This window comes from Pauljensenia sp. 20925_1_34, assembly GCF_041432775.1.
Lineage (GTDB): Bacteria > Actinomycetota > Actinomycetes > Actinomycetales > Actinomycetaceae > Pauljensenia.
Genome location: NZ_JAPWAG010000007.1, coordinates 1 through 57,671 on the forward strand (window position 1 = coordinate 1; position 57,671 = coordinate 57,671).

Genomic DNA, 57,671 nt, shown 5'->3' on the forward strand with positions numbered 1-57,671 from the left:
CTAGGCGCACTCTCTTGACCTTCGCGCACCACAGCAGCTATCCTGGACACCAGGACAAGGGCTGAAACGGATACTTGGCAGCGCGAGCTGTTAGATGATGACCGCGAAACCTGACGAACCAGAGCCTCGTAATAGCTCACTCGTGAGCGGCAGACTGACGTCGGTCCTGAAAACCCCCTTCCCTTTGGGTTGGGGGTTTTGTGTTGCCCGATTGAGCAGCTGTCGCGCCCAAGTCAGCCGCATCGTCGGGTGTGAGCAAAAGAAAGCCCCGGACCAGCTGGCCCGGGGCTTTCCGTATTGTGGAGCGGATGACGGGAATCGAACCCGCGTGATCTGCTTGGAAGGCAGAGGCTCTACCATTGAGCTACATCCGCGTACCCCCGAAGGGGACACGCAAGATCCTAGCGTCAAACGTCCACGTGCGCGACATTTAGAATCCCCTCCCGTATGATGGGGCAACGGACACACGTCCATCGGGGTGTAGCGCAGCTTGGTAGCGCATCTGCTTTGGGAGCAGAGGGTCGCAGGTTCAAATCCTGTCACCCCGACCAACAGCGGCAGCAATGTCGCAACGGCCACAACGAGCAGGGGAGGGGCCATGCCGTCCTACCGGACCATCCTCACGGTCACCACCCTGGCACCCGGACGCCGCCCCGAAGAAGTCGAACAGGCGGCGCGCCGGGTCACCCGACTCGAATCCTGGGACATCGCCATCGCCGCAGGGCAGCCCCGTGTCACCGCCCGATTCACCGCCGTTGACGACGCCGAGGCCCGAGCTACGCACGCCGCGATCGTCGGTGGCGTGCGTGAGGTTGCGAACGTGCCTCGGGCGCGATTGGCAGCCGTCGTGCGCGGTCGCTCCCACTACCTGACCCCCTAACGAGCCCCGATCCGACAAGCCAGCCCAGGCCTCGTTCCAGGCCCTACGGGAGCGACACGCGTGTGTGATTGCGCACGAGAAGGGGCCGTGATCGGCTCCATACACCCGTTTTGGCACGGCGAAGAGAGACATCGTGGGGGCCGTAGCGTACACTGGGCGAGTTGTTATACGCCCAAAATGGGCGTTCCCCCGATTTGTAGACTACGGAGCGTACGCACGTGAAGAGCACCGTTGAAACCCTCGAGCCCACCAAGGTTCGTCTGACCGTTGAGGTTCCCTTCGAGGAACTGAAGTCCGAGATGGACAAGGCGTACAAGGAGATCGCCGGACAGGTCAACATCCCCGGCTTCCGTAAGGGCCACGTGCCTCCGCGCATCATCGACCAGCGCTTCGGCCGCGCCGCCGTCATCGAGCAGGTCGTCAACCAGGTCCTGCCCGGCCACTACTCCGACGCCGTCAACGAGAACGACCTGCGCCCCATGGCTCAGCCCACCGTCGACGTCACCGAGATCCCCAACGTGACCGGCGCCCAGGGCGGCCAGCTCGTCTTCACTGCCGAGGTTGACGTCGTCCCCGCCTTCGAGCTGCCCGAGATCGACGAGTCCATCGTCGTCGAGGTCGCCCCCACCGAGGTCACCGACGAGGACGTGGAGAAGGAACTCGAGGACCTGCGCGGCCGCTTCGCGACCCTCAAGACCATCAACCGCAAGGCCAAGACCGGCGACTTCGCGACCATCGACCTGGTCGCTACCATCAACGGCGAGCAGGTTGACTCCGCCTCCGACGTCTCCTACGAGATTGGCTCGGGCACCATGCTCGACGGCCAGGACACCGCCCTGCGCGGCACCAAGGCCGGCGACGAGGTCACCTTCACGTCCACGCTCAAGGGCGGCGACCACGAGGGTGAAGAGGCCGAGGTCACCATCACCGTCAAGGCCATGAAGGCGCGCGAGCTGCCCAAGGCCGACGACGACTTCGCCCAGATGGTCTCCGAATTCGACACTATGGAGGAGCTCACCGAGGACCTGAAGAAGCAGGCCGCCGAGTCCAAGGAGTCCCAGCAGGCCCTCGCCGCGCGCGATGCCCTTATCGACGTCCTGCTGGACAAGGTCGAGATCGTCCTGCCCGAGTCCGCGGTCGACCACCAGGTCGAGCACCGCGTCGGCGAGGACGCCAAGCCCAACGAGAAGAAGGAAGCCCGCGAGGCTGTCGAGAAGGAGATCCGCACCGAGCTGCTCTCCGAGGCCCTGGCCAAGAAGTTCGACGTGCAGGTCTCCCAGCAGGAGCTGATCGACTACGCGATCCAGATGTCGCAGAACTTCGGCATTGACATCAACCAGCTGTTCTCCTCCTCCCAGCAGATGGCTAACGTTGTGGCCGACCTGGGCCGCTCGAAGGCTCTCATCGAGGCCCTCAAGGTCGTCACCGTCAAGGACACGAACGGCGCCGACGTCGACCTGTCCAAGTTCTTCGGCACCGATCCGGCCGCCGAAGAGGGTGCGGAGATCATCACCGAGGTGGCCGACGAGCAGGAGTGAGTGAGGGCGCGGTCCCATCCGCGTTCGATCACCCCGATCTGACGACGAGGGGCGAGGCTACGGCCTCGCCCCTCGAGCACATGTGCCGACAGCGAAACGGCGGCCCGGCGCGCGCACGAGCGGGCGCGCACCGGGTACGGTTGACACCAATGGGGCCGCTTGGGCCCGCGAACAGACGAGGAGGTACGCGTGAGCGTGCACAATACCGGGGCTGCCGGCGAAGGCTCGCAGCTGGGACTGGGCGACTCGGTCTACCAGCGCCTGCTCAAGGAGCGCATCATTTGGCTGGGCGGCGAGGTTCGCGATGACAATGCGAACGCGATCTGCGCGCAGCTGCTGCTGCTCGCGGCAGAGGACCCGGACCGCGACATCTACCTGTACATCAACTCGCCCGGCGGCTCGGTGACGGCCGGCATGGCCATCTACGACACGATGCAGTACATCAAGCCGGACGTCGTCACGGTCGGCATGGGCCTGGCCGCGTCGATGGGCCAGTTCCTGCTCACTGCGGGCGCGCCCGGCAAGCGCTACATCACGCCCCACACCCGCGTCCTGCTGCACCAGCCCCTGGGCGGTGCGGGCGGCTCCGCGACGGAGATTCGCATCAACGCGGACCTGATCTTGGGCATGAAGAAGGAACTCGCAGCCATCACCGCGTCTCGAACGGGTAAGACCGTTGAGCAGGTGGAGGCCGACGGCGATCGCGACCACTGGTTCACGGCGCAGGAGGCCCTCGAGTACGGCTTCGTTGACCGCGTGATCGACAGCCCGCAGGAGATCGGAACGCGAGGAGAGAACTGATGAGCACTCAGCCCTACTTTGAGGCGGTCGCCCGCCAGATGCCGCAGGCCCGCTATGTGCTGCCCGATTTCGAGGAGCGCACGGCTTACGGTTTCCGCCGCCAGAATCCCTACACGAAGCTGTTCGAGGACCGCATCGTGTTCCTGGGCGTGCAGGTCGATGACGCCAGCGCGGACGACGTGATGGCGCAGCTCCTGGTCCTAGAGTCCCAGGATCCGGATTCGCTGATCACCATGTACATCAACTCGCCCGGCGGCTCCTTCACGGCGCTGACCGCGATCTACGACACGATGCAGTACATCAAGCCGCAGGTGCAGACGGTGTGCCTGGGCCAGGCCGCCTCCGCAGCGGCCGTGCTGCTGGCGGCTGGTTCGCCCGGCAAGCGCCTGGCGCTGCCCAACGCTCGTATCCTTATTCACCAGCCGGCGATGGAGGGTATGCAGGGGCAGGCCTCGGACATTCAGATCGTCGCCGACGAGATCGACCGCATGCGCGCGTGGCTCGAGGACACCATCTCGAAGCACTCGGGCAAGCCGGTGGAGCAGGTGCGTCGCGACATCGAGCGCGACAAGATCCTCACCGCCCCGCAGGCCGCCGAGTATGGCCTGATCGACCAGGTGCTGGAGTCTCGTAAGGCTCTGTGACGTTCTCGTCATCGACGAGGCCGTGGCTGCCCCGCGCGCATATGCGTGGTGGGTGCCACGGCCTCGTTGTTATTTGCCTGGTCAGACGGTTGCCGCGCTGACAATTGTCGGCTACAGGTGAACTTTTCATAACAATAGGCGTGGCTAAGCGGGAATATCCCTCGCGTGCACTACGTTATTTGCTAGTAAGTGCGAAAGCACATCCGACCGAATGGCAAAATGTTCAACACCTTGGAGGTCTCGTGGCTCGTCTGACTGATGGCGCGGAACTGCTCAAGTGCTCTTTCTGCGGGAAGAGCCAGAAGCAGGTACGTAAGCTCATTGGCGGCTCCGGCGCATATATCTGCGACGAGTGCATTGAGCTGTGCAACGAGATCATCGAGGAGGAACTCGGTTCGCAGCAGTCCTCCTCGTCTGCGACGCCGCTGCCAAAGCCGCGCGAAATTAACGAATTCCTCAATACTTGGGTGATCGGTCAGGATCGGGCCAAGCGTGCGCTGTCCGTGGCCGTGTATAACCACTACAAGCGTATTCGTTCGCGCGAAGCTGGCAACGCGGAAGACATGTTGGGTACCAAGTCCAACATCTTGCTCCTGGGTCCCACGGGCACGGGCAAGACCCACCTGGCGCGCTGCCTCGCCCGTCTCCTCGACGTGCCTTTCGCGATCGTGGACGCGACTGCCCTGACTGAGGCCGGCTACGTGGGCGAGGACGTGGAGAACATCCTCCTGCGCCTCATCCAGGAGGCCGACGGCGACATCAAGAAGGCCGAGAAGGGCATCATCTACGTCGACGAGATCGACAAGATCGGCCGCAAGGCCGAGAATGCCTCCATCACACGCGACGTGTCGGGCGAGGGTGTGCAGCAGGCTCTCCTGAAGATCATCGAGGGCACGGTCGCCTCCGTTCCTCCCACGGGCGGACGCAAGCACCCCCATCAGCAGTTCCTGGAGATCGACACCTCCGGCATCCTGTTCATTGCGGCTGGCGCTTTCGCCGGCATCGAAGACATCGTCAAAGCCCGCCTGGGTCGACGCTCCACGGGCTTTGGCTCCGAGCTCAAGAGCGCCTCGGAGATGGGCGACCTCTACGAAGCCGTCAGCGCCGAGGACCTGCACAAGTTCGGCATGATCCCCGAGTTCATCGGCCGTCTGCCCATCCTGACTTCCACGAAGGAACTCACGGAGGAGGACCTGGTGCGCGTCCTCACCGAGCCGTCGAACTCGCTGGTGCGCCAGTATCAGCACCTCTTCGAGCTTGACGACATGGACCTGGAATTCACGCACGAGGCGCTGCTGGCGATTGCCGCGCTCGCGAACGAGCGCAAGACCGGCGCCCGAGGCCTGTCTTCGATCATGGAACAAACCCTCTCGGACCTCATGTTCGATCTGCCCAGCCGCGACGACGTCGCCCGCGTGCTCGTCACTCGCGACCTGGTCGAGGGGTTTGGCGAGGCCGAGCTGTACCCCGAACGCTCCTCGGAAGGCAAACGCAGCGCCTGATCCCTCCCGCTACACTGAGGCTCAGTCGAAACGATAGGGGAGGAAGTCATGGCAGAGCGTGACGAGGCCGTTGTGTCCGCGTCGGCGGACCGCGGAGTGAGCGGCGTACCCGCTGAGCTTGCGCAGGCGCGTGTCACGATCGACAACATTGATGCGGCCCTGGTTCATATCCTGGCTGAGCGTTTCCGTTGCACGCAGCGCGTCGGACACATCAAGGCGCGCCTGGATCTGCCGCCCGCCGACCCCGAGCGCGAGGCTCGCCAGGTCGAGCGCCTGCGTGCGCTGGCCGCATCCTCTGGCCTTGACCCCGATTTCGCTGAAAAGTTCCTGGGCTTCATGGTGCGCGAAGTCATCCGCCACCACGAGGACATCAAGGCCGAGTACGACGAGGTGTCCCGCGCCTGAGCTGGGCAAACCCCGCCCCGGCCTCGTCCATCACACGGGCGGCGTGCCGGTGCGTTGGTTGCTCTGGGGACCCAGCCGGTCGGCTACACTGTCTCGCGTCGAACATCAGGTGTTGGGAATAGGGAGTCATGGTTAATCTAGGCGACATTGCCAAGGCGACGGGGTTCTCGAAGGCCACCGTGTCTCGCGTCCTGTCGGGCGATCCGACCTTCATCGCGAAAGAATCCACCCGACACCGAGTGATTCAGGTCGCCAACGAGCTCGGCTACGCGCTGCGCACATCCCGCTCCAGCATCCCCCTGACCATCGCCGTGCTCGAAAACTTCGACCCGTCCAACGGTCCCCAAGACTCCTACTTTTCCAACGTGCGCGAGGCGCTGCGCGAACGCGCAGCCGAGAACATGATGTCTCTGACATTCTTCCCGGACGTGCGCGCCCTGGTCGAGGCCGGGCAAGACTACTCCGGCTTCGTGTCCCTTGGCCCCGCGCCCCTGACGCGGGACAACCTGGAGGCGCTGCACGAGGCGCTGCCCCACGGCGTGTTCATCGACATCAATCCCGCTCCCACGCTCTTCCACTCCGTGCGCCCCGACCTGCAACAGACCGTCATCGACGCAATCTACGCGCTGCGCGAGAGCGGCCGGGAGCGCATCGCGTTCATCGGGGGCGACGGGCACGTGATGGGCAGCCACGTGTTCGGCCAGGACCCGCGTACCGTCGCCTTTGACGAGTGGGCGCGCCTGCTGGCCATGCCCATCGAGGGTCTTGTCCGCGCCTCCGGCCCCTTCTCTGTGGACAACGGCCGACGCCAGGTCGACGAGCTGGTTGAGTCCCTGGGCGAGGACCTGCCCGACGCGATCCTGGTCGCCGCAGACTCCCTCGCCGTGGGCGTCCTCCAGGCGCTATCTGCGCGAGCGATCCGCGTGCCCGATCAGGTCGCCGTCGTCTCCATCGACAACCTGGAGGTGTGCCAGTACACGGCCCCGCCGCTGAGCTCCTACGCGATAAAACGTTCCGAGCTGGCCGAGACTGCCCTCATGCTGCTGTCCGACTCGATCGTGGGGCGCTTCACGCACAAGCATCACGTGCTTCTGTCGACTCAGCTGGTTGCGCGCCAGAGTTTCGTGCCCGCCACGGCCGAACCCGAGTCCTGAGCGTCGGGTGGATCTCGCGTCGAGGGCCAATAGGCAGCCGGCGGCGGCGCGGTGGGTACTCACCGCGCCGCCGCCGGTTTCATCTCAGATGAGCGAGAGCGTCACGTCGAGGACCTGCGTGCCACTCGCGTCGACGTGGAACTCATCGTGGACCGGTGAGCCCCACGAGTCGTCGCCGCCGACCCCCATCTGAGCGGTGAGGAGGCGCAGGTAGGTCGCCGCGCGCCGCTCGGGTGCGGGCATCTCCCACCAGTGTGCGGCCTGCTCGATCTGGGCCGAGGAGTAGGGCAGGAGCGAGACGCCCAGCTCGCCGCGCGCCTCGATGCGCAGGCCGTGGCCCTCGGCGTCCCTCACCTCGCACCAGCGGGTTCCCGGGTGGTAGCCCGTCTCCTGGGGCACCGCGTAGGGCGCGAGTCCCTGCACCGCGCTGGCCTCCCACACGCCGAGGTTCGCCCCGTCCAGTCGGTCCGCGTACGCCTCAACGGGGCCGAGGCCGTAGAAGCGCAGGTGGTCAATCGAGGACGGCAGTGCCCACTCCACGCCGAAGCAGGGCATCGTCGGGAGTCCCTGTGCGCCCGGGTAGGTCGCGGTCAAGCGGATCGTGCCGTCGGCGCGCAGCTCGTAGCAGACCGGAACGATCACGTCCTCCAAGCCCGCGAGCTTGTACTCGTAGGTCACGACAACGCCGCCGGGTCCCTCCTCGACGCTGGTGTCCACGCAGCGCGCGTAGGCACCCGCCGTCGTCCAGCACGCACGATCGAATCCGTGGCCGCACCCACGGTCGTTGTCCGTGAGCGGACGGAAGGTGGTCAGGCGCGGCGGGCGCAACACCATGGCCGTCTGGCCGCGCTTCCACTGGACGATGCCGCCCGCCGTGCGAGACAGCAGCGCCTCGTTGTCGCCCTCGCGCATGCCGATGTTCCAGCGGCCCACCGTGAAGGAGGCTCCGCCCGCAGGCGCGGTGTCGGCCACTTCGGGACGCGAGTGAATCGTCTGCCCGACGGACACGACATGTCCGGCCTCGCACCAGGGCGTATCGGAGGCCAGGACGAGCGCAGCCTCCAAAACGATCTCGCGCTGCGTGTCGGCCAGGAGGTCGCTCGGGCAACTCACGGCCACGGCGCTCTCCTCGCCGGGGGCAGCCACGGCCTCGTACGTCTCCTCCCACGCGACCTCGCCATCAGCGAGGACCCGGGCGCGGATGCACAGATCGGAGGCAGGGGCGGGCAGCGCCACCGCGGACACCGCGATCCCATCCGAGCTCGGAGTGAGCGTCACGGGGGAGTAGAGGGCCTTGACGGCCTGCGCCTGGGGCTTAGGCGTACGATCCGCAAACAGGATGCCGTCGCAGGAGAACTCCCAGTCGCACGGGCGTTCGCCGAAGTCGCCGCCGTAGGCCAGGAACTCCCCACCCGACGCGGCCGTGGCCTCGTGGTACAGGGCCTGATCGACGAGGTCCCACATGAAACCGCCACCATATTCGGGGTAGCTCTCCAACGCCGTGTAGAGCTGAAGACCACCCACCGAATTACCCATCGAGTGCATGTACTCGCACGACAGGTAGGGCTTCTTGGGAGCAGAGCGCAGGTACTCCTCAATCGCGTCGGGCAACGCGTACATGCGCGACTCGATATCGGAGGCGTCGTCGAACTCGCGATCCCAGGTCACGCCCTCGTAGTGGACCGGGCGTGCCGGATCCAGCTCGCGCGAGCGGCGGTACATCGAGCGGAACACCTCACCGCCATACGATTCGTTGCCCAGCGACCAGATCAGCACGCTCGCGTGGTTACGATCCTGGAGCACCATCGACTCCACGCGATCCACGCACGCGCCCTCCCACTCCATCTTCGAACCCGGAATCGCCGTCTCGGGCGTCGGAATGTCGCCCGGCGTGCACCACGAGCCGTGGGTCTCCAGGTTCGCCTCGTCGATGACGTACAGGCCAAACTCGTCGCACAGATCCAGGAAACGCGTGTCGTTGGGGTAGTGGCTCGTACGAATCGCGTTGATGTTGAGCTGCTTGCACATGCGCACGTCCGTCACCATGTCCTCCATCGACATCGTTCGGCCCGTGCGCGGATCGAACTCGTGACGGTTGACTCCGCGGAAGATCAGGCGGCGCCCGTTGAGCATGAAGACGCCATCGACAATCTCGAAGCGACGGAATCCCACGCGCTGGCTCACGCGCTCCACGCTCACCCCGTCGGGGCCGCGCAGCTCGAGGGTCAGCGTGTACAGAGTCGGCGACTCCGCACTCCACGGGGACACCTCCGCCAGGTCGGCAGTCAGCTCCAGGCGCTCCGCACTCGCGGGCCCCTCGGTGCGCCATGCGACCTTTCCGTCCGGGTCCGTCAGCTCGGCGGCCACGGTCAGGCCCTCGCAGGCCCCCGCGATGGTGGCCGCGACGCTCAGGCCGCCCGAGCCGCTCGCGTGGTCGTAGTCGGCGCCCACCTCGAGGTTCTCCACGTGGGCCGCGGGCAGCGCCACCAGGCAGACCGAGCGGAACAGGCCGTGGAATCGCCAGGAGTCCTGGCCCTCCAGCCAGGAGGCGCTGGAGTGCTCGTAGCACACGACGACGATATCGTGCTGCTCCCGGTCGTCGGCCAGGGCACCCGTGATGTCGAACTCGCTGGCCGTGTAGCCGTCCTCGCAGTAGCCGACGAACGTGCCGTCCACCCAGATGTACAGGGCCGTCGCGAAGCCGTCGAAGCGCACTCGCACGCTGCCGCGCGCGTCCAGGGTCTGCGCCACGGCCTCGTCCAGTGTGAAGGAACGACGGTAGACAGCGACGCGGCAGTTCGCGGGAGCAGTGGGGGCCTGCGGGTCCTCGTGCCCATCCCAGGGCATCTGGATGTTGACGTAAGCCGGGGGCCACAGTCCCTCGGTTTCAAGGGTGGAGGGGACGGGCACTGCATGCACGTGCCCCTCAGTGAACGCACTGGTGGGGTTCTCCAGCGACACGCACTTGCCGGAGGTCAGTGCCACCTCCCAGATTCCGTCGAGGCTCTGGCGGGGCGCTGTGGAGCGGTGCGAGGAGCGGGCGCTCAGTCGATTGACAGCGAAGGCCTGCGGATCGTGGAGCCAGGCCGGGTTGGGCGTGTGGATAAGAGCGGGGTGGGACATGGTGACCTCCGAACGTGCGACGTTGCGTATGGAGCGAACTTGCTCTGCAATCAGGGTAACCGGTTGTTTCGATGAACGCAACTATGTAACCGCCTAACTGTCTGTAATCAAGACCACCCTTGCGATAGCAGGGTAAATACGTTAACTTAGAGGTGTCCAACCAAGAGTTGCTTCGAAGGAGAGGGACCATGTCGCACAACCAGGGTGCACACAAGAGCTGGGTATCGCGCATCTGCTACGCGATCGGCAATCTGGGACAGGCTGCGTACTACAATGCGCTGTCAACATTCTTTGTCACCTACTACGCGGCGCAGACACTGTTCCGCGACTACGAGGCCGAAGAAGCCACGGCGATGATCGGCATCATCACGGCACTCGTCTTCATTATTCGTATCGTCGAGATCTTCATTGACCCGCTGCTGGGTAACCTGGTGGACAATACGACCTCGCGCTGGGGGCGCTTCAAGCCCTGGCAGGTGATCGGCGGCGTCGGCTCATCGATCCTGCTCTTCGCGATCTTCACCGGACTTTTTGGCCTGGTCAACGTCAACAAGGGTGTTTTCATCGTCGTCTTCATCATCGTCTTCGTGGTGCTCGACGTCCTGTACTCGCTGCGTGACATCTCCTACTGGGGCATGATCCCCGCCCTGTCCTCCTCTTCCCAGGAGCGCAGCGTGTACACGGCTCTGGGCACCTTCACTGGCTCGATCGGCTACAACGGCGTCACCGCCATTGTGATCCCCGTGGTCGGGTTCTTCAGTTACATCGTCGGAGCGGACCGCGAGAGCCAGGCAGGATGGACCGGTTTCGGTGCGGTCATTGGGATCCTCGGTATCGTCACCTGCCTCGCCGTCGCATTCGGCACCCGCGAGGAGGAAAGCGTCCTGCGCGATTCGGGAGACAAGTCCAGCCCCCTCCAGGCGTTCCAGGCGATCGGTCGCAACGACCAGCTGCTGTGGGTGTCCGTGTCCTACGTGCTGTACTCCATCGCCAACGTCGCGACAACGGGCTTCATGATTTACCTCTTCAAGTTCGTGCTGCGCCTGCCCGACAGCTACTCGATCGTCGGCATCATCGCCTTCGTCGTCGGCCTGATCGTCACGCCCCTGTACCCGGCGATTAACCGCCGCGTGCCGCGCCGCTACCTTTACCTCGGCGGCATGGTGCTCATGGCTACCGCCTACATCTTGTTCATCCTCTTCTCCAAGAACCCCACGATCGTTTTCATCGCCCTGGTTCTCTTCTACCTGCCCGCCACCTGCATCCAGATGACCGCGATCCTGACGATCACGGACTCTGTCGAGTACGGCCAGCTCAAGACTGGCAAGCGCAACGAAGCCGTGACCCTGTCTGTCCGACCCATGCTGGACAAGATCGCCGGCGCCCTGTCCAACTCCATCGTCGGTTTTGTCGCCATCGCGGCCGCCATGACCAACGACGTCGATCCCAACCTGCTGACCACCGCGAACATCGAGACCTTCAAGACCGCGGCCTTCTACGCGCCCCTCGGCGTCATCGTCCTGGCCTTCCTGGTCTTCGCCTTCAAGGTCAGCCTGACGGAGAAGAAGCACGGCGAGATCGTCGAGATCCTCAAGCAGAACATGAGTCGCGCCGACATCACGGAGGGCTAAGCTCTCGCGGTCCTGACAAGAGGCTTGTTGGGTGAGGAAAGGGGGCGGGGGACGCGCGGGCGTTCCCCGCCCCGCTTTGTGTCAAGGAACGACGAGGCCGGGGCTGGCCTCGCTCTCACCATGCCCCACGCGAGGCTCAGCCCTGTGCGCACGCGGCCGCCACGGCCTCGTACCGGTGTTTCCAGGGTTGTCTGATGAAATTCTGCGCACGCTCCCTGATAGTTTTCAGGTAGCTTTCAGATTTGTGGATTGTAATGTAACTCGGAAGTGAGACCCACGCCCTAAAATCATTCAAGGAGTTTCAATGAAGACTCGCACGCAGACGCGCGTCCTTGCAGTTATCGCCCTCACCCTCGCGGCGGCCCTGAGCGCATGTGGTTCGACTGACTCGTCCGCGTCGTCCAGCACCAAGTCGCCGAGCGCGGGTTCCAACGCCGCGAGCAACGACCCCAACCTGGTCTTCGCCCAGTGCATGCGCGACAAGGGCTTCGATGTGCCCGACACGGGCTTGACCCCCGACCAGCTCAACGACACCTCCGACGCCTTCAACAATGCCCTCAACGAGTGCATGATGAAGGTGTCGAATCTGACGGGCGAAGGCAACATCGCCAACGACCCGGCCGTTCGCGAGGCCATGGTGAAGGGAGCCGAATGCCTGCGCGGCCTCGGCTACGACGTGAAGGACCCCCAGCCCGGCGAAGGCCTGAACCTGCCGGATATTCCTGAGAAGGATCTCAACAAGTGCTTTACGCAGGGGGGAGGCGCCAAGTGACGCGACCTCGATCCGCGCGCGCCGTGGCAGCCACAGCGCTCCTCGCGGTCGGTGCGCTGGCGATGTCCGCCTGCCAGGGGTCGAGTGCGGCTTCCGACGCCCCCCAGTCTTTTGATGGCGCGACGGCGACCGTCACGCGCGGGGACCTGGTGGGGGAGACCACCGTCCAGGGAAATCTGCGATACGCCGACTCCTACGTGCAAAAGAGCGCCTTTAACGGCGTCATCACCTCCCTGCCCACGCCCGGGACGACCCTGGGCCAGGGCGACCACGTCTACACGGTCGGCGGCACGAACTCCTACCTGCTCCACGGCGCGGTCCCCGCATGGCGCAGCTTCGAGGAGGGCATGAGCGACGGCCAGGACGTGACCCAGCTGGAGACCGCCCTGTCTGAGCTCGGCTACTTCGAGGCCACCCCCAACGGCCACTTCGACTGGAACACCATCTGGGCGATCAAGAAGTGGCAGAAGGCCCTCAGCCTGCCTCAGGACGGAACGCTGCCGCTCGGATCCGTGCTCTTTGCCCCCGAGGACCTGCGCGTCGGCGCGCTCAAATCCCGCGTGGGCGATACGGCCACGACCGAGACGGAACTCTTCACGGCCTCGTCCTCACGACAGATCGTCTCGGCGAACCTCAAGCTCTCCGACCAGGCCCTCGGCGTTGTCGGAAACTCGGTGACCATCCGCCTGCCCGGCTCCGCCAAGACGACGACCGGGACGATCAGCGCGGTCGAGCCCCCGACCGACAAGCCCGGGGACGCCTCGTCTAGCAACAAGGAAGCCTCCAAGGAACGCATCGTCCCGGTGACGATTACCCCGGATGACCCCTCCGCCCTCGAAGGGCTGCAGGAGGCATCGGTGTCCCTCGGCTTCACCTCTGAGTCGCGCTCCGGCGTGCTTTCCGTGCCTCTCGGCGCGCTCGTCGCGCTGAGCGCCGACCAGTTCGGCGTCGAAGTCGTCGACGATGCTGGCAACATCACGCGAGTTCCCGTCACCGTCGGCCTGTTCGCGGGAGACCGCGTCGAAGTGAGCGGCGACGGCATCACCGAAGGCCAGCGCGTGGTGGTGCCCAACCGATGAGCCACATTCTGGAACTGACCGACGTGCACCGGTCGTTTGGCTCACCGCCCGTGCACGCCTGCAACGGAGTGTCCCTGAGCGTCGACGAGGGCGAATTCGTCGCCATCGTCGGCCCCTCGGGTTCCGGAAAATCGACTCTGCTCAACCTGATTGGAACGCTGGACCGGCCCACCTCGGGCAGCGTGCGCATCGACGGAACCGACGTGTCCTCCCTGCGCGATACCGAACTGTCCGGCGTGCGCTCGTCGCTGATCGGCTTCGTGTTCCAGCAGTTCCACCTCACCGCCGGCGTGTCCGCCTTGGATAACGTGGCCGACGGGCTGCTGTACCGGGGCGTGCCGCGCGCCAAGCGCCGCGAGGCCGCGCGTGAGGCCCTGACCCGCGTGGGCCTCGGGCACCGCATGGACCACAAGCCCCACCAGATGTCGGGCGGCGAACGCCAGAGAGTCGCCATCGCGCGCGCCATCATCGGCCACCCGGCCCTGCTGCTCGCCGACGAGCCCACCGGCAACCTGGACTCACGATCCGGCGCGTCCATCGTCGAACTCCTACGCGAGCTCAACGAGGCCGGCACCACCATCATCGTGATTACTCACGACAACGAACTGGCGGCCTCGCTGCCGCGCCAAATCGCCATTCGCGACGGCGAGATCGTATCCGACTCCGCGCACCCGGGAGGTGACCATGACGAGTAGACGGCACGCCCGCACGCACCGCTCTCGCCTGCGCGCCTCCGACGTCGCGCGCCTGGGCCTGACCGGCCTGCGCGCCCGGCCTATGCGCGCTGTCCTGTCCGCCCTGGGCATCGCGATCGGTATCGCCGCCATGGTCGGTGTCGTCGGAGTCTCCGCATCCTCGCAGGCCCGCCTCCAAGAGCAGCTGCGGGCGCTGGGCACGAACATGCTCACCGCGCGAAGCGGCGCCGACCTGAGCGGTGCGGACCTTATCCTGCCCGAGGACTCTGTGGGACGCGTCCGCATGATCCCCGGAGTCACCGCCGCGGCCTCCACCTCCACGCTGTCGGGCGTGTCCGTGTACCGCTCGCGTCTGTCCGACCCGAACGCGACCGGCGGCATCATCACGATGGCCGCGGACACGAACCTCCTCCAGGTCGTCTCGGGAAAGATGCAGTCCGGTGCGTGGCTTAATGACGCGACCGCTCGATACCCGGGCGTGGTGCTCGGCTCCAAGGCCGCGCAGCTGCTCGGCGTCGTCGAGCCGGGCACACAGGTCTGGCTGGGAGGGCGATCCTTCACGGTGCTCGGCATCATGGAACCCGCGCCGCTGGCCGAGGAGCTCGACAACTCCGCGCTCATCGGTGTCTCCGCTGCCTCGACCTACTTTGACTCGGGTAAGACGCCGACGACGATCTACGAGCGTTCCTCCGAAGATCAGGTCGAAAACGTGCGCGCCCTTCTCGGCCCGACGCTGGCTCCGCAGGGGGCCACGGGCCTGAAGGTCTCGCGTCCCTCCGACGCGCTGGCTGCCCAGAACGCGGCCGACCAGACGCTGACCACCCTGCTCGCGGGCGTCGGATCGATCGCCCTGCTGGTGGGCGGCATCGGCGTGGCCAACACGATGATCATCTCTGTCCTGGAGCGCCGCAAGGAGATCGGCCTGCGCCGCTCTCTGGGGGCCAAGCGCAGCCACATCAGCGTCCAGTTCCTGGCCGAGGCCCTGATCCTGTCCTTCCTGGGCGGCGTCGCCGGGTGCCTGATCGGCGGGGGAGTCACGTGGGGCATGTGTATCGCCTACGGGTGGCCGCCCACCCTTCACTGGTGGGTGATCGCCGCCGGCCTGGGCGCGACCGTCCTCATCGGTGCGATCGCCGGCCTGTATCCCGCGATTCGCGCGGCACGCACGCCTCCGACGGCGGCGCTCGCCTCGCAGTAGTCGCACTTACGCACGAGGCCGTGGCCGACTCGCAGTTCCCCTACCCTTCACGGGGGAGCGTGAGCCAGCCACGGCCTCGTCTATGCGCGACGGATCGTGGCGAGCCGGGTGCCGCTCAGGCTTGCACCGGGCCGCCGTAGATCTCGTCGATGACGGGTGCGAGGCGGCGCGTGGCCTCCAGGCGCTTGACCTTCAGCGAGGGCGTGAGCAGGCCGTTCGCCTCCGTGAAGTCGGTCGTGAGGACCTTGATCTTGCGGATCGATTCGGCGCGCGAGACGTGCTCGTTCGCCGAGGCCACCGCCTTTTCCAGGGAGGCCAGGACCTCGACGTTCGTGGCCGCCTCGGCCACGCTCATCGGCGGCAGCGAGTGGGCGGCGAGCCAATCGGGCAGCATCTCTGCGTCCAGCGTGATGAGCGCGGCGATGAAGGGCCGCTGGTCGCCCACGACCAGGACCTGGGAGATGAGCGGGTGGGAGCGCATCGGATTCTCGAGGGCGGCCGGGGCGACGTTCTTGCCGCCCGCCGTCACGATGATCTCCTTCGCGCGGCCCGTAATGGACACGTAGCCGTCGCGGTCGAGGGACCCCAGGTCGCCCGTGCGGAACCAGCCGTCGTCGGTGAAGCAGGCGGCCGTGGCCTCGGGGTCGTTGTGGTAGCGCTGGAAGACGCTGGGGCCCTGCAGGAGGATTTCGCCTTCGTCGCTGATCTTGAAGGACATGGGCGGCAGGGCCGGGCCCACGGTGCCGATCTTGGACAGGCGGGGCGTGTTGACCGAGACCGGGCCGACCGTCTCGGTCAGGCCGTAGCCCTCCAGGACGGGGATGCCGACGCCGCGGTAGAAGTGCGCGAGCCAGGGGGCCAGGGGCGCGCCGCCGGAGACGATGTAGTCTGCGTTGCCGCCCACCAGACGGATGATCTGCTGATAGACGAGCTTGTCCGCCAGCGCGTGCTGGGCCTTGAGCGACGCGGTCGGGCCCTCTTCGGTGTCCAGGGCCTGGGAGTAGGCGATCGCGACCTTGGCCGCCCAGCGGAAGATCTTCTGCTTCGGGCCGCGCGCCTTCGTGTCCGCCGAGTTGTAGATCTTCTCCAGGACGCGCGGGACGACCAGGAGGTAGCTCGGGCGGAACGACGCCAGGTCGGGTAGGAGGTTCTTGATGTTGGGCGCGTGGCCGAGGACGCCGTTGCCGCTGATCTGGAAGACCTGCAGGAAACGCGCGAACACGTGGGCGAGGGGCAGGAAGAGGAGCAAGCGCGAGTTCTTGCCCGCCGCGATTTCCGGCATCCACGCGTGGGCGTTCAGGCACAGGTTCGTGAAGTTCTCGTGGCTCAGGACCGTGCCCTTGGGCGTACCCGTCGTGCCCGACGTGTAGACGATGGTGGCGATGTCGTCCTTCGTGAGGGCTTCGGAGCGGGCGAGGACGCGCTCGCGCGGGGTGGCCGAGCCCTCCGCGATGAGGGTTTCGATGGCCTCCGAGTCCAGGGAGAGGACGTGCGTGTTGTCGCGGTTTTCGCGCTCGGCGGCGGCGCGCACGATCTCCGCCATGGACACGGTCTCGGTGATGATGAGGTGGACGTCCGCGTCGACGAGGACGTGGGCGACCTGGTCGATGGAGCTGGTTTCGTAGATGGGTACGGGGACGAGGCCGGCCGCCCAGCATGCGAAGTCGAGGAGCGTCCACTCGTAGCGGGTGCGGCTCATGATCGCGACCCTGTCGCCGGGCTCGAGGCCCCGCGCGATGAGGCCGGCGGCGAGCGCATGGACCTCGTCGTAGAACTCGCGCGCCGTGATGGAGCGCCACGTGTCGCCGATGCCGATCTTGCGCAGGATGAGGGGGCGGGTGGCGCCGCGCTGCACGCGCTCCTTGAGCAGGTGGGGGATCGTCGTGTGCTCGTCGATGCGCACCAGGACGGGGGCGTGCCACTCGAGGGCTTCGGTGGTCGTCTGCGCCTGCGTCGGTGCGTCGTCGTTGGACGAGGCCGGGGTTTCCTTGTTGGTCATGCGTGCTCCCTGGTCGCTGGGCGGTGAGCGCCGCGGGACGGGGCCAGCGGCGCTGCTACTGCTCCTATCCTACGCTCCCGTAGGGTGGGGGAGAGGGGCTGTCTTAGGGGTGGCATCTTGTGTTCGCTGTGGCCGGGCGGAGCAAAGCTGCGTCGGTACTAGTCCAGGCCGAGCTCGGCTTTCACCTCGTCGAGCGTGTACACATCGTCGGGGTGCTCCTCGTAATCGTGAACAGTTTGCTTGATGAGAGCATCGAATTCTTCGAGAGTGTGCGCGCTTTCTGGATGCGCGAGGTAGTGCTCGAGCGCGGGCAGGACAGTGGTACGGAGCCATTCCTCGTCGTCCTCGGTGTACTCGCGAACGATAGGTGGCCGCGCGCCGGATGCGACGGCCTCGGCGGCTGCGAGTTCGTGCTCTTTGGGGCGCCAGAACGAGGTGACATCCTGCTTCTCGGCAAGTTGGTACTGGATGAAGGCGTCGAGGAGTTCGTAGTCGAAGGGTTTGTCCCAGGGCTGGCGGGCGAACATCTTTCCGAAGTCCGTGCCGCGCTCGCGTATGACAGGCTCGAAGCGGATTATGGTGGCTCGCTCGGGGGCCATCGCCATGTGCTTGGACGCGGCCGAGAACCCGATGATGTATGTCCCGTGGTGGGTGAACATCGGCTGGTTCCACGCGATGCGCAGCTCCAGTTCCGGGAAGTTGTGCGAGACCCAATCCAGTACCTCCATCATCTGCGCGCGATTGTCGTCGTTCGGGATGGTCGCGAGGTACTCGTCGAGCGTTGAAATAGCCATACCGTCACCCTAACAACGCCCATGCACATCTGCGGCATGCGTGGTGATGGAAACCTTGATACTCGGCGCTGTACCGCCACCTGATGAACGAAAGGGGGCCGCCCGTGGTGTTCCACGGGCGACCCCTGACGATCGGCAATCACTGACAACTTGAAAAAATGCTCTATGCTGTGATTCTCATCATCATCTTGTAATGATCAGATGCGTTATTTGAGGTAAAGATACCCTCAAAAGCAGCGAATAGTTGGTCAAGTGGAATGCTGCATATCGTGTGCAAATCCATGTCCAGAGCATCATGTGAGCTGTTGTTGCAGAATGCCATGAGGGCCCGTGTTGCAGGGTCAGGAGAGCGTCCAAGATCTGAAATAGAAGCTATGTTTCCAAGGTGGATAAAGTATGCTTCGATCACCCGTCTCATACTATTGCCGACAAACAGTGTCTCGTTTCGATCATGTTGCTGATCAGTTAGTGTGCTGTAGGACTTTCGAATTTGCTTCCATAGTTGACTGTATTCATTCTCTATAGAGGTGCGGTTACTTGGGCCGTCGATGGTGGACTTTGCGTGAGTAGTTGTTTGTGAAGAAGTAAGCGTACGTTTAATTTCGTAGAAGTTACATTGTTTAGCTTTAGATCCTTCAGTTGGGAGCTCATACGAAGCTTCGATATGAAAGCGCGTGCTGTGGGTGAGGATGATAAGTTGGTCGACATATTTGTGCTCTGCTGTCTTTCTGAGCTGTAGAATAGAACGAATTAAGTGTCGAACATACCCAGATGTGATGAAGCTACTAAGGCCATCCATTGCGTTGATTGGGTCGTCAATGACAACCGTATACTTAGTGTTGGTTGCGACGATTCTTTCGTCAAAGTGATAAAAGAAGTAAAGAAAGCATATGAGGTTGCGTTCCCCGTCGGAAAGTGTTGACACATTTGTTCGTCTCTTCTCTCCGTTTTCGTCTTTCCGAAGGAGGATGTATGCATCGCGTTTAGCATCAGTAGATTGCTGGTCGTCGATGAAGTCGTCCGTCGATGCTCCGAGCTCGAAGCTAGTCATCCCGATGCCAGACAATGCCAGATTAATGTTCTCAATGGCAGGATGGATATCCATACGGCTCTGCTCGGCTGCTTTAATGAGATCGTTTAGCTGCTTTCGTGTCTCGCCTTTCCCGTCAATCTGTTCTTCTAGTGATGTGATCCGTGCTGCCGTCCCCGTCTCTCCTCCGACAATCGAATCGAAAGCCTTGAAGGCCTCAAGGCATGTGTGGTGGGAAAAGATGCTCCAGAACTTATCTTGAAACTCTCTTTTGAGGTTGTCCTGATCGTTCACCTTTGCGTTGTGCTCACTGACGAGCGCGTTCAGTTGTTCGCCCAGCTGGTGAAGTGTGCTGTTGAAGCTATCGATGTCCCATTCTTCTGGCGCGTCGAAGCTCTGCGACTGTTTGTCCAGTTTCTTTTCGAGGAGTGTGTGTGATTTGGAGAGGGCCTTCTCTATTGCGTCAAGCTGCGCATTCCGTGAATATTCCGCGACGTCTTCGAGCGGATGATTGCCAATCTCGCTCTTGAAGTCGGATAGCTGCTGAAGTGATAACTCCAGAGTTGCTCGGCGTGACTCGAGTCGAGCGACGGCGTTGTCGTATGATCGATCCCAGAGCTTAGCGAGATTGTCGCTGAAGTCTTGCGGTGTCTGCTGCTGGCAGAAAGGGCAGCGATCACCGAGCGTGTCCTGATGGGTCTCCATGATGTGTTTACCCTCGCGGACCCAGTCAGAATGCTGTATCTGTGAAATGAGATCGGACAGTGGCGAATCTACCGCCGGTATCAGTGGCGTGCGGAGTAAGTCGGGAAGGTCCTTGAGGTCTTGCGGAATCTGTGGGATGGCGCGTACTCGTGAAGCTATTTCAAGGGTAGTGGTGAGAAGTCCCTTTTCTTGCGTGGCAAGTTCGTCGAGAGTTGCTGGGAGTGCGTCCTCAGGTGGTAGAGGGTTCTGTCGAATATCTATGACCTTGTCGCGCAGCTTCGTTCTACTTCTATTGTATCCATCCAGACATGATGAAAGCTGTTCAGGGACGATCTTTCTATTGCTCCAGATCGCGCTCAGTAGTTGTTCCTCGGCCTCGGATTGGTCATCCTCAGCACTTCCTTTTTTGATTTTAGAAGTTCAATCTCCTCGCTGAGCGTTTCTCGATCCTTCTTTTTGCTCTCTATATCCTTTTCGTTCGATATGCTCTGTTCTCCTAGGAAAAAAATTCCATTCTCAGCTTCTTGAAATGTCTTTTCTATGTATGTCGAGTTAAGGACGAGAATCTCTCTGTTTGAGGAGTCGCAGGTGCTGCGTGTGATCCTGGGGTCGTCAGGTCCCTTGCTCAATATTCGTGTAATGGATGTCTTGCCTGTGCCGTTTGGGCCAAAAATGAAGTTCACTTTCTTCAGGTTTTTCAGCGTCGTTCCTGGCGCGAAACATGGGGTTCCGCTGAGATCTACTTCTGTAATCATTGCTCCTCCTTGGGTTGTCGATTGACAGTTGTAGTCTAAGTGACGGTAGTGCAGCGATGCGCACGTTTGGCAGTTATCTAGACTTTACAAGTAGATATGCGGTAAGTCTCAGGTGAGTTGCCTGTTTTGCCGATACATTTGCTTGCATCACTAACTGAGGTTGATCTGCGCAAATGGCTTGTTTTCGGCGTTGGGAGAACGTAAAGCAAGGGGGCCGCCCGTGGTTTCCCGCGGGCGCCCCCCAGCAGCCTTACGATCAGCCCTTGCGCTAAGCAGGAGTCTCGCCCAGCTCGAAGGACTCGACGACGGCCTCGGTGGCATCAGCGTCGTCGGAGGCGGCCACGGTCCGGGCTCTGGCTGCGATGAGGAGCAAAGCGGCGGCGGCGCCAATACCTACGAGCAGACACAAGCCGTGCAACCCGCCCGAACTCGTCAGGTCAACATGAGTGAAGGCAAGGCTCGGATAAGTCGGGGCATTCCTTTGATCGGTTGTGTGGCAACACCCACCATCTGAAGGCCCAGCCGCTGTCCGCCACCTGTCCCGGGACGGTAATCTGCTAGTGCTTCGAAGCGAGCAAGATTCAGGAGAGCCATGGGCGGGCGCGGGAAACGGCGTCCTCGAGCGCCTTTTTCAAAGCGGCCCACGCCGTGAGGCGGGAAAGTGTCGAACCGTCGGCTGCGTCAAGTTCGGCAACGATTCGGGCTCTTTGAACCGAGAACACTCCAATGGGCAGAAGCCTGCCATCAGGATCGTCGCGACTGAGAAGGCGACGGAGAAGACTCTTGGGGTCGCGGTAGTCTTCAAGGGTTTTCTCGGATACTGCCTCTTCTCGCTGCAACCAGGCGCGGCAATCCTCATCACCGAATAGCGATGCCAGAGCCCAAGTCTCGGTCATTGTTACTGGTACTACGGGAACAATCGGCGTGATTGTGGCGTCTTGAACTGAATCCACGGCGTCCCTGATCTCCTTCAGGCGTGCCTCAATACCTGCATTATCCGCGTCGCGATGGACGAAGATCAGATCGTAGAGCTCCGCATCATTTGTGTGCAGTGCTAAGAGCTTCTCGCGAACTGAGCCCTTCAAGTCGAGGCGCGCGCTGACCGAAGCGGGCTCGGACGTCAACCGGGTGAGCAGGAGCTCCAACACGTTGGTTAGTGCCGCATCCGAAGAACCCTCGCACAAGAGGCAGCAGTACCATTCATTCATCTTCGTCGCCGATCGACTTGTCCGGGTTCTCAAGGAACGCCGCGATCTCGCCACGCGAGACGGGACGGGCTCCCGTTCTGTCCTCCGGTTTGGTCTTGGCCCTCCATGTGCCGGGGAGTGGGTGAAAACCGACGCTGCGCAGGATGCCTCCCTGGCCGTCGGGAATTGATTTTCCGACGGCACACAGGATGTCATCGTCTTTCGTGGCTTGGATGAAGTAGGGGGAATGGGTGTTGACAATGACTTGTCGGGCCGAGTGCTCCGTAGGATCGGAAATCCCCCGCAGGAGCCGGTACATATCGGCGATCTTGGATGGGTGGATACCATTCTCAGGCTCTTCCATGCACAGCATTCCGAAATAGTCGTGAGACACCTTCATCGCGGATAGGGCGAGGAAGCGAAGGGTGCCGTCAGAGAGCGACCGCGCGGGCAGCTCCGGCGTGGCCCCGATCTTGGCGCGCAGTTCGAGCGTGTCGCGGGCACGGTCCTGAACGACACGCAGATCTCGTATGTCCACAAGCGCTCCGATCGCGTCGCGAACGCGGTTCATGACGTTACTGCCGTCCCCCTCTTGGAGTTCCTGGCGGAACAACGAGGAGGGGATGTGGGCGCCTGTGGCGGAAATGGGTCGGGCCTCGACCACATCATCGGGGGCGCGCATCGCGCTCGGTTCCAGGGCGACGAATCGCCAGGAGCGCATCTCCGCCTGCGCGGCAAGGATAATCGGGTTCTCGGCCGACGCGGTCGCGGACAGCACTGTTCGTTGTGCGTTGTTCGCTGCGATCTTCCTGGGTCGGCCCCTGCTTCCATTCTGGATCTGGATGATTGTGTTGCCGTTCTCCTCGGTGGTGGATAGCGGGAAGAACTTGTGGGCTCCGTGTACGAACCTGTTCACGTAGGCTGCGGAATCCGGAAAGCGGAGATGATCTTTCGCTGAGGGAATTGGTGAAAGCTGCTCGTTGACCAGCCTCAATTGCAGGCCCGTTGAGAGGGGGTCTCCCCGGCGGACGGCGAGTCGGACCTCGTAGCGCACGAACGTGCGTTCGGGTTCGACTTGTTGACTGAACTCGTCGAGAACCGGGGAGGGGAGGATCATTTCCGCTGCTAAACGGAGGTTTTCATGGCCCTGGATCACTCGGGTAGAGAATAGGGAGGAGACGTCCGATCGCTGCTGGGGCGTGGGTCTGATGAGTGTGCAGGCTTCGAGGAAGTTGTGGTCACTCAGCAGGGACAGGAATTCGATCGCGTCGAAGAGGTTTGATTTCCCCACCGAGTTCGGCCCCGCGATACAGGTGAATGGGCCGAAGTCAACAGAGACATTCTCAAGGTTCTTGAATCCGGAGACTTCGAAACGGGTGAGCATGTCTTTACCTTCAATAGGTGACGCCAGAATCTATTTAAAACATATCACATTGTGCCCGGAACGTGACGGCTACGGCTCCGGAACAAGGCCGTGCCCCGGGCCCAGCGGCCCGGGGCACACACCCGCCAAAGAGCGCAGCCAGTGCTCTAAGGGTTCACCCCTTCTTGCGCTTGGCAGGAGCCTCGCCCAGCTCGAAGGACTCGACAACAGCCTCGGTGGCCTCAGCGTCGTCGGAGGCAGCCACGGTCAGGGCGCCCACAGCCTTCGATGCGGCCTCCAGGTCACCCTTCACGGACTCCAGAGCCTCCACCTGAGCCTGCGGGGCGCGCACCGTCACCGCCAGGAACGGCGTACGCGGCGACACCTTCGCCTCAGACTTCACGCGACGCAGCGCGATCAGAGCAGAGGACGCAGCCTCCAGCACCGAGGGATCACCCTCGACGCCAGCCAGATCGGAAGCAACCGGCCACGGAGCAGTGTGCACGCTTCCCTCGCGGTACCAGCTCCACACCTCTTCCGTCACGTATGGCAGGTAGGGGGCCAGCAGGCGCACGACGTTGTCGATGACGATTGCCAGAGCCGCACGGGCAGACGCGGCCGAAGCCTCGTCCCACGCGCCATCGCGGTTGTAGGCGCGCTCCTTGACCAGTTCCAGGTAGTCGTCGCAGAACGTCCAGAAGAACGACTCCGTGACCTCGAGCGCGCGAGAGTGCTCGTAGGACGCCAGGGCAGCCGAGGCCTCGTCAATGACGGAGGCCAGCGCCGCCAGCACCGAGCGATCCAGCGGCACCGTCACCAGCGACGGATCCAGATCGATCGCCGCGTCCTCGCCGCCCATCGTCAGGGCGAACTTGGAAGCGTTGAGCACCTTGATCGCCAGGCGGCGACCAATCTTCATCTGCTGCTCGTCGAACGCCGCATCCAGGCCCAGGCGAGCCGACGCCGCCCAGTAACGCACGGCGTCCGACCCGTACTTCTCCAGGATGCCCATGGGGGTCACGACGTTGCCCTTGGACTTGGACATCTTCTTGTGGTCCGAATCCAGGATCCAGCCCGACAGGCCCGCGTGCTTCCACGGCAGCGCGCCGAACTCCAGGTCCGCGCGCACCACGGTCGAGAACAGCCACGTACGAATGATGTCCTGGCCCTGCGGGCGCAGATCCATCGGGTACGTGCGAGCGAACAGGTCCTCGTCATCCAGCCAGCCACACGCCAGCTGCGGGGACAGTGAGGACGTCGCCCACGTGTCCATGATGTCCAGCTCGCCCACGAAGCCGCCGGCCACGCCGCGCTGATCATCCGTGTAGCCCTCCGGCACGTCCGTCGACGGATCAACCGGCAGAGCGGCCTCAGAGGGGGTGATGATGTCGTCGTAATTGACCTGGCCGTCCGCGTCCACGCGGTACCACAGCGGGAACGGCACGCCGAAGAAGCGCTGACGGGACACCAGCCAGTCGCCCTTCAGGCCCTTCACCCAGTTCTCGTAGCGCACGCGCATGAAGTCGGGGTGGAACTCCAGCTCGCGGCCGCGCCCAATGAGCTCCTCATTCAGATCCGCTCCCGAGGCCGGGTTCGTCCACGCGCGGCCACCGTTACGGATGTACCACTGGCGCGAGGTGACGATCTCGAGGGGCTTGTCGCCCTTCTCGAAGAAGTTGGTCTGACGCATCGTCTTGGTCGGTTCGCCCTTCAGCTCGCCCGATTCGCGCAGGGCAGCTACCACGGCCTCGCGCGCGGAGAACGTCGTCTTACCGGTGATCTCGGCGAAAGCCGCGCGGCCCGCGTCCGTCGTGATCCACTCGGGGGTCTCGGTGATGATGCGGCCGTCCTTGCGCAGGATCGCGCGCAGCGGCAGCTCCAGGTCACGCCACCAGTCGATGTCGGTCGTGTCGCCGAAGGTACAGCACATGGCGATGCCCGCGCCCTTGTCCATCTCGGCGTCCGGGTGGGCCAGGATCGGCACCTCGACGCCGTACACGGGGGAGGCGACCGTCGTGCCGAACAGCGGCTTGTAGCGCTCGTCGTCCGGGTGGGCGATCAGGGCCACGCAGGCGGCCAGCAGCTCGGGGCGCGTCGTTTCGATGCACACGTCCACGCCGTCCTCGACGGGCGCGCCGGCGGCAGCAGCCTTCGCGGCGGCCTCCGCGTCGGTGATGTGGAAGGCCAGGCGGTGGTAGAAGCCCGGGTACTCGCGGCTCTCCAGCTCAGCCTGGGCGACCGCCGTCTGGAAGGTGACGTCCCACAGGCCCGGGGCCTCGGCCTGGTAGGCCTCGCCGCGCGCCAGGTTGCGCAGGAACGCGGCCTGGGCGACCTTGCGCGCACGCGCGCCGATCGTCTGGTAGTTCTGCTTCCAGTCCACGCTCAGGCCCAGGTAGCGCCACAGCGCCTCAAACTGAGCCTCGTCCTCGACGGTGAGGCGCTCGCACAGCTCCACGAAGTTCTTACGGGAAATCGGCTTCTGGTCGCGAGCCTTGATCGACTTGCCGTCGCCGCCCACGTGTGGGGGCTCAAAATCGGGGTCGTAGGGCAGTGTCGCATCCACGCGCACGCCGAAGTAGTTCTGCACGCGGCGCTCGGTGGGCAGGCCGTTGTCGTCCCACCCCATCGGGTAGAACACGGACTTGCCGATCATGCGCTGGTAGCGGGCCACGACGTCGGTGTGCGTGTAGGAGAAAACATGGCCGATGTGCAGGGAGCCGGATACCGTCGGCGGGGGAGTGTCGATCGAGTACACCTGCTCGCGCGTCGCGCTGCGGTCAAAAGCGTAGGTGCCCTGGCTTTCCCAGGCCTCACCCCACTTGGCTTCGAGGCCTTCGGGGGCGGCGCGGTCGGGCACGCGAGGCGCCTGCGCACGGGTGTTCATGGCCATAATTGAGTTGTCTCCATCCGAGTCGTGGACTGTTTGCCTCACTAGCGTACTTTTGTGCAGGTGCGCCGGTCCAATGCAGCGCCGAGCCACAGGGCGCGGGTTGCTCACACGAGCCCGTTACAAGTGCTCCCTGTGCGTCCTCCCCGGGACACTGGTCGCACTCGAGGATACCGTGGGTGCCACACAGGGGAGCCGGGCCGAGGCCCCCGCGCGGAAGGGGAGAACATGAGCGCGCAATCGTTGGGCGAGCAGACCGTCGACCTGTTGGGGCGCCTGGTGCGCCTGGGCTGCGTCAACGACCTGACCGCCGACTCGGGCGGGGAGGAGCGCGCCGCCGTTCTGCTGGAGGAGTTCTTCGCGGGCCTGCCCGTGTCAATCGAACGTATCACTCCGCATCCCGGCCGTACCACGTTGGTCGTGACGGTGGAGGGCACCCGGGGCGCGGATCGCATCCAGGGACGAGGCCGTGGCTCGGATCAGGGCCGCGGCTCGGGCGCGCTCACCCTCATCGGGCACACCGACGTGGTCCCCGTCGACGAGGAACGCTGGACGCACCCGCCCTTTGGGGCCGACATCGACGGAGGCGTCATGTGGGGGCGCGGCACGGTCGACATGCTCCACCTGACCGCCGCGATGGCCGTCGTCACCCGCGAGGTCGCGCGCCGCGCCCAGAAAGGTGAGCCTCCAGCCCGTTCCCTGGTGTTCGTGGCCGCTGCTGACGAGGAAGCGCGAGGAGGACTGGGCGTCCCGTGGATCGGCGAGCACAGGCCGGACGCCCTCCCGTGGGAGGCGGCCCTGTCCGAAATGGGCGGCTCGCGCATCGTGGGAGCCAGGGGAGGGGAGAGCATCGTCATCGTCGTCGGCGAAAAGGGAGCCGCCCAGCGCCGCCTCCACATTCGGGGCGACGCCGGCCACGGCTCGGTTCCACTGGGCCGCACGAGCGCCGTCGAGCGGCTCTCTCAGGTGAGCGCGGCGCTGTCCGCCGCCCGCTGGCCCACCGCCACGGACGAGGTCTGGGCTGGGTTTGTGCGTGCCTTCGAGTTTGAGGAAGCGACCGAGACGAGTCTCATCAACGGAACCTACGAGGGCGACTACTCCGAGTTCGGGGACCTGGCCGCCTACGCCCACGCCGTCTCCCACGTGACCGTCGCCCAGACGGTCGCCCGCTCCGGCGGGCCCATCAACGTCATGCCCTCCCACGCCACCCTCGAGCTGGACATCCGCACCTTGCCGGGCGTCGACGATGACGACGTGGACGCCGCCATTGTGGCGGCCCTCGACGACCTCGCCGAGCACGTGACCATCGAGCGCCTCCTGAGCGAACCCGCCACGGCCTCGCCGATCGACACCGACCTGTACCGGGTGATCGAGGCGGCCCTCGCCAGGCGATACCCGGGCGTGCGCGTCGTCCCCGTCCTCATGCCCGGAGGGACCGACCTGCGCGTGGCCCGAAGGCACGGCGGCATCGGATACGGATTCGGCGCCTACGACTCCGGCGCGAGCCTCGGGCACGTCTACGCCCAGCTCCACGCCCACGACGAACACATTGCGCTCGCGGACGTGCGCGCGACCGCCGAGGTGCTGCACGACATCGTCACGCAGTACCTGACACATAGATGACAAGTAATCAACCACTGTTACAAATGATCGCCTGACGAGGATCTTTCTCCCAAGACTTCTCCGGTGCATACGGTAGGTGTCGGCACTCCCGCCGCTACTAGACACAAGGAGACACCGATGCACATCGCACGCATCCCACGAACAGCAGCCACCCTCGCCTCCGTCGCTGCCATGATGTGTGCGACCCTTGCGGCCTGCGCGCCGTCGGGAGGAGCAGCCCAGTCGGCCTCCCGCGAGGGAACCATCGCGGTCGGCCTGCCGGGCTCCCTGTCCACCCTGGACACCGCCCACGAAACCGGCATCATCAACTACTACGTCGCGCAGGTCGTCTCCGAAGGCCTCCTCGCCGTGGATAAGAATGGCCAGCTGATCCCCGCGATTGCCTCCTCGTACCACACGGACGACGCCCAGACCTGGGTTTTCGACATCAGACCCGACGCCCTCTTCCAGGACGGGAACCCCGTCACCATCGACGACGTCCTCTTCTCGATCGACATCGCCAAGGACCCCGACAAGTCCCCGTCCTCCGCGGTCTATTGGCCCGCCGGCGTCCAGGCCGAGCAAAGCGGCGACAACCAGATCACGATCACCCTGCCCGCTCCCGCGGTTAACTTCGGGTGGACGGTCACCGCGAACGGCGGTTTGTGGATCACCGAACAGTCCTTCTACGAGGCGGCCGCCTCCTACGGGTCCTCGACCGACCTCATCATGGGCACAGGCCCCTACAAGGCCGTGTCCTTCCAGCCAGACTCCAAGGCCGTGTTCACAAAGAGCGGCACCTGGTGGGGCGGAGACACCCCCGCCCAGACCATCGAATTCGACTTCTTCTCGGATGAGAACGCGCGCTTCCTCGCGCAAAAGAACGGAACGATCGACATCGCCACCCAGCTGCCGATCGACCAGGTCTCGCAGTTCCAAGGGATCAACGGCGTCAGCGTCCTGACCGAATCCGACCGCTCCTACGTGGGCCTCACCTTCGACCAGAACGTCGAGCCCTTCGATGACATCCACGTGCGCAAGGCCATCGCCCACGCCGTTGACCGTGACACCATCGTCTCCTCGATCCTCAAGGGACAAGCGACGGTAGCGACGGGCATCGAGCCGCCCGATCAGTTGGGCAGCGAGATCGGCGAGCAGGCTGCCACGGACGCGCAAGCGGGCCTGCCCATCGACTCCTTCGACCTGGACGCCGCGCGCGCCGAACTCGCCCAGTCCAAGGTCCCCGACGGTTTCGACGCCGAGCTGACCTACCCCTCGTCGATTCCAGACCTGGGATCCGCCGCCCTCGCGATCGCCGACAACCTCAAGCAGATCGGCATCAACCTGACCGTTACCTCCAAGCCCATCGAAGAGTGGATCTCCGAGGTCGGCAGCGGCACCTACGGCCTGTCCTACATGAGCTACACCTCCACGACCGGCGACCCGGGCGAGGTGGCCGGGTGGCTGCTTGGCCCCGACAATCCCGCACGATACGAGAACGCACAGGTCCAGGGACTGATCGCCTCTCAGGCCACCCAGACCGACCCGAGCAAGCGCGTCACCGACATCGTCGAGGCAGAGCGCATTGCTCAAGAGACCACGATCTACTCGCCGATCTGGTGGGGCAAGACGTCGACGGCCTTCGCCTCGCGCGTCACCCCGACGGAGTACACGCCCTACTTCTTCATGACCCCGTGGGCCTCCTCCCTGGAACTGGCCAAGTAAATGCTGCGCTACATCCTCCGCCGCCTCGCCGGCGCGGCAGTGGTGCTCACCCTCCTGTCCTTCCTCGTCTTCTCTCTCCTGTACCTGGTACCCGGAGACCCCGTGAAGATCCTGGTGGGCACGAGGCGACTGACCCCCGAGGTTCGCCAGGCCGTGACCGCGCGTTACGGCCTGGACGAGCCCCTCGTCGTGCGCTACTGGCACTGGCTGACCCGCGCCCTCACCGGCGACTTCGGGGACTCGGTACGCTCCGCAACGCCCGTGACCGACGTGCTCGCCTCGCGCGTGTCACTGACCGCCTGGCTCACCATCGGCGCATTCATCCTCGCCGTCGCCGTCGGCATCCCCCTGGGGATCGCTGCGGCACGGCGCCGGGGATCCTGGGTTGATCGCACGATCGTCGGCTGGTCGGTTGTGGGCGTGTCCGCACCCGGCTTCGCCCTCGGCCTTGTCCTGCTGTACGTCTTCGGGCTCATGCTCGGATGGTTTCCCGTTTTCGGTGAAGGAACAGGCGTCGTTGATACCCTGTGGCACCTCGCCCTGCCCGCGATCGCGCTCGCGACCGGAATCGGCGCGATGCTCGTACGCATCACCCGCGCGGCCGTCGGGGCCGAACTCGCCCAGGACTACGTGACCTTCGCGCGCTCGCGGGGAGTGCCCAGCAGGCGCATCACGGCCATGTACGTGCGGGGAGCGGCGCTGCCGATCATCACCTCCGCTGGCCTGATCCTGGGGACGCTCTTTGGGTCCACGGTGCTCGTTGAGGAGGCGTTTTCCCTGCCCGGCCTCGGACAGCTCCTCGCCGACTCCATCACCTACAAGGACGTGCCCGTCGTGCAGGCGATCGCGCTGCTGGTTGCGTTCGTCATCATCGTCGTGACGCTGATCGTCGATGTCGTCGCCTTTGCTGTCGATCCGCGTCAGACGGTCGGCGAGGGGAGGGGAGCCTGATGGCGCTGTCGCTTTCTCCGCGCGCCCTGGGACGAGGCATTGGTTCCTCCGCACGCAAGATCCCCGGCTCGGTGGTCCTGTCCGTGGTCGTTCTGGTCGCTGTCGCGATCTGCGTGATCGTCCCGTCGGTGCTGGTTCCCGGCGCGCTGGACCAGAACCTGGCCCTCGGTGTGAGCCCGGCGGGTACCCCCGGGCATCTGCTGGGCACCGACAAGGTGGGGCGTGATGTTCTTGCCCTGACGGTTGCCGGTGCGCGCTCCGCGATTGTGGGGCCGATTGTCATCGCCGTGGGCTCGATGGTGGCCGGTCTGTTTTTCGGAATGAGCGCGGCGTGGCGCGGCGGGCTGTGGGATGCCTGCGTGTCTCGCTCCTGCGAGGTTCTCCTCTCACTTCCCGTCACGCTCCTCGCGATCGTCGTCGCGGGCGTGATCGGTGGCAGCTATTGGGTGACGGTCGGCGTGCTGATCGTGCTGTTTGCTCCCTCGGACGTGCGTATGATCCGCTCGGCCACGCTCGCGCAAAAGCCTCAGCCGTATATCGAGGCCACGCGCGTCCTGGGCCTGTCCGGTCCTCGTATCCTCGCCGTGCATATCCTGCCGAACATTACGCCGATCGTGTGGGCGAACCTCTTTGTCAACATCGCATTCGCGCTCGTGTCCATGTCCGGCCTGTCCTACTTGGGCCTCGGCGTCGGTGCGCAGGATGCCGACTGGGGGCGCCAGCTCGCGGATGGACGAGCCCTCCTCGCCCACAATCCCGCCGCGTCAGTGGCCGCCGGACTCGCCATCATTGTGACGGCCACAGCGATCAACATTGCGGGTGACTGGTTTGCCGAGCGCAAGGAACGTGACTGATGAGTACCACGACGATACGTGAAAGCGGCGACGGCCTCGTGGCTTCACACGTGAGTGTCACCGACCGCAGTGGACGAGTGATCGTCGACGACGTAAGCGTGAACGCCCGCTCGGGGCGCACCCTCGTCATTGTGGGCGAGTCCGGTGCGGGAAAGTCGATGCTCGCGCGGACTCTCTGCGCGCTGACCCCCTCTGCGCTCGTTGCTAGTGGAACGGTGTCGCTGGGAGGGCAAGACTACGATCTGGCGGCGGACCAGGGGCGTTTGAAGAAACAGCGCGGTGGTGGAATCGTCTGGCTCCCGCAGGATCCCTTCACGTCGCTGGCGCCGACGCTGCCGTGCGGAGTACAAATCACGGCCGCGCGCACCGGCAGGCGCTCCGAACGCTCACAGCGTGCACGCGCGCTTCTGGCGGACGTCGGACTCGACGCCCGGGTTGCTCGCTCGTACCCCCACGAACTGTCGGGCGGAATGCGCCAGCGCGTCGCCATCGCGGCGGCGCTCGATTCTGAGCCGCGCGTCCTCATCGCTGACGAACCGACGACGGCCCTGGACGTCACGACGCAGCGCGACATCCTGACGCTGCTGACACGCCTGCGTGACGAGCACGCCATGACGCTCGTGCTGGTCACCCACGACCTGGCGCTCGCGCGTCAGTTCGGCGACGACGTCATCGTCATGAAAGACGGCCAGATCGTCGAAGAAGGACCGGTCAATGCGGTCCTCACCTCGCCGGTACACGACTATACGAAACGCCTGGCGGACGCCGAACCACGGCTCGACGGACCCAACCCGCGCGAAGGCAAGTCCATACCCGACGGCGGGGAGACGATCGTCGAGGTTCGCGACCTGACGAAGGTGTTCCGATCACGCAAGGAATCGCACGTCGCCCTCATGGACGTGTCCCTGGACATCGCGCAGGGAGAATCCATCGGCATCGTCGGAGAATCAGGGTCGGGCAAGACGACGCTCGCGCGCATCATTGTCGGGCTGGAACACGCCGACTCTGGAACAGTCCACGTCAGCGCGCACGCCGGGGGAGGACCGACCGTCGGAATCGTGTTCCAGAACCCGTATTCTGCGCTCAACCCCGCGCGAACCATCGGACAGGCACTCGCCGAGGCAGCGTCCGTCGCGGGTCGCCCGGCCAGCGACGTGGCGGAGCTGCTGGCAGCGGTTGAGCTCCCGGCCGAGTACGCGAAGCATCGCCCCTCCCGCCTCTCTGGTGGCGAGCGCCAACGCGTGGCGATTGCGCGTGCGCTGGCGACGCGGCCGCGCGTGCTCATCGCCGATGAGGCCGTGTCTGCTCTTGACGTGTCCGTCCAGGCTTCCATCCTGGACCTGTTGACGCGCCTGCAGGCCGAGCAAGGATTCGCGCTCGTGTTCATCACCCACGACCTGGCGGTGGCACGCGCCATGTGCGACCGCCTCGTCATCATGAAGGGCGGTGTCGTCGTGGAGGAAGGCCCGACTGAAGAGATCCTGCACAATCCTTCCGAGGAGTACACGGTTGAGCTTTTGAGCGCCGTGCCCGGTCGAGACGCGGAATTCGCATGAGCACCACCCCGACACCAACCACGATCCGTCCCGGCAACAATGCGCGCGAGCATCTGACGGCTCTCGGCATCCCTGCCGCGCACGCCGCGCGGTGGGCGGCGATGGGTCCGGCGGTGTCCGCGACCCTGTGGACGTACGGCGGGCACGCTCTCCTGGAGGCCCACCGGACGGCCTCGGCCCACCGAACGATTGTGGATGCGTGTCTGCTGGACGGTGACGACGCCGGGGCACGTGCCATCGAGTCTGCTCGCTCGTGGGCGGTTCTCATCCAAGCCGTCCTCGATGCTGCTCCGGACGCCCCGCTCGCGAAGGCCGTGACGCGCGATGATGGCTCCGTCTTCGAGGAGGAGCTTCGCTCCCGAGGTTTTACTGCCGCAGGGGTGGTCGGCTCACCGCTGTCGATCGAAGAAGACCCCGACCACGGGCACGCCAGCGTGCACGGATGGGTGCGGTGGAACGCTCGTCCCCAGGAGATTCCCGCGTATGTGAGGCAGAAAACCGACTTCACGTGCGGCCCGGCAAGCGCGCTCATGGCCCTCGCGCACGCCAGCGGAGGTGCCCCTCATGAGGTCAGCCACTGCCTGCGAGACGAGATGGAGCTGTGGCGCGAGTCGACGTACTCCCTCGGGGTCGGGCCTTACGGCTTGGCGGCCGCGCTCGCAAGGCGCGGACAAAGCGTTGAGGTAGTCGTCACCCATGAGGGGCCAGTCGTCGGGCTGACGCGCGCGCACGCGGCGTCCCCCGCAGCCCGCCGCGCCATTCACCGCCAGCACGTGGACGAGGCCAGGGCACTCGGGGTTCGGGACCACATCGGCGACTGGGGTCTCTCGGAGCTGCGCGCCGCCCTCGAACAGGGAAACGGCGTCATTGTGCTCGTCGACCTGGAGGATCTCAACGGTGAACAAACTCCCCACTGGGTCTACGTGTGGGGGATCATGGGCGAGCACGCGCTCATCCACGATCCATGGAACGACGAGCAATTCGGCGAGACCTGGGTCGAAACGTGGTTGGAGGCAATCACTCTCGAGCAGCTCTGGGAATCGGCCCAATGGGTGGAAGAAGAACGCGCGAGAGCATGCATCATCGTGTCCCTGTGATCGTCGCGCTCGCGGGCGCATAACGAGGCCGGGGCCAGGTCACCTCAGCAGTGAACCCAGCCCCGGCCTCGTGAAGGAGAACGACGGAATCAGAGGACCATCGCGGCGATCCAGCCGCCGATGAGCAGCGGGATGTTGTAGTGGATGAACTCGGGGATAACCGTGTCGCGCATGTGGTCGTGCTGACCGTCCACGCTCAGACCGGCTGTCGGGCCAAGCGTCGAGTCCGACGCGGGAGAACCGGCGTCGCCCAGCGCGCCCGCCGTGCCGATGATCGCGACCGTGGCGACGGGGGAGAAGCCCAGGGCAATACACAGCGGCACGTAGATCGCGGAGATAATCGGCAGCGTCGAGAAGGAGGAGCCGATACCCATCGTGATGATCAGGCCGACGACGAGCATGATCATGGCGGCCAGAGCCTTGGATCCGTTGAACATCGCAGAGGTCTGCTCGACGAGGGGCTCGATCTGGCCCGAGGCCTTCAGCACGGCCGCGTAGCCCTGCGCGGTGATCATGATCAGGCCGATGAGGCTCATCATCTTCATGCCGCCGGAGAACACGTCGTCGGCCTGCTGCCAGGGCACGACGCGCATTGCGAGCATCATGCACAGGCCCACGAGGGCGCCCACGAGCAGCGGGTCTGCCTCGGAATCCATCTTGGTCATGACGGCCTGGATGACGAAGCATGCGACGAGGGCGAGGACGGCCGCCCAGACCTTGACCATGTTGATCGGCTTGTCGTCGGCCGTGCTGAACTCTGTCTCGCGCTGCTCGTATTCGCGCGGCTTGCGGTAGGAGAACAGCAGGGCGATCGCGCAGCCCACGGCCATCGAGGCGGCGGGGATTGCCATGGCGGCCATCGGGTTAACGATGCCTTCGACGGGCAGGCCGGCGTCCTCGATGTTCTTGTAGAGAATGTCGTGCAGGAAGATGCGGCCGAAGCCGATCGGCACGAACATGTAGGTCGTGACGATACCGAAGGTGATCGCACAGGCGACCAGGCGGCGGTCCATCTTCAGCTCGTTCATGACGCCGATGAGCGGGGGCACCAGCAACGGAATGAACGCGATGTGAATCGGGATGAGGTTCTGGCTCATCACTCCCATGACGAGGACGCCGCCGAGGATGCCCCACTTGGCGGAGCGGGCCACGCGCGCCGAGTTTGACTCGTCGGCGTTGCGCAGCTTCTTGATGATCCAGTCGGCCAGCAGGCGCGGCAATCCAGAGTGGGCGACCGACATGGCGAACGCGCCGAGGAGGGCGTAGGACAGGGCGATCTTGGCGCCGCCGGCCAGGCCGTCCTGGAAGGCGACCATCGTGCCGGACACGCCCATGCCGGCGACCAAGCCGCCCACGAGGGATGCCACGAAAAGCGAGATAACGACGTGCACGCGTGCGACGCTGAGGACCAGCATGACGATCACGGAGAGCACGACTGCGTTGAAAAGCAACATGAGTGTTCCTGTGTTGAGGGTGCGCGAAAGCGCCACGTGAGGTGGAGAAAGTAAGCCGCGTCGCGGCAGGTGGTGGTGTCAGCCGAGATGGGAATCGGCGTGGATGGAGGCGTCGACAGCACCTACCAGTGCGTTCGACAAACCACCTTCCTCGGCGGCCAGCAATCCTGCGATTGTGGTGCCGCCGGGGCTCGTCACCCGGTCAATGAGTTGCGCGGGGATTGTGCCCGCCTCGCGCTCAGCGAGGAGCAGCGTGGCGGCCCCCGCCATCGCCTGCGCGGCGATCTCGACGGCGCTGTCCTTGGACAGACCATACTTGAGGCCCGCGCGGGCGAACGTATCAATAATCTGGAAATACCAGGCCGGAGAGCACGAGGCCAGAGCCTGGAAGATCGGGAAATAGTCCTCGTCGATGAGGATGGTTCGACCAACGGCGTTCATGAGGTCGCGCACCGCGTCCACCTGGTCCTCGGTGGTGCGCGCGGCCGTCAGGGCCGTCATGGACTGGCCCACGGTCGCCGCCACGTTGGGCATGACGCGGATCAGTGGAATACCCGATCCGAAGTCCTGGGTGATCTGGTCGAGGGTGCGCCCGGCCGCGAGGGACACGATGCACACATCGGTGCGTCCAACCACGACGGGGGCGATCTCCTTGATGACCGTTCGCTGGTCCTTGGGCTTGACAGCCAGGATGACGACGTCAACCTGGCGGGCCAGGGACACGTTCGAGGAGGCGGCGGTGGCGCCCAGCTCGTCGGCCAGATCGCAGGCCTTGGTGGCCGTGCGGTTGGAGAAGACCAGGGTTGCAGGATCGACGCCGGACGCGACGGCGCCGCGAGCGATGGCCTGGGCCATGGCTCCCGTTCCGATGAATCCGATGCGCATGAGCGTCTCCCTGAGTGTGTTGGCCACTTGCCAGGCAGCCTACCCGCATTTTGCCTGTTCTTGGTGCAGTGGCCGAACTGTGAGACGAGGCCGGGGCCGGTTTGCGTTTTTCAGCAACCCAGCCCCGGCCTCGTGGGGGAGAAAACGGCGGAAAAGCGCGCCTCAGCGCTTGCGCGTGCCGAAGATCGATCGAGTGATTTCACGCCCTGCGGTGCGCAGGACCGAGCCGAGGGCGTTTTCCACCTGGCGGGCGCGGCGCTCGGCGGCGCGCTGGCGCGCGGCCTCCTCCCTCTCCTGCTGCTTCTCGACCTGGCGGCGCAGGCGTTCCATTTCCTTTTCGCGCGCGGCCTCTTCCTTCGCGGCGGCCTTCTCGAGTTCCTTGGCGGCCTTCTCAGCCGCCTTCTCGGCCTCCTTGCGCGCCTTTTCCGCGGCCTTCTCGGCTTCCTTGCGTGCCTTTTCCGCTTCCTTTTCGGCCGCTTCCTGGGCGAGGGCCTCCTCGCGGGCGGCCTGTGCCTCGGCCGCGCGGCGCTCGAGCTTCTCCTCGGCCGAGTCCGGGTTCACGGCGTCGCGGTAGCGGCCCATGATGACGCTGGACTGGTTGATGCGCGCGACCGTGTCGGCGGACGCGGGGCCCATGACGGAGGCGGGGGCCCAAATGCCGACCGGGGTGACCGGGGTTGGGTTACCCTTCGGATCCAGGACGGTCACGACGGCCTCGCCCGTGCCCAGGGTCGTGAGGACCTCGTCGAGCTCGAGGCTGGTCTTCGGGAAGGTCTGCACGGTCGCCTTGAGCTTCTTGAAGTCGTCCGGCGTGGAGGCGCGCAGGCCGTGTTGGACGCGCGAACCGAGCTGTGCGAGCACGTCGGAGGGAATGTCCTTGGGGGTCTGCGTCACGAAGACGACACCCACGCCCTTGGAACGGATGAGGCGCACGGTCTGGACGACCTGACGCTCGAACTCCTTGGTGGCGTCGGCGAAGAGCAGGTGTGCCTCGTCGAAGAAGAAGACCAGCTTGGGACGCGGTGCGTCTCCGACCTCGGGCAGGGTGGCGAACAGGTTGGCCAGCAGGTACATGATGACGGCGCTGACCAGGGCCGGGCGCGAGGAGATGTCGCCGACGCCCAGCAGGGAGATGATGCCGCGACCGGTCGAATCCATGCGCATGAGGTCGGCGGTGTCGAAGCCGGGGGCGCCGAAGAACTGCCCGCCGCCCTGGGACTCGAGCGCGGTCAGGGCGCGCAGGATGACGCCGGCGGTTGCCTTGGAGACGCCGCCGATCATCGCCAGCTCATCCTTGCCCTCCTCGGAGGTCAGGAAGGAGATGACCGAGCGCAGGTCGGGCAGGTCCACGAGCTCCAGGCCCTGGCCGTCCGCCCACGCGAAGATCAGCTGGAGGGCCTGCTCCTGCGTCGTGTTCAGGGACAGGGCGCGTGCCAGCAGGATCGGGCCGAAGTCGGAGACCTCGGCGCGCACGGGCACGCCCGGGAACTGCGAATCCGCCCCGCCCAGGCTCAGCAGCTCAATCGGGAAGGACGAGGGAGCCCACGCCTGCCCGTTGGCGGCCGTGCGGGCCAGAAGCTTCTCGGAGCTCGCCCCCGCCTCGGCCAGGCCCGTCAGGTCGCCCTTCACGTCGCACAGGAGCACGGAAGAACCCGCCGCCGACAGGCCTTCGGCCAGGAGCTGGAGGGTACGGGTTTTGCCCGTGCCCGTCGCGCCCGCGACCAGGAGGTGACGGTTAAACATGGGCAGGGGCATCTTGGCGCTGACGCCGGGCACGCGCGTGCCGTCCTCGATCAGGGTGCCGATGGCGACCGCGGGGACGTCCCAGGAGTAGGCAGCCTTGATCCCTGAGGCGAACGCGGACAGCTCGCCCGCAGCCTCCGGGGACGAGGCCTGGGCCGCCTCCGGCGTGGACGGTGTGGTCTCGGGCGCGGGGGCGGGTGCCGCCTCGGGGGTGGGCTCGGCCGGTGCGGGGGTTTCCTGGGTGGTAGGGGCGGGGGCGTCGACGGAGGTGCCAGCGGCTTCAAGCTGTGCGCGGAGTGCTTCGGCCTTCGCGCGGGCGGCTTCGGCTTCGGCGGCCTTGGCGGCGGCTTCGGCGGCGGCCAGGCGGGCCTTGAGATCCTCGATGTTCTCGCTCATGGTGATGTCTTTCGGGCAGTGGGCGCGCAGCGCCCGGCGTTCTCGACGTTACCGCAACAGTATCCCTTGGGACGCCGGTCCCATGCGCGCGATAGCGGCGCTCAGGGCTGTGGCCCCATCCACAGGGGGATGTGTCGTGTCGCGGCTGTCCACAGGGGGCGGCGTCGTGTCGCGCCTATCCACAGGCAGGCCTCGCCGCCAAGACACGGGCTCAGGGCAGGTCGTAGCGTCAAGGGATGAACCCTCCACGTTGGATCGCTCACCGCAGGATGGCGGCCTTGACCAAAGCCGTGTACGACAGCGCCATCAACGACGACGATGAGCCCCCAGAACCATCGGCCATGCGCCTGCTGCCGGGGTCGACGACGGTCGCCGCTGTCCTGATCGTCCTGGTGTTGCTCGCCGGAATCGGGGTGTGGAGGCACGCGCGGGCCACCGATCGGGCACGCGAAGCAGACCAAGCCGCCGAACAATCGGCCGAACTCCACGCGGAGAAGGCCGCCGAGGCGGGTTCGGGCGGGACCAGCGCGACACCTGTCGGCCCCGCCACGCCAGGGACCGACAGCGCAGGAGAGGTCGTCGTCCACGTCTCCGGGGCCGTCGCCACCCCCGGCGTCCTCACCCTGCCCGCCTCCTCCCGGGTTATCGACGCCATCACGGCTGCGGGAGGCGCCCTGGAGGATGCCGACCTCGACGCGATCAACCTGGCCCGCCCCGTCGTTGACGGCGAACACATCCGCGTCGCCGCGCTTGGGCAATCACCCCCGGAGCCAAGCGCAGGCGCGGAATCCGCCCAGTCCGCCTGCGTGCAACTCGACACGGCGAGCGCCACCGACCTGCAAACCCTGCCCGGCATCGGGCCCGCCCTGGCCCAGCGCATCATCGACTACCGGGCCACTCACCCACACATTCCCTCCGTCGACGCCCTCGACGAGGTGCCCGGCATCGGGCCCGCCCTCATCGAGAAGATACGACCGGGGGTGTGCCCATGAGCGACACAGAACCACCCGACGAACCCAGCGAGGACTCCCTCCATCACGCCGAAACGGCCCCGCGCCCCGACGAGGCTGGATCGCCCACGCCGCCGCGGTGCCGCCAGCGACCCGCCGACACCCAACGCGCCCCACGCATGATCGACCTGCGCCTCCTCGCCCCAGCCACCGCCACCTGGGCCGCCAGCTGGTGGGCCACCGCCCACCCCACGCCCCTACCCCTCATCGCCGCCCTCGCACTCGCATCTGGACTGACAACAGCCTCCTACGCATGGTCACACAGGAACACACACCCACCCCGACACGCCCTCACACCCCCGCGCTCCCTCCGCCTGGGCGCCGCTCTCCTCCTGGCCACGACCGCCTGCGCGCTCGCGGTCGCCAGTGCGGCCGGCGCCTCCTACCTAACCGACCCCGCCCGGTCACAATCCGGCCCGATCCACGCGTCGGTCAGACTCGAGCGTGACCCGGCCCCGGCCTCGTCAGGAACGACGACAAGGCACCGGGCGCGCGTACGGATCCTCGCCGTGCGGGTGGGGGACAGGTGGGTGCCGTCGCAGGCGAGCGCGCTGGTCAGCGCGCCGGGGTGGGAGGGAGCGGCGCGAGGAGACGTCTACGAGATCAGCGGAAGCCTCGACGCAAGCTTCGCGGCCGACGCCCCCTCCGTCGGAGCCATCCGCGCCAGACACGCAGCCCTCACGAACCGTCCCGCAGGCCTGGACACCTGGCGCAGGAACACCCACCGCGCCCTATCCGCAGCCTGCCACACCCTCCCACGCGACGCGCGCGGCCTGGTGCCCGGCATGGCGATAGGCGACGACCGGCTCGTGCCCACCGACCTCGCCGACGCCATGAAAGCCACCTCCCTGACGCACCTGACCGCCGTCTCCGGCTCACACATCGTCATCATCCTGGCCGCACTCAACCTGATCCTGCCCGCACGCGTCCCGCTGCGCGTGGGCGGGACCCTGACCGTGCTGGGGACAATCATCACCCTCGTCGGGCCCGAGGCCTCCGTCGTTCGCTCCGTGTGCGTCGCCTCGGTCGCAACCCTTGGCTTAATTCTCGGCCGCGAAGGACAGGCCACAGCCGCCCTATGCGCCGTCGTCATCGCCACCCTCCTCATCGACCCCTGGGCGTCGCGCTCCTACGGATTTGCCCTGTCGGTGCTGGCGGCGCTCGCGGTCGTGGGGCCCGCATCCGCGGTCGCTCGGAGTGTCAAGCGTCGCATCCGGGGCGACACGCGCGCCGGACGAGCCTTGCGTCGGGGTGCGGAACTGGTGTGCGTGCCTGCCCTGGCCGAGCTGGTGACCGCCCCCGTCATCGTCTCCCTGTCCGGGACCGTGCCGCTGTGGGGGATCGCCGCCAACGTCGCCGCCGAGCCAGCCGTGCCCGTCGCGACACTCGCGGGGCTGAGCGGAGCACTCCTCGCGCCGACATGCCCGGGCGCGGCGACTGCCTGTACGCGCGTGGCCTCCTGGGCCACCGCCTGGATCGCTGGGGCCGCGCGCTTCTTTCAGGCAATGCCGGGCTCTGGGACGCGCGTGCCCGGGGGAGCGGGAACCATCCTGGCCCTCTACGCCTGTGCGGGCGCCGGGTGGCTGGCGTGGCGCGCGTGGCGTCGGTGGGGCATCCCCCTCCTGGACGAGGCCGAGGACCCCTGAGCGGGGCGGGCGCGGGTGAGCCTGACGAGAGGACACCGCCCGTCCGGTGTCCTGGCCCCTGCTGCGCGTGCCGTCTGGTTACGATGGACATACGGCGGTGATACCTGCCACGACTTATATCCGCCCTGGGCAAAGGCGGACGCAGATGGCCACGGACGGTGGCAGACTTAGGGAGTTACCATCGCGTCGAAAGGTAGGACAACGTGGCGGCACGTGGAACGCGCTCGTCGGCACCCGCGCAGATCACGCTGGCTCCGATCGTCTTGATTAAAGGATCCGAGGGCCTTCTCGTCGACCGCGCCCTCGACCGGCTGCGCGCCCTGGCTCACGAGGCCGACCCGAACCTCGAACGCACCGACATCAACGCTGCGACCTACCAGGCCGGGCAGATCGACGTCATTGCATCCCCCTCGCTTTTCGGCGAATCCCGCATGGTCATCATCCGGGACCTGGAGACCATGAGCGACGCGCTAGCCGCCGACCTGATTGCCTACGCCGGCGCGCCCGCCCCCGACGTGTGGATGTTCCTTGCCCACCCCGGGGGCAACGCCCGCGGCAAGAAGGTCATCGACACGATCACCAAGGCGAAATGGCCCGTCATCCCCGCCGATCCGCTCAAAAACGACCGCGACAAGCTCGCCCTTATCGCCTCCGACGTGCGCGCCGCGCGCAGGCAGATGGACACCGAGGCCCAGCAGGCACTCGTCGATGCGCTGGGCAACGATCCGCGCGCGATGGCCGGAGCCCTGGCCCAGCTCCTCTCCGACGTGAGCGGACGCATCACCCTCGAGGACGTGCGCCGCTACCAGGCCGGGCGCGTCGAGGCCACCGGATACGACGTGGCCGACGCGGCGGTTGCAGGAAACTCCGCGAAGGCCCTGACCCTCACCCGCCACGCGTTCGCCACCGGCATCGCCCCGCAGCTCCTCGTGGCTGCCCTGGCCATGAAGTTCCGCGCCATGGCGAGGGTCTCCATTGGCGGATCCGCATCCGCCCTCAAGATGGCCCCCTGGCAGGTGGACCGAGCCCGGCGCGAACTGCGCGGCTGGTCCGACGCCTCCCTGGCTGGCGCCTTCGGTGCAATTGCCACCGCCGACGCCGAAACGAAAGGCGCGTCACGCGATCCGCAGCGCGCCGTCGAAAAAGCAATTATCACCATCTGCAGGCTGCACGGACGCTGACAGCGCGGCCCCGGCCTCGTCGATGAGAAGAAGAATGGACGAAGACGAGGAGAACAATGAAAACTATTCGAACGCTTATGGGGCGACTGCGGGAGTTTAAAACTCCGGCGCTCCTGACCCCGCTGTTCATCATCGGGGAGGTCATCCTCGAGTGTCTGATCCCGCTGACCATGGTCTCACTGGTGGATGCGCTCGATGGAGACTCCTTGAGTCCCGTCGTTCGCTTGGGCGCGATCCTCATCGGCTACGCCTTCGCGTCGTTGGCCTGCGGTATTCTGGCCGCGCGATTCGCGGCAACTGCGTCGGTGGGCCTGGCGAAGAACCTGCGTCAGGACCTGTTTTTCAAGGTCCAGGACTTCTCCTTCGCGGACATCGACCGCTTCTCCACGTCCTCGCTGGTCACCCGCATGACCACGGACGTCACCAACGTGCAAAACGCCTTCGGCATGATGATCCGCATCGCGGTGCGCGTCCCCCTCATGATCGTGTTCTCCATCGTGATGGCGTGGCGCATCAACGTCCAGATGGCCCTGATCTTCCTCGGGATGGTGCCGGTTCTCGCCATTATCCTGGCGGCTATCGTGCTCATCGCATTCCCGATCTTCCGCCGTATCTTTAAGAAGTACGACGCCCTGAACAACTCCGTGCAGGAGAACGTCGCAGCGATCCGTGTGGTCAAGTCCTTCGTCACCGAGGAACACGAGACTACGAAGTTCCGCGCCGCCTCGCAGGACGTGCGCAAGGACTTCACGAACGCCGAGAAGCTCATCGCCCTCAACAGCCCCGTCATGATGTTCTTCATCTTCGCCGCGATCACGGCCGTCGACTACGTGGGCGCCTCGATCATCGTGAACTCGGGGGCAACCGAGCTGACGAAGGGCGGCCTGACCGCTCTTATCACCTACGGCATCCAGATCCTCGCGCACATGCTCATGGTCGCCTTCATCTTCGTCATGGCGACGATGGCCGCAGAGTCCGCGAACCGTATCGCCGAGGTCCTCACCCACGACCCGTCGCTCACCTCCCCGGCCAATGGCGCCACCGAGGTCGCGGACGGCTCCGTCGTCTTCGAGGGTGTGTCCTTCAAGTACTCCGAGAGCGCCGAAGAGAACGCGCTGTCCGATATCAACCTGAGTATCGAGTCCGGCTCAACGCTTGGCATCGTGGGCGGCACCGGTTCGTCCAAGACCTCGCTCATCCAGCTGATCTGCCGCCTCTACGACGTCTCCGAGGGATCCGTGAAGGTTGGCGGGCACGACGTGCGCGACTACGACCTGAGCGCGCTGCGCGACGCGGTCTCCGTCGTCCTGCAGAAGAACGTTCTCTTCTCCGGCACCATCAAGGACAACATGCGCTGGGGCAACCCGGACGCAACCGACGAACAGATTGAGCATGCGTGCAAGCTCGCGCAGGCCGATGAGTTCATCCAGCAGCTGCCAGGCGGCTACGACTACGTTATCTCCCGCGGCGGTACCAACGTGTCGGGCGGCCAGAAACAGCGCCTGTGCATCGCTCGAGCGCTCCTGAAGAACCCGAAGATCCTCATCCTGGACGACTCGACGTCCGCAGTGGACACGAAGACCGATTCGCTCATCCGCAACGCCTTCGAGACCGAGATTCCGGGCACGACGACGATCATCATCGCCCAGCGCCTGTCCTCGGTCAGCCACGCCGACCAGATCATCGTCTTGGACGACGGACGCATCAAGGAACGCGGCACCCACGAGGAGCTCATGGCAGCGGGCGGGGAGTACCGCGAGATCTACGAGTCCCAGAACGCCGCGAGCGAAAGCGAGGTGGCCTGACATGGCACGCACGCACGGTCGTCCCGTTGACAACGACGGCGACAAACTCGAGGGCATCGAGCGTCCCTTCGGCCGCCTCATGGCCTACGTGTTCCGCCACTATCCGGTGCGCATCAGCCTGACGGTCGTGTGCATCATTACGGCAGCCGTGGCCTCGGCCGTCGGTTCGATCTTCATGCAGCAGATCGTCGACAACGTCGTGACCCCGGGCCTGGAGAGCGGCTTCGGCGCCGTGCGCGCCACGCTCGTGCGCCTCGTCGTCATGATGGGCATCATCTTTGCCGCCGGCGTGATCGGTAGCTTCATCTACACCCGCGCCATGGCGATCGTGACGCAGGGGACGCTCAAGCACATGCGAGACGACATGTTCGACTCGATGGAGCGCCTGCCCCTGCGCTTCTTCGACACACATCCGCACGGCGCGATCATGTCGACCTTCACCAACGACACGGACGCGATCCGTCAGCTCATCGGCCAGTCCATCCCGACGCTCATTCAGTCGGGTCTGACGATCATCGTCCTGATCGGAACGATGCTCTACTACTCTGTGTGGCTCTTCCTCGTTGTCCTCATCGTGGGCGCTCTCATGGCTTTCCTCACCGGCAAGCTTGGCGGCCTGTCGGGTCGCTTCATGAAGGCTCAGCAGGCCGCTCTCGCCGACGAAGAAGGCTTTATCGAAGAGATGATGGACGGCCAGAAGGTCGTCCAGGTCTTCAATCACGAGCAGGATGCGAAGGATCAGTTCCTCGAGTACAACCAGAAGCTCTTTGATTCCTCGCAGAAGGCGAACATCTACGGCAACGTGCTCATGCCGGCCCTGGGCAACATCGGCAACATCATGTACGTGGTCATCGCGATCGTCGGCGGCGTCATGATCCTGGAACAGACGCCGAACGTCCACCTTGTCGGCGTCGACGTCATCACGGTCGGCGTGGTCGTGTCCTTCCTGGGCATGGTCCGTAACTTCTCCCAGACCATTGGCCAGATGTCGATGCAGGTTCCCATGATCGCCCTCGGTATGGCGGGAGCGGGCCGCGTGTTTGCTCTCATCGATCAGGAGCCGGAGGAAGACCACGGGTACGTGACGCTCGTGAGGGCCCGCGAGCTGCCCGACGGCTCGGTCGAGCCGACCGAGGAACGCACGGGAATCTGGGCGTGGCGTCACCCCCACCAGGCGGACGGCACCGTCACCTACACGCGCCTGCGCGGTGAACTGGTCATGGAGGACGTCGATTTCTCCTACGATGGCGAGAAGCAGATCCTGCACGACATCTCCCTGTGGGCCAAGCCCGGCCAGAAGATCGCCTTCGTGGGCGCGACGGGCGCCGGCAAGACGACGATCACGAACCTGATCAACCGCTTCTACGACATCGCCGACGGCAAGATCCGCTACGACGGCATCAATATCAACAAGATCCGCAAGTCGGACCTGCGTCGTTCCCTCGGCGTCGTCCTGCAGGACGTCAAGCTCTTCACGGGCACGGTCATGGACAACATCCGCTACGGCCGCCTGGACGCCACGGACGAGGAATGTATCGAGGCTGCGAAGCTGGCCAACGCGGACTCCTTCATTCGCCGACTGCCCGAGGGCTACGACACGATGCTGACGGGCAACGGCTCCAACCTGTCCCAGGGGCAGGCTCAGCTGCTGTCGATTGCGCGCGCCGCCGTGGCCGACCCGCCGGCGATGATCCTGGACGAGGCGACGTCTTCGATCGACACGCGCACCGAGGCCCTCGTGCAGCAGGGCATGGACAACCTGATGGAGGGGCGCACGGTCTTCGTGATCGCCCACCGCCTCTCCACGGTGCGTAACTCGGACGCGATCATGGTGTTGGAGCAGGGGCGCATCATCGAGCGCGGCACCCACGACGACCTGATCGAGCAGGGAGGCGTGTATTACCAGCTCTACACGGGGGCCTTCGAGCTCGAGTAGGGCGCTTGACCCCGCCTCCCCGTGCCCCGGCCTTGTTGTATGCGACGAGGCTGGGGCTTCGTCATGCGTGGTCGTGTCCTCTCGCCTGTGGAGCCAGGGGAGTGCTGGTCGACGCGAGGGATCTACTGGCGGCCTTAACCCGTTCCTGCGCAGCTGGGCCCTATTGGTGGCAGTGTGGGCAGCCTGCCTGGGCTACCACCTGTGGGGTTAACCTGTGCAGTGAAGGGGCCCAGGCACCCACCCGACGGGTCGACCGGGAACACAGCGGCGGGGAATGGGCATACGAAAGCGGGCCGCCCCAAAGGGCGGCCCGCTTCACATCAAACTTATTGTTCGCGATCAGTCAGCGATCGAGGCGACGCGACGAGCAAGCTTGGACTTGCGGTTCGCGGCCTGGTTCTTGTGGATGACGCCCTTGGAAACGGCGACGTCCAGCTTGCGCGAGGCAACGCGCAGGGCGGCCAGAGCCTTGTCCTTGTCGCCGGCCTCAACGGCCTCGCGGGTCTGGCGGACCAGGGTCTTCAGCTCGGACTTCACGGACTGGTTGCGAACGCGGCGCTTCTCGTTGGTGAGGATGCGCTTCTTCTGGGACTTAATGTTTGCCACAGTCGGATTTCTCCTTGATGTATGTCTGACAGGGTCGGTGAGGGCTGTGTCAAGACCGGGACTTAGGCGTGGGGACACCCGCAAACGGTCCTAACCAGACCCCCTGCCCGACCAGGCCGGGAGTCCAACGACCAAGCATACCAGCCGCAGGCCCGTCCGTCATGCCCCGAAGCGAGCCACGGCCTCGTAAGGTCGGTCACGTGCCAACCGCTCTAACTGTGCTCGCGACCGAGTGGAACGCCGGGCGGGCTCAGAAAGCGGGTGTTATTCCCCGTGCGTGCGGTAGTGGTCCTCGAGCGCGTCGACGATACGGCGCCACGTCACCTCGGGCAGGATCGAGCCCTCGCGGCGTACGTCGGTGGCCTTGACCCACAGGGCGCGGTCCAGGCGAACCTCGGAGGGGCGGCCCTTCGAGTCCCATGCGCCCGTGCCGATATCGAACCAGTAGCGTCCCGCGGCGGCCTCCTGGGCTGCTTCGCGCGTGTGGTCCTTGCTGGTGAGCTGGAGGATGTAGACGCCTTCTCCCTGGGCGCCGATGACGACGGCGGGGCGGTCCTTGCCCACGGAGGCGTCCTCCTGGTAGGGCACCCACGTCCACACGACTTCGCCCGGGTCGGCGTCGCCGTCCATGATTGGCTGGTACGAGGCGTGGGCCAGCGCATCGGCGATGCTGGCTTCCCGGATCGAGGTGTGGGGGCGGTTCGAGGTCGCCGGATCGTCGTACTGATGGGCCTTGCCGTGGGGCTGAGGGCGGGGGTTAGGCTTGGGGGTGCGCGTCTTCGAGTGCGACTCCGGGCGCGATTCCTTGCGCTGTTCCTGGCGCGGCTCCTGACGCGTGGCTGAGGGCTCCGGGCTCGTCGATGAGCCGGTTGACGACGCGCTGTTCGACGAACTCATGTTCGCCACGAAGTCCACGAGGGCGCGAACGATGCCGTTGATGAGTGAATTCATGGCACCAGCATACGGGAGGTGGGTCGAACAGCGGTTATGCACAGAGCATCCTTGCGGCACGAGTTATCCACAGGGGTGCTCCCAGCGCGTGACAGTGAGTGCGCGTCGGTATCACTCTGGATGTGTTCGCGGAAGAACTCTCTACTGAAAGACAGGTGACAACGATGTCGACCGCAACAATCCACGGAATGACCGTTCCTCTCGATGCATTTGGCCGCCCGAGCGAGCCCTTCGCGACCCAAGCCGACATGGAGGCTCGCGCATCCCTGAGCGCCGCCCTGCGCTGCGCGCACTCCGGCAAGCTCGACAACGCCCTTGACCACGCCAGGGACGCCTACGACAACGAGGACGCGCCCATCGAGCTGCGACTCGAGGCCGCCAAGCTCTGCATCGACTGGCACGCGGCCCTGGGAGCGTACGGGCAATGCCGCAAGGTGGCCTCGGACGCCGCCCGCCTGGGTACCAGCTACCTGGAGCGCGATCACCCGCTGATCCTCATGCTGCGCAACTCCGAGGCCTACTGGCTGGCCATCCTGGGCGATGAGGACATGGCGGCCCGCAAGTTCTCCGCCTTGGTCTGCGACGTCAAGAACAGCCCGACCCTCGACCCGCAGCTGGCCTTCGCGATCCGCAACAACTCGGCCATGCCCTGGAAGAACACCGGCAAGTGGTCGCGCGCTGCGCGCGTGTACCGCGAGCTGCTGGCCGACATGGAACCCGAGTGCGACGAGGAGGACATGACGGTGCTGACGGTGCGCGACAACCTCGCCGAGGTCCTGTCCGCCGACCGACAGTACGAGGAGGCGATCCGCCTGTACGAGACCAACCTGGAGGTCCTCCTGCGCGTCGCGGACTTCGGCGACTGGCGCGTCCTGCGATTGCGCAATGAGATTGCGCGCAACACCTGGATGGGAGGGGATCGGGACGCCGGCGAGGACCTGTGGACGGTCCTGGCGGAGGATTGCCGCCGCTACCTCGGTGACCGCGACGAGATGACCGCTCGCATCAGAACGATCCTGCTCACGCTGGCCATGCTGCGCGGGGACGAGGAGAAGACCATGTCGATCGCTCGCAAGCTCAAGGCGGACCACCCCGACGACTGGGACGAGTGCGACATGACCGAGGCCGTGGCGCTGCTGGTCGAGGCCGGTATCACTCCGGAGGATTTCCAGTAGTGGCAGCGCGGGTGTGAGCCTGGGCGACTGTGCGCGACTTCCCGCCCCACAATTCGCACAAAGGGGCGCGTCAATGGGACGATAAGGAGGTTAACGACTTCACGGAGGTACACGTGCCCATCCCCACGCCCGCGCAGCAGGCTCAGATTCGCCCGTCCCGCACCCCGCAGGCGCAGATCCGCAACTTCTGCATTATCGCCCACATCGATCATGGGAAGTCGACGCTCGCGGACCGCATGCTTCAGCTCACCGGCGTCGTCGAGGCCCGCGAGATGCGTGACCAGTACCTGGACCGCATGGATATTGAGCGTGAGCGCGGCATCACGATCAAGAGCCAGGCCGTGCGTATGCCGTGGGCGCACGAGGGGACGCCCTACGCGCTCAACATGATCGACACGCCCGGACACGTGGACTTCACCTACGAGGTCTCCCGTTCGCTGGCCGCCTGTGAGGGCGCGGTCCTGCTCATCGACGCCGCGCAGGGCATCGAGGCGCAAACCCTGGCCAACCTGTACCTGGCCTTGGAGAACGACCTCGCGATCATCCCGGTCCTGAACAAGATTGACCTGCCCGGCGCCCAGCCCGAGAAGTACGCGCACGAGGTCGCCCAGCTGATCGGCTGCGAGGAGGACGAGGTCCTGAAGGTCTCCGGTAAGACCGGCGAGGGCGTCGAGGCCCTCCTCGACCGCATCGTCGAGGTCATCCCCGCCCCCGAGGGCGAGGCAGATGCTCCGACGCGCGCCATGATTTTCGACTCCGTCTACGACACCTACCGCGGCGTGGTCACCTACGTACGTGTCGTCGACGGCGTGCTGTCGACCCGTCAGCGCGTGCGCATGATGTCGACGGGTGCCACCCACGAGCTCCTGGAGCTGGGTGTCATCTCGCCCGAGCCCAAGCCTGAAGAGGGTATCGGCGCGGGCGAGGTGGGCTACCTGATCACGGGCGTGAAGGACGTGCGCCAGTCGCGCGTCGGCGACACCGTGACCAGCCAGGTGCGCGGCGCGACCGAGGCCCTCGCAGGCTACCGTGACCCCAACCCGATGGTCTTCTCCGGCATCTACCCGGTGGACGGCTCGGACTTCCCGGACCTGCGTGACGCCCTTGAGCGCCTCCAGCTCAATGACGCGGCCCTGACCTTCGAGCCCGAGTCCTCCGCGGCCCTCGGTTTCGGCTTCCGCTGCGGCTTCCTGGGCCTGCTCCACCTGGAGATTATTCGCGAGCGTCTGGAGCGGGAGTTCAACCTCGACCTCATCGCGACCGCCCCGAACGTCGTCTACCGCGTCGTGACGGAGGACGGGACCGAGGTGCGCGTGGATAACCCGAGCGAGTTCCCCGAAGGCAAGATCGCCGAGGTGCGCGAACCCGTCGTCAACGCGACGATTCTGACGCCCACGGAGTTCACGGGCACGATCATGGAGCTGTGCCAGGACCGCCGCGGCACGATGCGCGGGATGGATTACCTGAGCGAGGAGCGCGTCGAGCTGCACTACCAGCTGCCCCTGGCGGAGATCGTCTTCGATTTCTTCGACCAGCTCAAGTCCCGCACGCGCGGCTACGCCTCCCTGGACTACCAGGAGAGCGGCGAGCAGAGCGCGGACCTCGTCAAGGTCGACATCCTGCTCAACGGCGACCGCGTCGACGCGTTTAGCGCGATCGTTCACCGCGACGGCGCCTACAACTACGGCCAGCGCATGACCAAGCGCCTCAAGGAACTCATTCCTCGCCAGCAGTTCGAGATCCCGGTGCAGGCCGCGGTCGGCGCGCGCGTCATCGCCCGTGAGACCATCAAGGCGCTGCGCAAGGATATGCTGGCCAAGTGTTACGGCGGCGACATCAGTCGTAAGCGCAAGCTGCTCGAGAAGCAGAAGGAAGGCAAGAAGCGCATGAAGTCCATCGGCCGCGTGGACGTGCCGCAGGAGGCCTTCATCGCCGCCCTGACCTCCGACGTTCCCACGGGCAAGAAGTGAGCGCGTGCATGGACGAGGCCGTGGCAGCCTCCGCGTCGGAGGCGGGCCAGGCGTGTGGTGGGCGTCGCCCGGGGGAGGCCCCGGAGGGCACCGTGTTTATGAGTCGGACCAAGTCGTTCACGCGGCGCGCGCGCGAGCTGCCGGCGAACCTGGCGCGCACGTGGGAGGCCCACGCGCACCGCTATGTTGTTGAGCCGCGTCGCGGCGTGGGCTACACGACGGTGGCCGAGGACTTCACGCTGGATCTGGAGGCGTTGTTTGGGCGCAGCGCGCCCGTGACGCTCGAAATTGGTTCGGGCACGGGCGAGCAGATCGTGGCTGCGGCCGCGGCGAACCCGCGGCGCGATTTCCTGGCGCTGGAGGTGTGGGTGCCCGGCATTGCGAAGCTGATGTCGAAGGCGGTCGAGGCCGACGTGGACAACATCCGCGTCATCGAGGCCGACGCCGCGCAGGCTCTGCCCATCATGCTCGGGGACGCATCCCTGGACGAGGTCTGGACGTTCTTCCCGGATCCGTGGCGCAAGGCGCGTCACCGCAAGCGTCGCCTGGTCTCGGATGATTTCGCTCTCGAGGTTGCACGCCTGCTGCGCGATGGGGGAGTGTGGCGCCTGGCCACGGACTGGGACGACTACGCCTGGCAGATGCGCGACGTCGTCGAGGCCTGCGAGCTCTTTGAGAACCCGCACGCAGGAGAGCGTCCGGACCCGGAGGACCCGCAGCCGCAGCGCGGAGGATTCGCCCCGCGCTTCGAGGGACGCGTCGTCACGCACTTTGAGACCCGAGGCATCGATGCGGGCCGTCACGCCCACGACATTGTTGGCGTGCGCCGCGCGCGTGGCTGACGGATCCGCATGAGCCCCGCACAGCCAGACGGAGCGCGATGGCCAGCCGACGGTGCGCTGTCCCCCGGCCTCGTCGAAGCCGAGTGCGCCCGCCCGCTCTCGCTGTACGTGCATGTGCCCTTTTGCCGTGTGCGCTGCGGTTACTGCGATTTCAACACCTATACCGTGGGCTTTGGGCCGGGCGCGCAGATTGGCGACTACGCGCCGTCTGTCCTCGCTGAGGCCTCACTGGCCGCGCGGGTCATGGCCGAGGCTGGGCTGCCTGAGCGGGCGGCGCGCACCGTGTTTTTCGGCGGTGGTACGCCGACGATGCTGGACGCGGCCGAGCTGATCGCGATCCTGGAGGGGCTGCGCGCCCGCGTCGGGATCGACGAGGGTGCCGAGGTGACCCTGGAGGCTAACCCGGATACCGTCACGCGCGAGGATCTGCGCGCCTTGGCCGACGCTGGCTTCACGCGGGTCTCTTTCGGTATGCAGTCCGCGGTGGCGCGCATCTTGGCGACCCTGGACCGCACGCACACCCCCGAGCGCGTGCCCCAGGTGGTTGAGTGGGCCAAAGATGCGGGCCTCGCCACGTCCGTCGACCTGATTTATGGGACCCCGGGGGAGTCGCTGGCGGACTGGGAGGCCTCGCTGCGCGCCGCCCTGTCCTACGACTCCGAGCACATGAGCGCCTACGCCCTTGTCGTCGAGGAGGGGACGAAGATGGGGGCCCAGGTGTCTCGCGGCGAGCTGCCGACCCCCGACCCGGACGATGAGGCTGCTAAGTACGAGCTTGCCGACGCCCTGCTGGGCGAGGCGGGCTACGCCTGGTACGAGATCTCCAACTTTGCGCGCGCCACCGCATCTGACCGGGCCTCGGGGCTTCCCTCAACGACCTTCGAGCATGCTTCGCGCCACAATCTGGCGTACTGGCGGGACTGGGACTGGTGGGGCTTCGGACCGGGTGCTCACTCTCACGTTGGTAAGGCGCGCTGGTGGAACGTCAAGAATCCGGGGGCCTACGCGGGTCGCGTGCGCGCGGGCGGTTCTCCCGCGGCAGCGGGCGAGATTCTGGGCGCGCAGGAGCGCGAGCTTGAGCGCGTCATGCTGGGGCTTCGCACGTCGGAGGGCGTGGAGCTTGACGGTCTGCCGGGCGTCGCACCTCGGGACGAGGCCGTGGGTGGCACGTTTGGTCGTGCGTCGGCGGGTGGGCGCGTCGCCGCGCTTATCGCTGATGGTCTCATTGATGGAGTTGCGGCGGTGTCTGGGCGCGCAGTGTTGACCCTGCGTGGGCGCCTGCTGGCGGATTATGTGACGCGGGAATTGATGGGTTACTGAGGCCTGAGAGCGCGTCGAGCGACGCAATATCGGTAGATTGGTCAATATTAATAATTGTTCAGACAAATCTCAAAATAACTTGTAGGTAGGCCAATACAAGTTCAAGTGTGTCTACCAATACTGGCCATTTGTCACTTTGTGCTTGTATAGGGTGTGACAAGCTTCGATTACGTCGCAATAATGTTGACATCGTGGTTGAAGTATGTTTGCCTAGAGTTGTCATGTGAAGCCGAGCTACCTTCAGGTCGTCTCCTCGGTGAGGCTTGTGGGGAGCGGAATACAAGGAAAAGTGTGGGACTGTGACTCTGCGATACGCTGTCATTGCTGACATCGTGGGCTCTCGTACGTTGACCAATCGTGCAGAGGCTCAGAGAATCTTTGAGGCTGCTCTGGAGCGGGCCTCCGAGGGGCTAGCCCTGCTGGAGGTTCCTTACCCGACGGTGGGCGATGAGTTCCAGGCCGTGGCTTACTCCCTCGAGGATGCGTTGCTGCTGACGCTGCGCGCCCAGCTGCTGTTGCCCCCTCAGCTCCAGCTTCGCTTCGGAATCGGTGCTGGACGCATCGAAGAGTTCTCCTCCGGTGTTCATCGTCAGGCCCCCGCCCGCCAGCGCGTGGGCGAGGGAGGCTCTCTTCAAGATGGATCGGCGTGGTGGGCGGCACGCGCTGCGATCAACCGAGCGCACGACCTCCAGGACTCCTCCAACCCCTTCATCCGCACCTGGTTCGTGGCTCACGCCTCCATCGAAGGTTATGTGTCCGCGACCTGCCAGACCGCGGTCAACGCCCTGCTGAGCCTGCGTGACCACGCGATCCTCAAGCTCTCCGCGCGCCACCGCCGCATCACCGCCTCGCTGCTGCTCGGCAAGACGCAGGTGGAAATCGCGCGCGTTGAAAAGCTGTCGCAGCAGGCCATTTCGGACTTCGCCCGCGGGACGGGGGCGGGGCTCATCCAATCCTCACTCCTCATCGCGGAGGCTGCCCGTGCATGAAGCTTTGCTCCTAGGGATCTCCGCGTCAGAGCTGACGGTCCTGCTCACTTCCGATCCTCGGCGATGGTCGCGGCGTCTCGTTCTCTTCGTGACGCTCATGGCGATTGTCGTGTGCTACGCGTGGTTCATTGTCCGTGTCGATACCCTCGCGCTCGTCACGGGTACCGTGCTTGCCCTCGTCTGGTTCGCGTGGGATCTGGCTGACGGCTCGGCGCGGTCGGTGTTGGCGCGCTGGGCGCTCGCAGCGATGGGGTTCGTCGCTCTGATGAGCGTGGACGCAGTCAGTCATCCGACGCTGGCGCTCCTGCCTGGGCGCCCGTTTGACCTCATTATCGCCGTCGTCTTCCTCATGACCGGGCCAGCCAATCACCTGATCACGGCAATCTTGCTGTGTGCCCGCGGGCGATCGCGCGACCCTGTCCCCGGGTGGATCAACGCGCCCGTGCTTCCCGCAATGCCCGAGTCTGTTGAGACGCCGGATACGAGCGGCACACAGGTTGACGGGGCCACAGCGGACCAGGGCGACGAGGAAGCCCCTCTCACGCCCAGCTCCCTGCCGATCCTGACGAACGAGGACGTCGAGGATGAGGAGCCGGGAACAGCACTGCGCGGCGGTCGCTGGATCGGCCCGCTCGAACGTCTCCTCATTATCATTCTCGCCGGGGCGGGTGCCGAGGTAGCGATCGGGGCCGTCGTGGCCGCCAAGGGCGTCATCCGTTTCCCCGAAATTTCCCAGGACTCCTCGGGCGAAAAGGCCGAAGAATTCCTGATTGGCTCCGTGTCCTCCTGGATCCTGGCTGCGTTGGTGGCGATGTTCGTCCGCGTGGTGCTCGTCTAGCCCACGCGACGCCGCTAGAGTATTCCGGGTGAATACAGCAGATCCTTACGGGACGAACATCTTCGCCCACGACCCGCATCGTGACGGGCCGGGCGCTCGGCGCCCTCGATCGGTGGCGGTCCACGTCGAGATCGGCATGGTCCTCGAAGACGTGTCGTCGGGCTGGGTCGGTGCGGTGACACGGGTGGAGAAGTCCGGCGGCGTCTACCTCGTCGAGCTTGAGGATCGGCGCGGAGTGCGCCGTTCCTTCCCGCTCGGCCCCGGGTTCTGGCTGGAGGGGCGCCCGATCGACGCGCTGCCCCCAAAGCCCAAGCCCGCCCAGGCCTCGGCGAGTGTGCAGACCAGCGCATCGGGGCGCAGGATCACCAACTCCGGTTCCTTCGCGCCCACCTCCTCCGGTCCGAAGGTCGCCAAGCGATCGCGGATCTGGGTGGAGGGACGCCACGACGCCGAGCTCGTTCAGCACGTGTGGGGTGAGGACCTGGCCGAGGCCGGCATCGCGGTGCAGCTGCTCGAGGGTGTGGACAACCTGGAGGACATCCTCGAGGTGTTCGGCCCGACCGACACGGCGCGCGCGGGCGTACTCGTCGACCATATGGTGCCCGGCTCTAAAGAGTCGCGCATCGCCGAGGCCGTCTCCGCCAGGTGGCCGGGCGCGGTTCTCGTGCTCGGACATCCCTTTGTTGACATCTGGCAGGCTGTCAAGCCCGAGCGCGTGGGCCTGAACGCCTGGCCCGACGTCCCGCGCGGCATCGACATCAAGCACGGCACGCTGGACGCCCTCGGCTGGCCGCACGCCGATCAGCGCGACATCGCGATGGGGTGGAAGCGGATCCTGTCCACCGTGCGCACGTACCGTGACCTGGAGCCCGCGCTGCTGGGCCGAGTCGAGGAGCTCATCGACTTCGTCACAGTGCCCTGGGCTCAGTAAGAAAGTGGCGGTGCCGTGAGGTTCGCAATGAGCGCACCTATCAAGCGTCGCCCGGGTCGCCCCCGCTCGCGGGCGGGGAGTAGCATTTGCACTCAGAGAGAGGGAGTGCCAGGACGGAGGGAGTGACATGGCACGCAACAGCGCGCAAAACCGCAGGCTTGACGTCCTGCGCGCCATCGTCACCCAGTACGTGGCCACACGCGAACCCGTCGGCTCCAAGGCCATTGCCGCCGGGGGCCTGGGCGTCTCCTCGGCCACGATTCGCAACGACATGGCGGTCCTGGAAGAAGCCGGGCTGATCTATCAGCCCCACACGTCCGCCGGGCGCGTGCCCACCGACCGCGGATACCGCGTCTTCGTCGACCGGCTCGCCCAGATCAAGCCCATGACAACTCCTGAGCGCCAGGCTCTCGAAACGTTCCTCTCCGACTCGGTCGACATTGACGACGTTGTGGAACGCTCCGTGCGCCTCCTCGCGCAAGTCACCCACCAAGTGGCCCTCGTGCAATACCCGGGTTCGCGTGTGCGCACCCTCAAGCACCTCGAGGTCCTCGGCCTTACCCCCGGGCGCGTTCTCGTCGTTGTCATCACCGCCGACGGCGAGGTGGGGGAGCGGACCCTCAGCCTCGACACGCCCCTCGACGACGGCCAACTGCTCGCCGTGCGCGACCACCTGCGCGCCCACTGCGACGCCGCGACCTCCCAAACCGCGCGTTCGTGCGTCGAGGCGGCCACGGCCTCGTCCCGACCTGAGCTGAGTGCGGCGGTCAGCGCCGTCGGTGAGGCCCTCACCGACGTACTCACCGGCGCCGGCGAGGCAAAGATTGTCGTGGCCGGCGCGGCCAACCTGGCTCGCGGAGCGCTCGACTTCCGCGACATCGCGCCCGTCCTGGATGCCCTTGAGGAACAGGTTGTCCTGATGCGTCTCTTCTCCGAGGCCGACCCCAGCGAGGAGCTGCACGTGAGCATCGGGGCGGAAAACCCTCACGACGCCCTGGCCGAAGCGGCCGTCGTCACGGGGACCTACCGCGCCGGGGCGGACGACACCGGCGGATCCGCCCACCTGGGAATCGTTGGCCCCATGCGAATGGACTACGCGCGCACCATGAGCTCCGTGCGCGCCGTTGCCGCCTACCTCTCCAGGTACCTGGCCCAGGAAACCAACAACTGACCATGCGCCCCACCACCGACCAGACCATCACCGAGCGCCCACACGGGAAGGAACAGCAAGCGTGAGAGACTACTACGAGGTCCTCGGCGTCTCCCGAGACGCCAACCAGGATGAGATCAAGAAGGCGTACCGCAAGCTCGCGCGTAAGCTCCACCCCGACTATGCGGGCGCCGACTCCGAAGAAGCCTTCAAGGAACTGTCTGTCGCCTACGAGACGCTCTCCGACCCCGAGAAGCGCCAGATGTACGACATCGGCGGACCCGACGCCCTGCGCGGCGGCGCGGGCGCGGGTGCCCCCTTTACGGGCTTCTCCGACATCTTCGAAGCCATGTTCACCAGCGGCTTTGGCGCGTCCTCGCGCGGCCCCGCGTCGCGCGTTCGCCGCGGCAAGGACCAGCAGGTCACCGTCGACATCACCCTCGAGGACGCCGCATTCGGCGCCGCGAAGGAGGTCTCCTTCCGCACCTACGTCTCCTGCGACACCTGCCACGGCTCCATGTGCCAGCCGGGCACCTCTCCTGAGCAGTGCGGCACCTGCCACGGATCGGGCTTCGTCACGCAGATCCAGAACTCCCTCTTCGGCCGCATGCAGACCCAGGCTCCCTGCCCGAACTGCCAGGGCTTCGGCGACACGATCCCCCAGCCCTGCACGGAGTGCAACGGCGCGGGACGCGTCGCCACGCGCCGCACGCTCAACATCAACATCCCGGCCGGTGCCAGCGAGGGCACACAGATCCGCGTCAGCGGCGAGGCCGAGGTCGGCATGGGCGGCGGCCCTAGCGGCGACCTGTACCTGTCAATCCGCGAGAAGAAGCACCCGGTCTTCGACCGGCGCGGCGACGACCTGCACACCTGGATCACGATCCCGATGACCACCGCGGCGCTCGGCACCGAG

The 57,671-nt window shown here is 65.4% G+C and carries 44 protein-coding genes, 2 tRNA genes and 1 pseudogene (1 of these 47 running past the window's edge); 33 read left to right on the top strand and 14 right to left on the bottom strand.

Annotation, left to right across the window (positions count from 1 at the left end; genetic code table 11):
• Positions 1 to 300: 300 nt before the first annotated feature.
• Positions 301 to 374, bottom strand: a tRNA-Gly gene (locus O3669_RS04170).
• A gap of 100 nt (positions 375 to 474) precedes the next feature.
• On the opposite strand from O3669_RS04170, the gene O3669_RS04175 reads away from it, so the two are divergent.
• From O3669_RS04175 to O3669_RS04210, 8 genes are all read left to right on the top strand, one after another.
• Positions 475 to 551, top strand: a tRNA-Pro gene (locus tag O3669_RS04175).
• 47 nt (positions 552 to 598) lie between these two features.
• On the top strand, positions 599 to 880 hold the full coding sequence (locus tag O3669_RS04180) for an FMN-dependent dehydrogenase (RefSeq protein ID WP_295921263.1): 282 nt from the start codon (positions 599 to 601) through the stop codon (positions 878 to 880).
• Between the two features lie 218 nt (positions 881 to 1,098).
• Positions 1,099 to 2,418 (top strand): trigger factor, encoded by a 1,320-nt coding sequence (gene tig / locus O3669_RS04185; protein WP_371523769.1) that lies wholly within the window; start codon positions 1,099 to 1,101, stop codon positions 2,416 to 2,418.
• Positions 2,419 to 2,607: 189 nt separating this feature from the next.
• A complete protein-coding gene (locus O3669_RS04190; protein ID WP_070835075.1) occupies positions 2,608 to 3,219 on the top strand; it encodes an ATP-dependent Clp protease proteolytic subunit in 612 nt (203 codons plus the stop codon).
• The gene (locus O3669_RS04195; RefSeq protein WP_314770467.1) at positions 3,219 to 3,863 is read left to right on the top strand and encodes an ATP-dependent Clp protease proteolytic subunit; all 645 of its coding nucleotides are present in this window, start codon (positions 3,219 to 3,221) and stop codon (positions 3,861 to 3,863) included. The genes O3669_RS04190 and O3669_RS04195 overlap by 1 nt, the downstream gene beginning before the upstream one ends.
• A 242-nt stretch (positions 3,864 to 4,105) precedes the next feature.
• A complete protein-coding gene (gene clpX / locus O3669_RS04200) occupies positions 4,106 to 5,365 on the top strand; it encodes an ATP-dependent Clp protease ATP-binding subunit ClpX (protein ID WP_371523770.1) in 1,260 nt (419 codons plus the stop codon).
• A gap of 48 nt (positions 5,366 to 5,413) precedes the next feature.
• Positions 5,414 to 5,770, top strand: a complete 357-nt coding sequence (locus O3669_RS04205) for a chorismate mutase (protein ID WP_314770468.1) — start codon at positions 5,414 to 5,416, stop codon at positions 5,768 to 5,770.
• 128 nt (positions 5,771 to 5,898) lie between these two features.
• Positions 5,899 to 6,924: a LacI family DNA-binding transcriptional regulator gene (locus O3669_RS04210; protein WP_371523771.1), complete on the top strand. Its 1,026-nt coding sequence runs from the start codon at positions 5,899 to 5,901 to the stop codon at positions 6,922 to 6,924.
• A gap of 84 nt (positions 6,925 to 7,008) precedes the next feature.
• Here the strand turns inward: O3669_RS04210 and O3669_RS04215 are convergent, their stop codons facing one another.
• Positions 7,009 to 10,047, bottom strand: coding sequence for a glycoside hydrolase family 2 TIM barrel-domain containing protein (locus O3669_RS04215; protein WP_371523772.1), 3,039 nt, complete (start codon positions 10,045 to 10,047; stop codon positions 7,009 to 7,011).
• 188 nt (positions 10,048 to 10,235) lie between these two features.
• On the opposite strand from O3669_RS04215, the gene O3669_RS04220 reads away from it, so the two are divergent.
• The 5 genes from O3669_RS04220 to O3669_RS04240 all read left to right on the top strand — a co-directional run bounded on the left by O3669_RS04220 (position 10,236) and on the right by O3669_RS04240 (position 15,422).
• Complete coding sequence (locus O3669_RS04220) at positions 10,236 to 11,678, top strand: glycoside-pentoside-hexuronide (GPH):cation symporter (RefSeq protein ID WP_371523773.1); 1,443 nt, start codon at positions 10,236 to 10,238, stop codon at positions 11,676 to 11,678.
• A gap of 304 nt (positions 11,679 to 11,982) precedes the next feature.
• Positions 11,983 to 12,450, top strand: coding sequence for a hypothetical protein (locus tag O3669_RS04225; RefSeq protein WP_371523774.1), 468 nt, complete (start codon positions 11,983 to 11,985; stop codon positions 12,448 to 12,450).
• Positions 12,447 to 13,529, top strand: a complete 1,083-nt coding sequence (locus O3669_RS04230) for a peptidoglycan-binding protein (protein WP_371523776.1) — start codon at positions 12,447 to 12,449, stop codon at positions 13,527 to 13,529. The genes O3669_RS04225 and O3669_RS04230 overlap by 4 nt, the downstream gene beginning before the upstream one ends.
• Complete coding sequence (locus O3669_RS04235) at positions 13,526 to 14,224, top strand: ABC transporter ATP-binding protein (RefSeq protein ID WP_371523778.1); 699 nt, start codon at positions 13,526 to 13,528, stop codon at positions 14,222 to 14,224. Before O3669_RS04230 ends, O3669_RS04235 begins: the two co-directional genes overlap by 4 nt.
• Positions 14,214 to 15,422 carry an ABC transporter permease gene (locus O3669_RS04240; protein ID WP_371523780.1) on the top strand — a complete coding sequence of 403 codons (1,209 nt, stop codon included), beginning with the start codon at positions 14,214 to 14,216 and terminating at the stop codon, positions 15,420 to 15,422. Before O3669_RS04235 ends, O3669_RS04240 begins: the two co-directional genes overlap by 11 nt.
• Before the next feature lie 115 nt (positions 15,423 to 15,537).
• On the opposite strand, the gene O3669_RS04245 is transcribed toward O3669_RS04240, so the two are convergent.
• From O3669_RS04245 to valS, 7 genes and pseudogenes are all read right to left on the bottom strand, one after another.
• Complete coding sequence (locus O3669_RS04245) at positions 15,538 to 17,421, bottom strand: long-chain fatty acid--CoA ligase (RefSeq protein WP_371523781.1); 1,884 nt, start codon at positions 17,419 to 17,421, stop codon at positions 15,538 to 15,540.
• A gap of 158 nt (positions 17,422 to 17,579) precedes the next feature.
• Entirely contained in the window at positions 17,580 to 18,215 is a 636-nt protein-coding gene (locus O3669_RS04250; protein WP_371523782.1) for an iron chaperone, read from the bottom strand.
• Between the two features lie 163 nt (positions 18,216 to 18,378).
• Positions 18,379 to 20,705, bottom strand: a pseudogene (locus O3669_RS04255) (AAA family ATPase).
• A gap of 268 nt (positions 20,706 to 20,973) precedes the next feature.
• Positions 20,974 to 21,114, bottom strand: a complete 141-nt coding sequence (locus O3669_RS04260; protein WP_371523784.1) for a hypothetical protein — start codon at positions 21,112 to 21,114, stop codon at positions 20,974 to 20,976.
• 172 nt (positions 21,115 to 21,286) lie between these two features.
• Positions 21,287 to 21,913: a hypothetical protein gene (locus O3669_RS04265; protein WP_371523785.1), complete on the bottom strand. Its 627-nt coding sequence runs from the start codon at positions 21,911 to 21,913 to the stop codon at positions 21,287 to 21,289.
• A complete protein-coding gene (locus O3669_RS04270; RefSeq protein WP_371523786.1) occupies positions 21,906 to 23,276 on the bottom strand; it encodes an AAA family ATPase in 1,371 nt (456 codons plus the stop codon). The genes O3669_RS04265 and O3669_RS04270 overlap by 8 nt, the downstream gene beginning before the upstream one ends.
• A 154-nt stretch (positions 23,277 to 23,430) precedes the next feature.
• On the bottom strand, positions 23,431 to 26,145 hold the full coding sequence (gene valS, locus O3669_RS04275) for a valine--tRNA ligase (RefSeq protein ID WP_371523787.1): 2,715 nt from the start codon (positions 26,143 to 26,145) through the stop codon (positions 23,431 to 23,433).
• A gap of 225 nt (positions 26,146 to 26,370) precedes the next feature.
• Between valS and O3669_RS04280 the strand changes: the two genes are divergently transcribed.
• The 6 genes from O3669_RS04280 (at position 26,371) to O3669_RS04305 (ending at position 33,927) form a co-directional block, all read left to right on the top strand.
• The gene (locus O3669_RS04280) at positions 26,371 to 27,765 is read left to right on the top strand and encodes a M20/M25/M40 family metallo-hydrolase (protein WP_371523788.1); all 1,395 of its coding nucleotides are present in this window, start codon (positions 26,371 to 26,373) and stop codon (positions 27,763 to 27,765) included.
• 117 nt (positions 27,766 to 27,882) lie between these two features.
• Complete coding sequence (locus tag O3669_RS04285) at positions 27,883 to 29,469, top strand: ABC transporter substrate-binding protein (protein ID WP_371523789.1); 1,587 nt, start codon at positions 27,883 to 27,885, stop codon at positions 29,467 to 29,469.
• Positions 29,470 to 30,420, top strand: coding sequence for an ABC transporter permease (locus O3669_RS04290; RefSeq protein ID WP_371523790.1), 951 nt, complete (start codon positions 29,470 to 29,472; stop codon positions 30,418 to 30,420).
• Positions 30,420 to 31,274 carry an ABC transporter permease gene (locus tag O3669_RS04295; protein WP_371523791.1) on the top strand — a complete coding sequence of 285 codons (855 nt, stop codon included), beginning with the start codon at positions 30,420 to 30,422 and terminating at the stop codon, positions 31,272 to 31,274. Before O3669_RS04290 ends, O3669_RS04295 begins: the two co-directional genes overlap by 1 nt.
• Entirely contained in the window at positions 31,274 to 32,830 is a 1,557-nt protein-coding gene (locus O3669_RS04300; protein WP_371523792.1) for an ABC transporter ATP-binding protein, read from the top strand. The genes O3669_RS04295 and O3669_RS04300 overlap by 1 nt, the downstream gene beginning before the upstream one ends.
• Positions 32,827 to 33,927, top strand: a complete 1,101-nt coding sequence (locus O3669_RS04305) for a peptidase C39 family protein (protein WP_371523793.1) — start codon at positions 32,827 to 32,829, stop codon at positions 33,925 to 33,927. The genes O3669_RS04300 and O3669_RS04305 overlap by 4 nt, the downstream gene beginning before the upstream one ends.
• A gap of 89 nt (positions 33,928 to 34,016) precedes the next feature.
• Here the strand turns inward: O3669_RS04305 and O3669_RS04310 are convergent, their stop codons facing one another.
• From O3669_RS04310 to O3669_RS04320, 3 genes are all read right to left on the bottom strand, one after another.
• Positions 34,017 to 35,381 carry a Na+/H+ antiporter family protein gene (locus tag O3669_RS04310; protein WP_295968185.1) on the bottom strand — a complete coding sequence of 455 codons (1,365 nt, stop codon included), beginning with the start codon at positions 35,379 to 35,381 and terminating at the stop codon, positions 34,017 to 34,019.
• Positions 35,382 to 35,459: 78 nt separating this feature from the next.
• Complete coding sequence (gene proC, locus O3669_RS04315; RefSeq protein WP_295919737.1) at positions 35,460 to 36,266, bottom strand: pyrroline-5-carboxylate reductase; 807 nt, start codon at positions 36,264 to 36,266, stop codon at positions 35,460 to 35,462.
• Between the two features lie 162 nt (positions 36,267 to 36,428).
• Complete coding sequence (locus tag O3669_RS04320; RefSeq protein ID WP_371523794.1) at positions 36,429 to 38,405, bottom strand: helicase HerA-like domain-containing protein; 1,977 nt, start codon at positions 38,403 to 38,405, stop codon at positions 36,429 to 36,431.
• A 236-nt stretch (positions 38,406 to 38,641) separates the two neighbouring features.
• On the opposite strand from O3669_RS04320, the gene O3669_RS04325 reads away from it, so the two are divergent.
• From O3669_RS04325 to O3669_RS04345, 5 genes are all read left to right on the top strand, one after another.
• A complete protein-coding gene (locus tag O3669_RS04325; protein ID WP_371523795.1) occupies positions 38,642 to 39,397 on the top strand; it encodes a helix-hairpin-helix domain-containing protein in 756 nt (251 codons plus the stop codon).
• Positions 39,394 to 41,061, top strand: coding sequence for a ComEC/Rec2 family competence protein (locus tag O3669_RS04330; protein WP_371523796.1), 1,668 nt, complete (start codon positions 39,394 to 39,396; stop codon positions 41,059 to 41,061). Before O3669_RS04325 ends, O3669_RS04330 begins: the two co-directional genes overlap by 4 nt.
• 203 nt (positions 41,062 to 41,264) lie before the next feature.
• Positions 41,265 to 42,242, top strand: coding sequence for a DNA polymerase III subunit delta (holA, locus tag O3669_RS04335; RefSeq protein WP_295967742.1), 978 nt, complete (start codon positions 41,265 to 41,267; stop codon positions 42,240 to 42,242).
• A gap of 56 nt (positions 42,243 to 42,298) precedes the next feature.
• Entirely contained in the window at positions 42,299 to 44,047 is a 1,749-nt protein-coding gene (locus O3669_RS04340; RefSeq protein WP_371523797.1) for an ABC transporter ATP-binding protein, read from the top strand.
• Between the two features lies 1 nt (position 44,048).
• Positions 44,049 to 45,983: an ABC transporter ATP-binding protein gene (locus O3669_RS04345; protein WP_371523799.1), complete on the top strand. Its 1,935-nt coding sequence runs from the start codon at positions 44,049 to 44,051 to the stop codon at positions 45,981 to 45,983.
• A gap of 339 nt (positions 45,984 to 46,322) precedes the next feature.
• Here the strand turns inward: O3669_RS04345 and rpsT are convergent, their stop codons facing one another.
• Positions 46,323 to 46,589 carry a 30S ribosomal protein S20 gene (gene rpsT, locus O3669_RS04350; protein WP_009056395.1) on the bottom strand — a complete coding sequence of 89 codons (267 nt, stop codon included), beginning with the start codon at positions 46,587 to 46,589 and terminating at the stop codon, positions 46,323 to 46,325.
• A 264-nt stretch (positions 46,590 to 46,853) separates the two neighbouring features.
• Positions 46,854 to 47,540, bottom strand: a complete 687-nt coding sequence (locus tag O3669_RS04355) for a type II toxin-antitoxin system PemK/MazF family toxin (protein ID WP_371523800.1) — start codon at positions 47,538 to 47,540, stop codon at positions 46,854 to 46,856.
• 155 nt (positions 47,541 to 47,695) lie between these two features.
• Here O3669_RS04355 and O3669_RS04360 point away from each other — a divergent pair, with 155 nt between their 5' ends.
• The 9 genes from O3669_RS04360 to dnaJ all read left to right on the top strand — a co-directional run.
• Positions 47,696 to 48,715 (top strand): hypothetical protein, encoded by a 1,020-nt coding sequence (locus O3669_RS04360; RefSeq protein WP_295921787.1) that lies wholly within the window; start codon positions 47,696 to 47,698, stop codon positions 48,713 to 48,715.
• 113 nt (positions 48,716 to 48,828) lie between these two features.
• Positions 48,829 to 50,685 (top strand): translation elongation factor 4, encoded by a 1,857-nt coding sequence (gene lepA, locus O3669_RS04365; RefSeq protein WP_314768385.1) that lies wholly within the window; start codon positions 48,829 to 48,831, stop codon positions 50,683 to 50,685.
• 8 nt (positions 50,686 to 50,693) lie between these two features.
• Positions 50,694 to 51,527 (top strand): tRNA (guanosine(46)-N7)-methyltransferase TrmB, encoded by an 834-nt coding sequence (gene trmB, locus O3669_RS04370; RefSeq protein WP_371523801.1) that lies wholly within the window; start codon positions 50,694 to 50,696, stop codon positions 51,525 to 51,527.
• 9 nt (positions 51,528 to 51,536) lie between these two features.
• Complete coding sequence (gene hemW, locus O3669_RS04375; RefSeq protein WP_371523802.1) at positions 51,537 to 52,847, top strand: radical SAM family heme chaperone HemW; 1,311 nt, start codon at positions 51,537 to 51,539, stop codon at positions 52,845 to 52,847.
• Positions 52,848 to 53,146: 299 nt separating this feature from the next.
• Positions 53,147 to 53,836, top strand: a complete 690-nt coding sequence (locus O3669_RS04380) for a SatD family protein (RefSeq protein ID WP_295966704.1) — start codon at positions 53,147 to 53,149, stop codon at positions 53,834 to 53,836.
• Positions 53,829 to 54,674: a hypothetical protein gene (locus O3669_RS04385; RefSeq protein ID WP_314768391.1), complete on the top strand. Its 846-nt coding sequence runs from the start codon at positions 53,829 to 53,831 to the stop codon at positions 54,672 to 54,674. The genes O3669_RS04380 and O3669_RS04385 overlap by 8 nt, the downstream gene beginning before the upstream one ends.
• Positions 54,675 to 54,810: 136 nt before the next feature.
• Positions 54,811 to 55,605 carry a DUF3097 family protein gene (locus O3669_RS04390; protein ID WP_371523840.1) on the top strand — a complete coding sequence of 265 codons (795 nt, stop codon included), beginning with the start codon at positions 54,811 to 54,813 and terminating at the stop codon, positions 55,603 to 55,605.
• Between the two features lie 127 nt (positions 55,606 to 55,732).
• Positions 55,733 to 56,776, top strand: coding sequence for a heat-inducible transcriptional repressor HrcA (hrcA, locus tag O3669_RS04395; RefSeq protein WP_371523803.1), 1,044 nt, complete (start codon positions 55,733 to 55,735; stop codon positions 56,774 to 56,776).
• Positions 56,777 to 56,837: 61 nt separating this feature from the next.
• Positions 56,838 to 57,671 carry the 5' portion of a molecular chaperone DnaJ gene (gene dnaJ, locus O3669_RS04400; RefSeq protein WP_295966701.1) on the top strand. The gene runs 282 nt beyond the window's last position, so only the first 834 of its 1,116 coding nucleotides appear in the window; it begins with the start codon at positions 56,838 to 56,840; its stop codon lies beyond the right edge, outside the window.

What these genes read in the sequence shown, in the direction of transcription:
- O3669_RS04180 (WP_295921263.1), top strand. Translation starts at nt 599, where the DNA reads ATGCCGTCCTACCGGACCATCCTCACGGTCACCACCCTGGCACCCGGA.
- O3669_RS04195 (WP_314770467.1), top strand. Translation starts at nt 3,219, where the DNA reads ATGAGCACTCAGCCCTACTTTGAGGCGGTCGCCCGCCAGATGCCGCAG.
- O3669_RS04205 (WP_314770468.1), top strand. Translation starts at nt 5,414, where the DNA reads ATGGCAGAGCGTGACGAGGCCGTTGTGTCCGCGTCGGCGGACCGCGGA.
- O3669_RS04210 (WP_371523771.1), top strand. Translation starts at nt 5,899, where the DNA reads ATGGTTAATCTAGGCGACATTGCCAAGGCGACGGGGTTCTCGAAGGCC.
- O3669_RS04215 (WP_371523772.1), bottom strand. Translation starts at nt 10,047, where the DNA reads ATGTCCCACCCCGCTCTTATCCACACGCCCAACCCGGCCTGGCTCCAC.
- O3669_RS04220 (WP_371523773.1), top strand. Translation starts at nt 10,236, where the DNA reads ATGTCGCACAACCAGGGTGCACACAAGAGCTGGGTATCGCGCATCTGC.
- O3669_RS04225 (WP_371523774.1), top strand. Translation starts at nt 11,983, where the DNA reads ATGAAGACTCGCACGCAGACGCGCGTCCTTGCAGTTATCGCCCTCACC.
- O3669_RS04235 (WP_371523778.1), top strand. Translation starts at nt 13,526, where the DNA reads ATGAGCCACATTCTGGAACTGACCGACGTGCACCGGTCGTTTGGCTCA.
- O3669_RS04240 (WP_371523780.1), top strand. Translation starts at nt 14,214, where the DNA reads ATGACGAGTAGACGGCACGCCCGCACGCACCGCTCTCGCCTGCGCGCC.
- O3669_RS04245 (WP_371523781.1), bottom strand. Translation starts at nt 17,421, where the DNA reads ATGACCAACAAGGAAACCCCGGCCTCGTCCAACGACGACGCACCGACG.
- O3669_RS04250 (WP_371523782.1), bottom strand. Translation starts at nt 18,215, where the DNA reads ATGGCTATTTCAACGCTCGACGAGTACCTCGCGACCATCCCGAACGAC.
- O3669_RS04265 (WP_371523785.1), bottom strand. Translation starts at nt 21,913, where the DNA reads ATGAATGAATGGTACTGCTGCCTCTTGTGCGAGGGTTCTTCGGATGCG.
- O3669_RS04270 (WP_371523786.1), bottom strand. Translation starts at nt 23,276, where the DNA reads ATGCTCACCCGTTTCGAAGTCTCCGGATTCAAGAACCTTGAGAATGTC.
- valS (WP_371523787.1), bottom strand. Translation starts at nt 26,145, where the DNA reads ATGGCCATGAACACCCGTGCGCAGGCGCCTCGCGTGCCCGACCGCGCC.
- O3669_RS04280 (WP_371523788.1), top strand. Translation starts at nt 26,371, where the DNA reads ATGAGCGCGCAATCGTTGGGCGAGCAGACCGTCGACCTGTTGGGGCGC.
- O3669_RS04285 (WP_371523789.1), top strand. Translation starts at nt 27,883, where the DNA reads ATGCACATCGCACGCATCCCACGAACAGCAGCCACCCTCGCCTCCGTC.
- O3669_RS04290 (WP_371523790.1), top strand. Translation starts at nt 29,470, where the DNA reads ATGCTGCGCTACATCCTCCGCCGCCTCGCCGGCGCGGCAGTGGTGCTC.
- O3669_RS04295 (WP_371523791.1), top strand. Translation starts at nt 30,420, where the DNA reads ATGGCGCTGTCGCTTTCTCCGCGCGCCCTGGGACGAGGCATTGGTTCC.
- O3669_RS04300 (WP_371523792.1), top strand. Translation starts at nt 31,274, where the DNA reads ATGAGTACCACGACGATACGTGAAAGCGGCGACGGCCTCGTGGCTTCA.
- O3669_RS04305 (WP_371523793.1), top strand. Translation starts at nt 32,827, where the DNA reads ATGAGCACCACCCCGACACCAACCACGATCCGTCCCGGCAACAATGCG.
- O3669_RS04310 (WP_295968185.1), bottom strand. Translation starts at nt 35,381, where the DNA reads ATGTTGCTTTTCAACGCAGTCGTGCTCTCCGTGATCGTCATGCTGGTC.
- proC (WP_295919737.1), bottom strand. Translation starts at nt 36,266, where the DNA reads ATGCGCATCGGATTCATCGGAACGGGAGCCATGGCCCAGGCCATCGCT.
- O3669_RS04320 (WP_371523794.1), bottom strand. Translation starts at nt 38,405, where the DNA reads ATGAGCGAGAACATCGAGGATCTCAAGGCCCGCCTGGCCGCCGCCGAA.
- O3669_RS04325 (WP_371523795.1), top strand. Translation starts at nt 38,642, where the DNA reads ATGAACCCTCCACGTTGGATCGCTCACCGCAGGATGGCGGCCTTGACC.
- O3669_RS04330 (WP_371523796.1), top strand. Translation starts at nt 39,394, where the DNA reads ATGAGCGACACAGAACCACCCGACGAACCCAGCGAGGACTCCCTCCAT.
- O3669_RS04340 (WP_371523797.1), top strand. Translation starts at nt 42,299, where the DNA reads ATGAAAACTATTCGAACGCTTATGGGGCGACTGCGGGAGTTTAAAACT.
- O3669_RS04345 (WP_371523799.1), top strand. Translation starts at nt 44,049, where the DNA reads ATGGCACGCACGCACGGTCGTCCCGTTGACAACGACGGCGACAAACTC.
- O3669_RS04355 (WP_371523800.1), bottom strand. Translation starts at nt 47,540, where the DNA reads ATGAATTCACTCATCAACGGCATCGTTCGCGCCCTCGTGGACTTCGTG.
- trmB (WP_371523801.1), top strand. Translation starts at nt 50,694, where the DNA reads ATGGACGAGGCCGTGGCAGCCTCCGCGTCGGAGGCGGGCCAGGCGTGT.
- hemW (WP_371523802.1), top strand. Translation starts at nt 51,537, where the DNA reads ATGAGCCCCGCACAGCCAGACGGAGCGCGATGGCCAGCCGACGGTGCG.
- O3669_RS04390 (WP_371523840.1), top strand. Translation starts at nt 54,811, where the DNA reads ATGGTCCTCGAAGACGTGTCGTCGGGCTGGGTCGGTGCGGTGACACGG.
- hrcA (WP_371523803.1), top strand. Translation starts at nt 55,733, where the DNA reads ATGGCACGCAACAGCGCGCAAAACCGCAGGCTTGACGTCCTGCGCGCC.